This is a genomic window from Phenylobacterium ferrooxidans (assembly GCF_042714595.1).
Classification (GTDB): Bacteria; Pseudomonadota; Alphaproteobacteria; order Caulobacterales; family Caulobacteraceae; genus Phenylobacterium; species Phenylobacterium ferrooxidans.
The window spans coordinates 1-56,052 of sequence record NZ_JAOTJD010000022.1; the positions used below are offsets into that span (position 1 = coordinate 1).

Annotated in this window: 50 protein-coding genes, 1 tRNA gene and 2 pseudogenes (1 of these 53 only partly in view); 19 read left to right on the forward strand and 34 right to left on the reverse strand. The window is 68.3% G+C overall.

The annotated features are described in order from the left end of the window. Together OCL97_RS12405 and OCL97_RS12410 are read right to left on the reverse strand one after the other, a co-directional pair. Positions 1–1,034 (reverse strand): annotated as a pseudogene (locus OCL97_RS12405) (hypothetical protein); the annotation flags it as partial. A gap of 187 nt (positions 1,035–1,221) precedes the next feature. Continuing rightward, positions 1,222–1,998, reverse strand: coding sequence for an SDR family oxidoreductase (locus tag OCL97_RS12410; protein ID WP_377370329.1), 777 nt, complete (start codon positions 1,996–1,998; stop codon positions 1,222–1,224). Positions 1,999–2,171: 173 nt separating this feature from the next. Here OCL97_RS12410 and OCL97_RS12415 point away from each other — a divergent pair, with 173 nt between their 5' ends. Together OCL97_RS12415 and OCL97_RS12420 are read left to right on the forward strand one after the other, a co-directional pair. Next, positions 2,172–4,253 (forward strand): 3-hydroxyacyl-CoA dehydrogenase NAD-binding domain-containing protein, encoded by a 2,082-nt coding sequence (locus OCL97_RS12415; protein ID WP_377370330.1) that lies wholly within the window; start codon positions 2,172–2,174, stop codon positions 4,251–4,253. Positions 4,254–4,416: 163 nt separating this feature from the next. Further along, positions 4,417–5,619 carry an acetyl-CoA C-acyltransferase gene (locus OCL97_RS12420; protein WP_377370331.1) on the forward strand — a complete coding sequence of 401 codons (1,203 nt, stop codon included), beginning with the start codon at positions 4,417–4,419 and terminating at the stop codon, positions 5,617–5,619. A gap of 201 nt (positions 5,620–5,820) precedes the next feature. Here the strand turns inward: OCL97_RS12420 and OCL97_RS12425 are convergent. The 10 genes and pseudogenes from OCL97_RS12425 to ybaK all read right to left on the reverse strand — a co-directional run. Next, positions 5,821–5,913 (reverse strand): annotated as a pseudogene (locus OCL97_RS12425) (hypothetical protein); the annotation flags it as partial. Positions 5,914–5,923: 10 nt separating this feature from the next. Continuing rightward, entirely contained in the window at positions 5,924–7,318 is a 1,395-nt protein-coding gene (locus OCL97_RS12430) for a D-arabinono-1,4-lactone oxidase (RefSeq protein WP_377370332.1), read from the reverse strand. Next, positions 7,315–7,650 carry a c-type cytochrome gene (locus OCL97_RS12435; protein ID WP_377370333.1) on the reverse strand — a complete coding sequence of 112 codons (336 nt, stop codon included), beginning with the start codon at positions 7,648–7,650 and terminating at the stop codon, positions 7,315–7,317. The genes OCL97_RS12430 and OCL97_RS12435 overlap by 4 nt, the downstream gene beginning before the upstream one ends. 256 nt (positions 7,651–7,906) lie before the next feature. Next, positions 7,907–8,683 (reverse strand): alpha/beta fold hydrolase, encoded by a 777-nt coding sequence (locus OCL97_RS12440; RefSeq protein WP_377370334.1) that lies wholly within the window; start codon positions 8,681–8,683, stop codon positions 7,907–7,909. A gap of 14 nt (positions 8,684–8,697) precedes the next feature. Then, positions 8,698–9,969 (reverse strand): LLM class flavin-dependent oxidoreductase, encoded by a 1,272-nt coding sequence (locus OCL97_RS12445; RefSeq protein ID WP_377370335.1) that lies wholly within the window; start codon positions 9,967–9,969, stop codon positions 8,698–8,700. Positions 9,970–10,058: 89 nt separating this feature from the next. Then, on the reverse strand, positions 10,059–10,748 hold the full coding sequence (locus OCL97_RS12450; protein ID WP_377370336.1) for a GDSL-type esterase/lipase family protein: 690 nt from the start codon (positions 10,746–10,748) through the stop codon (positions 10,059–10,061). Positions 10,749–10,775: 27 nt separating this feature from the next. After that, positions 10,776–11,567 (reverse strand): alpha/beta fold hydrolase, encoded by a 792-nt coding sequence (locus OCL97_RS12455; protein WP_377370337.1) that lies wholly within the window; start codon positions 11,565–11,567, stop codon positions 10,776–10,778. A 22-nt stretch (positions 11,568–11,589) separates the two neighbouring features. Further along, a complete protein-coding gene (locus tag OCL97_RS12460) occupies positions 11,590–13,041 on the reverse strand; it encodes an autotransporter outer membrane beta-barrel domain-containing protein (RefSeq protein ID WP_377370338.1) in 1,452 nt (483 codons plus the stop codon). Between the two features lie 134 nt (positions 13,042–13,175). Continuing rightward, complete coding sequence (locus tag OCL97_RS12465) at positions 13,176–14,876, reverse strand: hypothetical protein (RefSeq protein ID WP_377370339.1); 1,701 nt, start codon at positions 14,874–14,876, stop codon at positions 13,176–13,178. 96 nt (positions 14,877–14,972) lie between these two features. Further along, positions 14,973–15,443: a Cys-tRNA(Pro) deacylase gene (gene ybaK, locus OCL97_RS12470; RefSeq protein WP_377370340.1), complete on the reverse strand. Its 471-nt coding sequence runs from the start codon at positions 15,441–15,443 to the stop codon at positions 14,973–14,975. 50 nt (positions 15,444–15,493) lie between these two features. Here ybaK and OCL97_RS12475 point away from each other — a divergent pair, with 50 nt between their 5' ends. Together OCL97_RS12475 and OCL97_RS12480 are read left to right on the forward strand one after the other, a co-directional pair. Beyond that, a complete protein-coding gene (locus tag OCL97_RS12475) occupies positions 15,494–16,102 on the forward strand; it encodes a hypothetical protein (protein WP_377370341.1) in 609 nt (202 codons plus the stop codon). 59 nt (positions 16,103–16,161) lie between these two features. Further along, positions 16,162–16,854 carry a protein kinase family protein gene (locus OCL97_RS12480; RefSeq protein ID WP_304782699.1) on the forward strand — a complete coding sequence of 231 codons (693 nt, stop codon included), beginning with the start codon at positions 16,162–16,164 and terminating at the stop codon, positions 16,852–16,854. 47 nt (positions 16,855–16,901) lie between these two features. Here OCL97_RS12480 and OCL97_RS12485 read toward each other — a convergent pair whose 3' ends face one another. Further along, on the reverse strand, positions 16,902–19,691 hold the full coding sequence (locus tag OCL97_RS12485; RefSeq protein ID WP_377370342.1) for a hybrid sensor histidine kinase/response regulator: 2,790 nt from the start codon (positions 19,689–19,691) through the stop codon (positions 16,902–16,904). 73 nt (positions 19,692–19,764) lie between these two features. Further along, positions 19,765–20,268: an RNase H family protein gene (locus tag OCL97_RS12490; RefSeq protein ID WP_305763048.1), complete on the reverse strand. Its 504-nt coding sequence runs from the start codon at positions 20,266–20,268 to the stop codon at positions 19,765–19,767. A gap of 81 nt (positions 20,269–20,349) precedes the next feature. Here OCL97_RS12490 and OCL97_RS12495 point away from each other — a divergent pair, with 81 nt between their 5' ends. Beyond that, positions 20,350–20,712 carry a hypothetical protein gene (locus OCL97_RS12495; protein WP_304782692.1) on the forward strand — a complete coding sequence of 121 codons (363 nt, stop codon included), beginning with the start codon at positions 20,350–20,352 and terminating at the stop codon, positions 20,710–20,712. Between the two features lie 116 nt (positions 20,713–20,828). Here the strand turns inward: OCL97_RS12495 and OCL97_RS12500 are convergent, their stop codons facing one another. Further along, entirely contained in the window at positions 20,829–23,030 is a 2,202-nt protein-coding gene (locus tag OCL97_RS12500) for an ATP-binding protein (protein WP_377370343.1), read from the reverse strand. 447 nt (positions 23,031–23,477) lie between these two features. Here OCL97_RS12500 and OCL97_RS12505 point away from each other — a divergent pair, with 447 nt between their 5' ends. From OCL97_RS12505 to OCL97_RS12520, 4 genes are all read left to right on the forward strand, one after another. Continuing rightward, positions 23,478–24,554, forward strand: a complete 1,077-nt coding sequence (locus OCL97_RS12505) for a sensor histidine kinase (protein ID WP_377370344.1) — start codon at positions 23,478–23,480, stop codon at positions 24,552–24,554. 18 nt (positions 24,555–24,572) lie between these two features. After that, a complete protein-coding gene (locus OCL97_RS12510; RefSeq protein WP_304782683.1) occupies positions 24,573–24,710 on the forward strand; it encodes a hypothetical protein in 138 nt (45 codons plus the stop codon). Positions 24,711–24,829: 119 nt separating this feature from the next. Then, on the forward strand, positions 24,830–25,492 hold the full coding sequence (locus tag OCL97_RS12515) for an AAA family ATPase (RefSeq protein WP_377370345.1): 663 nt from the start codon (positions 24,830–24,832) through the stop codon (positions 25,490–25,492). An 89-nt stretch (positions 25,493–25,581) separates the two neighbouring features. Further along, the gene (locus tag OCL97_RS12520) at positions 25,582–25,749 is read left to right on the forward strand and encodes a hypothetical protein (protein WP_370690259.1); all 168 of its coding nucleotides are present in this window, start codon (positions 25,582–25,584) and stop codon (positions 25,747–25,749) included. Positions 25,750–25,770: 21 nt separating this feature from the next. Here OCL97_RS12520 and OCL97_RS12525 read toward each other — a convergent pair whose 3' ends face one another. The 6 genes from OCL97_RS12525 to OCL97_RS12550 all read right to left on the reverse strand — a co-directional run bounded on the left by OCL97_RS12525 (position 25,771) and on the right by OCL97_RS12550 (position 32,526). Further along, positions 25,771–25,965, reverse strand: a complete 195-nt coding sequence (locus OCL97_RS12525; RefSeq protein ID WP_304782673.1) for a hypothetical protein — start codon at positions 25,963–25,965, stop codon at positions 25,771–25,773. Positions 25,966–26,009: 44 nt separating this feature from the next. Further along, on the reverse strand, positions 26,010–26,927 hold the full coding sequence (locus OCL97_RS12530) for a DUF6454 family protein (RefSeq protein ID WP_377370346.1): 918 nt from the start codon (positions 26,925–26,927) through the stop codon (positions 26,010–26,012). After that, positions 26,924–28,198 carry a serine hydrolase domain-containing protein gene (locus OCL97_RS12535; RefSeq protein ID WP_377370347.1) on the reverse strand — a complete coding sequence of 425 codons (1,275 nt, stop codon included), beginning with the start codon at positions 28,196–28,198 and terminating at the stop codon, positions 26,924–26,926. The genes OCL97_RS12530 and OCL97_RS12535 overlap by 4 nt, the downstream gene beginning before the upstream one ends. A 264-nt stretch (positions 28,199–28,462) precedes the next feature. Continuing rightward, positions 28,463–30,841 (reverse strand): TonB-dependent receptor, encoded by a 2,379-nt coding sequence (locus tag OCL97_RS12540; RefSeq protein ID WP_377370348.1) that lies wholly within the window; start codon positions 30,839–30,841, stop codon positions 28,463–28,465. Positions 30,842–30,917: 76 nt separating this feature from the next. After that, positions 30,918–31,922: a FecR family protein gene (locus OCL97_RS12545; RefSeq protein WP_377370349.1), complete on the reverse strand. Its 1,005-nt coding sequence runs from the start codon at positions 31,920–31,922 to the stop codon at positions 30,918–30,920. An 88-nt stretch (positions 31,923–32,010) separates the two neighbouring features. Beyond that, positions 32,011–32,526 (reverse strand): RNA polymerase sigma factor, encoded by a 516-nt coding sequence (locus tag OCL97_RS12550; RefSeq protein WP_377370350.1) that lies wholly within the window; start codon positions 32,524–32,526, stop codon positions 32,011–32,013. Between the two features lie 442 nt (positions 32,527–32,968). On the opposite strand from OCL97_RS12550, the gene OCL97_RS12555 reads away from it, so the two are divergent. After that, positions 32,969–33,850 (forward strand): calcium-binding protein, encoded by an 882-nt coding sequence (locus OCL97_RS12555; RefSeq protein ID WP_377370351.1) that lies wholly within the window; start codon positions 32,969–32,971, stop codon positions 33,848–33,850. A 464-nt stretch (positions 33,851–34,314) separates the two neighbouring features. Here OCL97_RS12555 and cueR read toward each other — a convergent pair whose 3' ends face one another. Beyond that, positions 34,315–34,716, reverse strand: a complete 402-nt coding sequence (gene cueR, locus OCL97_RS12560; protein ID WP_304782664.1) for a Cu(I)-responsive transcriptional regulator — start codon at positions 34,714–34,716, stop codon at positions 34,315–34,317. Between the two features lie 73 nt (positions 34,717–34,789). After that, complete coding sequence (locus OCL97_RS12565; protein WP_377370352.1) at positions 34,790–37,309, reverse strand: heavy metal translocating P-type ATPase; 2,520 nt, start codon at positions 37,307–37,309, stop codon at positions 34,790–34,792. A gap of 253 nt (positions 37,310–37,562) precedes the next feature. On the opposite strand from OCL97_RS12565, the gene OCL97_RS12570 reads away from it, so the two are divergent. Continuing rightward, entirely contained in the window at positions 37,563–37,760 is a 198-nt protein-coding gene (locus tag OCL97_RS12570; RefSeq protein ID WP_377370353.1) for a heavy-metal-associated domain-containing protein, read from the forward strand. Between the two features lie 148 nt (positions 37,761–37,908). Here the strand turns inward: OCL97_RS12570 and OCL97_RS12575 are convergent, their stop codons facing one another. Next, the gene (locus tag OCL97_RS12575) at positions 37,909–38,721 is read right to left on the reverse strand and encodes a copper resistance protein B (RefSeq protein ID WP_377370354.1); all 813 of its coding nucleotides are present in this window, start codon (positions 38,719–38,721) and stop codon (positions 37,909–37,911) included. Between the two features lie 269 nt (positions 38,722–38,990). Continuing rightward, positions 38,991–40,823: a copper resistance system multicopper oxidase gene (locus tag OCL97_RS12580; RefSeq protein WP_377370355.1), complete on the reverse strand. Its 1,833-nt coding sequence runs from the start codon at positions 40,821–40,823 to the stop codon at positions 38,991–38,993. 298 nt (positions 40,824–41,121) lie between these two features. Between OCL97_RS12580 and OCL97_RS12585 the strand changes: the two genes are divergently transcribed. After that, entirely contained in the window at positions 41,122–41,709 is a 588-nt protein-coding gene (locus OCL97_RS12585) for a hypothetical protein (protein ID WP_377370356.1), read from the forward strand. After that, positions 41,699–42,148 carry a hypothetical protein gene (locus OCL97_RS12590; RefSeq protein ID WP_377370357.1) on the forward strand — a complete coding sequence of 150 codons (450 nt, stop codon included), beginning with the start codon at positions 41,699–41,701 and terminating at the stop codon, positions 42,146–42,148. The genes OCL97_RS12585 and OCL97_RS12590 overlap by 11 nt, the downstream gene beginning before the upstream one ends. Positions 42,149–42,238: 90 nt before the next feature. On the opposite strand, the gene OCL97_RS12595 is transcribed toward OCL97_RS12590, so the two are convergent. The 3 genes from OCL97_RS12595 to OCL97_RS12605 all read right to left on the reverse strand — a co-directional run bounded on the left by OCL97_RS12595 (position 42,239) and on the right by OCL97_RS12605 (position 44,470). Then, positions 42,239–42,328: transfer RNA gene (locus OCL97_RS12595), tRNA-Ser, on the reverse strand. Positions 42,329–42,425: 97 nt separating this feature from the next. After that, entirely contained in the window at positions 42,426–42,923 is a 498-nt protein-coding gene (gene rraA, locus OCL97_RS12600; protein ID WP_310538781.1) for a ribonuclease E activity regulator RraA, read from the reverse strand. Continuing rightward, on the reverse strand, positions 42,920–44,470 hold the full coding sequence (locus OCL97_RS12605; RefSeq protein WP_377370358.1) for a class I adenylate-forming enzyme family protein: 1,551 nt from the start codon (positions 44,468–44,470) through the stop codon (positions 42,920–42,922). Before OCL97_RS12605 ends, rraA begins: the two co-directional genes overlap by 4 nt. A 190-nt stretch (positions 44,471–44,660) precedes the next feature. On the opposite strand from OCL97_RS12605, the gene OCL97_RS12610 reads away from it, so the two are divergent. The 3 genes from OCL97_RS12610 to OCL97_RS12620 all read left to right on the forward strand — a co-directional run bounded on the left by OCL97_RS12610 (position 44,661) and on the right by OCL97_RS12620 (position 47,865). Then, positions 44,661–46,142 (forward strand): AMP-binding protein, encoded by a 1,482-nt coding sequence (locus OCL97_RS12610; RefSeq protein WP_377370359.1) that lies wholly within the window; start codon positions 44,661–44,663, stop codon positions 46,140–46,142. Between the two features lie 120 nt (positions 46,143–46,262). Then, positions 46,263–47,450 carry a thiolase domain-containing protein gene (locus OCL97_RS12615; RefSeq protein WP_304775182.1) on the forward strand — a complete coding sequence of 396 codons (1,188 nt, stop codon included), beginning with the start codon at positions 46,263–46,265 and terminating at the stop codon, positions 47,448–47,450. A gap of 1 nt (position 47,451) precedes the next feature. Further along, positions 47,452–47,865 carry a Zn-ribbon domain-containing OB-fold protein gene (locus OCL97_RS12620; RefSeq protein WP_304775184.1) on the forward strand — a complete coding sequence of 138 codons (414 nt, stop codon included), beginning with the start codon at positions 47,452–47,454 and terminating at the stop codon, positions 47,863–47,865. On the opposite strand, the gene OCL97_RS12625 is transcribed toward OCL97_RS12620, so the two are convergent. Next, entirely contained in the window at positions 47,862–48,413 is a 552-nt protein-coding gene (locus OCL97_RS12625; RefSeq protein WP_377370360.1) for a P-loop NTPase family protein, read from the reverse strand. The genes OCL97_RS12620 and OCL97_RS12625 overlap by 4 nt on opposite strands. Beyond that, complete coding sequence (locus OCL97_RS12630; protein ID WP_305763037.1) at positions 48,413–49,630, reverse strand: CaiB/BaiF CoA transferase family protein; 1,218 nt, start codon at positions 49,628–49,630, stop codon at positions 48,413–48,415. The genes OCL97_RS12625 and OCL97_RS12630 overlap by 1 nt, the downstream gene beginning before the upstream one ends. A gap of 171 nt (positions 49,631–49,801) precedes the next feature. On the opposite strand from OCL97_RS12630, the gene OCL97_RS12635 reads away from it, so the two are divergent. Genes OCL97_RS12635 through OCL97_RS12645 form a run of 3 tightly spaced genes read left to right on the forward strand, consistent with a single transcriptional unit; the run spans position 49,802 to position 52,423 of the window. Further along, positions 49,802–50,968 (forward strand): acyl-CoA dehydrogenase family protein, encoded by a 1,167-nt coding sequence (locus OCL97_RS12635; protein ID WP_377370361.1) that lies wholly within the window; start codon positions 49,802–49,804, stop codon positions 50,966–50,968. Then, the gene (locus tag OCL97_RS12640; protein WP_377370362.1) at positions 50,965–51,741 is read left to right on the forward strand and encodes an enoyl-CoA hydratase/isomerase family protein; all 777 of its coding nucleotides are present in this window, start codon (positions 50,965–50,967) and stop codon (positions 51,739–51,741) included. Before OCL97_RS12635 ends, OCL97_RS12640 begins: the two co-directional genes overlap by 4 nt. A 40-nt stretch (positions 51,742–51,781) precedes the next feature. Continuing rightward, positions 51,782–52,423, forward strand: a complete 642-nt coding sequence (locus tag OCL97_RS12645) for a GNAT family N-acetyltransferase (protein ID WP_377370363.1) — start codon at positions 51,782–51,784, stop codon at positions 52,421–52,423. Here the strand turns inward: OCL97_RS12645 and eda are convergent. The 4 genes in view from eda to pgl are tightly spaced (at most 17 nt apart) and all read right to left on the reverse strand, a layout consistent with a single transcriptional unit that may run on beyond the window. After that, a complete protein-coding gene (gene eda / locus OCL97_RS12650; protein WP_377370364.1) occupies positions 52,420–53,040 on the reverse strand; it encodes a bifunctional 4-hydroxy-2-oxoglutarate aldolase/2-dehydro-3-deoxy-phosphogluconate aldolase in 621 nt (206 codons plus the stop codon). The two genes, OCL97_RS12645 and eda, sit on opposite strands and share 4 nt — an antisense overlap. Beyond that, positions 53,037–54,011 carry a glucokinase gene (glk, locus tag OCL97_RS12655; RefSeq protein ID WP_377370365.1) on the reverse strand — a complete coding sequence of 325 codons (975 nt, stop codon included), beginning with the start codon at positions 54,009–54,011 and terminating at the stop codon, positions 53,037–53,039. The genes eda and glk overlap by 4 nt, the downstream gene beginning before the upstream one ends. Next, positions 54,008–55,822: a phosphogluconate dehydratase gene (edd, locus tag OCL97_RS12660; RefSeq protein ID WP_304775198.1), complete on the reverse strand. Its 1,815-nt coding sequence runs from the start codon at positions 55,820–55,822 to the stop codon at positions 54,008–54,010. Before edd ends, glk begins: the two co-directional genes overlap by 4 nt. Before the next feature lie 17 nt (positions 55,823–55,839). Beyond that, positions 55,840–56,052 carry the final stretch of a 6-phosphogluconolactonase gene (pgl, locus tag OCL97_RS12665; protein WP_377370366.1) on the reverse strand. 462 nt of this gene lie beyond the right edge of the window, so the window shows 213 of its 675 coding nt (coding positions 463–675); its start codon lies beyond the right edge, outside the window — the gene reads right to left on this strand; the stop codon is at positions 55,840–55,842.

Consider the following 56,052-nt stretch of genomic DNA (forward strand, 5'->3'; position numbering starts at 1 on the left):
ACCCGGGTGGCCAGGCTGGCGGCCACCCGGTCGCCGCCGCGCCGGGTCCAGTTGAGGCCTCCGACATTGGCGGTCATCCGCAGGCCGCGCACCTGGGCGCCGGCGAGGTCGGCGCGGGCCGCCCCCAGGACGGCGGTCCCGTCCCCGGTGACCGCCAGGGTGTCGACCCAGCCGGTGGACTGGCCTTTGAAAGTCGCCTCCAGACTGGCGTCCCGCAGCTGGGTCTCGCCATAGGCCAGGGACCGGGCGTTGATCGTCAGGCTCTGGGTCAGGGCGCCGTCGCCGCGCTTGCGCTTGAGGTCGGGATAGGCGGTGCGGGCGGTCAGGCGGACCCTGGCCTCCTGGGCGGTGATCTGGCCGAGCTTCAGGTCGGGGACCGTGGTCTCCAGGACCGAGGCCACCTGGTCGCCCACGGTCACCAGGTGCAGTTGGCCGGGGCCCAGCCGCACCGAGCGGTCGGGGCCCTTCAGCTCGGCGGGGGCGAAGGCGGCGTCGAGGCGCAGCAGGCGGCCGTTGTCCAGCCGGGCGCTGGCCCGGGCCAGAAGGGGGCCATGGTCGGTGTCCAGACGCAGGCGGGCGTCCTCCACCACGATCCTGGGCTGGCGGGCGTCGGGGCGCGGCGGGCGTTTGCGCAGGGTGTCGATGAGGGGGTCCAGGGCCCCCAGGGTCAGCCGCCCGTCCTTCCAGCGGCCCTTGATGACCGGGCGGACCAGGCGAACCGAGGTCACCGTGGCGCCGAAGGGCTTGCCCGCCCACCAGCCGGTGAGACCGTAGCGGACCTCGGCCACCTGGGCCGTCAGGTCGGGGTTGGCGGCCGGGCCGATGCGCAGGGTCCCGGTGAAGCCGCCGGGGCCGAAGGTGGAGAAGCTGACCTGGCTTTCCACCCCGTGCGAGCGCAGCCAGCCGGTGAGCGCCTCGCGGGCGATGGCGCGGCGGCCGGCATAGGCGGCGGCCACGACCAGCAGCGCCGCGACGGCGACGACGATCAGGACGGTGCGCCAGGTGCGCCGGGAGGGGGTTTCAGGCTCGGACAAGGGGCGCCGTTGCTGCCGCGGGAGGTTCAACTTCTAGCGCAAAAGCGGCGCGAGCGGGGCCGTTCCACGCACATGTTGGCCGCCGCGGAGGGACCAAACCCGTATCTGACGACGCACCCCCGGCAGCTTGGCGGCCCGCCGGGGGTGAGTTCACGTTAACCTATTGAGCTATATAAACTATTATCGCCTATAGGCCGCCGAGGCTGGCCAGGGCGACGCCGCCGTCAACGGCGATCGTTTCGCCCACCACGTAGTCACCAGCGCGGCTCGCCAAGTAGATGGCGGCGGCGGCCATGTCCTCGTCGCGGCCGATGCGGCGCGAGGGGATGCGCTTGGCGATCTGGTCGCCCTGATCGCGGGCCACGCGGTTCATCTCCGAGGCGAAGGCGCCGGGCGCGATGCCGGTGACGTTGATCGAGTCCTCGATCAGGGTCGCGGCCATCCGGCGGGTCAGGTAGATCAGGCCCGACTTGGAGGCGTGGTAGGAATAGGTCTCCTGCGGATTGAGGCGGATGCCGTCGATCGAGCAGATGTTGATCACCTTGGCCGGCTGCTCGTGGCTGGCGGCGGCCTTGAGCGCGCCGTGCAGCGCCTGGGTCAGGAAGAAGGGCGACTTCAGGTTCAGGTTCATCACCTTGTCCCAACCGCTCTCCGGGAACTCGTCGAAGGGCGCGCCCCAGGCGGCGCCGGCATTGTTCACCAGGATGTCGAGCTTGGGTTCATGCTCGGCGAAGCGCTTGGCCAGCGCCTGGCAGCCCTCCACCGTGGAGACGTCCTGCGGCAGGGAGATGCAGTTCGGGCCCAGCTCGGCGGCGGTCTCGTCGCAGGCGCCGGGCTTGCGCGAGGAGATGTAGACCTTGGCGCCCTGCTCGATGAAGCCGGCGGCGATCATCTTGCCGATCCCGCGCGAGCCGCCGGTGACGAGGGCCACGCGGCCCTTCAATGAGAACAGATCCAGAGCCATCAGGCGCTTCCCTTTTTGATCGTTGAAGCTTGGTCTTAGACCCGGGTTTCCGTCACGAAAACCCTACGCACATTTGACTCGCGCGCCGCGCGACGGGCCTGTAACAAACGTTTGAATCTCTCCAGCCGCCCAGCCTAGAGGCGGCCCTGAAACGCCAGACCGAGGATGCGCCCATGACCGCCATCAACGCCGTGACCGACCTCACGCTGGACGGCGACATCGCCGTCATCACCCTCAATTCCCCGCCGGTGAACGCGCTGTCGGCCGCCGTGCGCCAGGGCCTGTTCGAGGGCTTCAAGGCCGCCATCGCCGATCCGGCCGCCAAGGCCATCGTGCTGATCTGCGAAGGCCGCACCTTCATCGCCGGCGCCGACATCACCGAGTTCGGCTCGGCCATGGCCGACCCGCAGCTGGCCGACGTGCAGGACATGATGGAGAGCTCCACCAAGCCGGTGGTGGCCGCCATCCACGGCACGGTCCTGGGCGGCGGGCTCGAGGTCGCCCTCTGCGCCCACTACCGCGTCGCCGTCCCGTCGGCGAAGTTCGGCCTGCCCGAGGTGAACCTCGGCCTGCTGCCGGGCGCCGGCGGCACCCAGCGCCTGCCCCGCGTGGTCGGTCCCGAACGCGCCCTGGAAATGATGACCAGCGGCCGCCATGTGCCGGCCAAGGAAGCCCTCTCCGGCGGCCTGACCGACGAACTGGTGGAGGAAGGCAAGCTGAAGGAGGGCGCCATCGCCTTCGCCCGCAAGGTCGCCGCCGAGAACCGTCCCCTCACCAAGATCCGCGACCAGAACGCCAAGGTCGAGGCCGCCCGCGGCAAGCCCGAGATCTTCGCCGACTTCCGCAAGGCCAATGCGCGCAAGTTCCGCGGCTTCCTGGCCCCGGAATACAACATCCAGTGCATCGAGGCGGCGGTGAACCTGCCCTTCGACGAGGGCATGAAGGTCGAGCGCAAGCTGTTCAACGAGCTGATGGCCGGCAGCCAGTCGGCCGCCCAGCGCTACACCTTCTTCGCCGAGCGCCAGGCCCAGAAGATCCCCGGCATCGCCGACGACACCCCGCTGATCCCCATCAAGAAGGTGGGGGTGATCGGCGCCGGCACCATGGGCGGCGGCATCGCGATGAACTTCGCCAACGCCGGCATCCCGGTGGTGATCGTCGAGCAGAAGCAGGAGCCCCTGGACAAGGGCCTCGGCATCATCCGCAAGAACTATGAGCGCACCGCCTCGCGCGGCGGCATCACGGCCGCCCAGGTCGAGGAGCGCTGCGCCCTGATCACCGGCTCGCTGTCGATGGAGGAGAGCTTCGCCGACGTCGACCTGGTGATCGAGGCGGTCTTCGAGCGGATGGACATCAAGAAGGACATCTTCGCCAAGCTGGACGCCATCTGCAAACCCGGCGCGATCCTGGCCACCAACACCTCGGGCCTGAACATCGACGAGATCGCCTCGGTGACCAAGCGTCCCGAGAGCGTCATCGGCCTGCACTTCTTCTCGCCGGCCAATGTCATGAAGCTGCTGGAGATCGTCCGCGCCGACCATACGTCCGACAGCGTCATCGCCACCTCGATGAAGCTGGCCAAGCAGATCGGCAAGACCGCCGTCCTGGTGGGGGTCTGCCCCGGGTTCGTCGGCAACCGCATCCTGGGCCAGCGCCAGCGCGAAGCCCAGAAGCTGGTGATGGAAGGGGCCATGCCCTGGGACATCGACCGCGTGCTCTACGACTTCGGCTTCCCCATGGGTCCCTTCGCCATGAGTGACCTGGCGGGCCTGGACATCGGCTGGGTGAAGGAGAAGTCCAACGGCGAGAGCATCCGCGACGTGCTCTGCGAAGCCGACCGCCGCGGCCAGAAGACCGGCGCCGGCTATTACGACTACGACGAGAACCGCAACGCCAAGCCCAGCCCCTTCACCGAGAAGGTGATCAACGACTTCATCGTCAAGTCGGGCGCCAACCCGCGCAAGATCAGCGACGAGGAGATCCTGGAGCGCTGCATCTTCCCGATGATCAATGAGGGCGTGAAGATCCTCGAGGAGAAGAAGGCGATCCGGTCTTCGGACATCGATGTGGTCTGGCAGAACGGCTACGGCTGGCCGGTCTATCGCGGCGGCCCGATGTGGTACGGCGATCAGGTCGGCCCCGACAAGGTGCTGGCCAAGATGCAGGACTTCCAGGCCAAGATGGGCGACGCCTTCAAGCCCTCGCCGCTGCTGGAAAAGCTGGTGGCCGACGGCAAGAAGTTCTCCGACCTGTAGACATTCACCGCTCATCCCGGCGAAGGCCGGGACCCAGCTCCATCAACCGAATTCGGACCGTCAGACCAAGACCGAGCTCTACGATCTGGGCCCCGGCCTTCGCCGGGGTGAGCGGATCGAGCACCGGTCTCCCACCCTTCTCCCAAACCAAGGACCTCTCTTCATGCGTGAAGCCGTCATCGTCTCCACCGCCCGCACGCCGATCGGCAAGGCCTATCGCGGCGCGTTCAACAACACCTCCGGCGCCGAACTGGGCGGCCACGTGATCGCCGAGGCCGTCAAGCGCGCCGGCATCGATCCGGCCACCGTCGACGACGTGGTGATGGGCGCGGCCCTGCAGCAGGGCTCCACCGGCAACAACATCGCCAGGCAAGCTGCGCTCCGCGCGGGCCTGCCCAACACCGTCTCGGGCATGACCCTGGACCGCCAGTGCTCCTCGGGCCTGATGGGCATCGCCACGGCCGCCAAGTACATCATCAACGACGGCGCCAATGTCGCGGTCGGCGGCGGGCTGGAGAGCATCAGCCTGGTTCAGAACGACAAGATGAACCGCTACCGCACCAGCGATAAGTGGCTGAACGAGCACGTTCCGGAAATCCACACCTCGATGATCGAGACCGCCGAGATCGTGGCCGAGCGCTACAACGTCTCGCGCGAAGTGCAGGACGAGTACGCCTACCAGTCCCAGCAGCGCACCGCCCAGGCCCAGGCCGACGGCCGGTTCGACGCCGAGATCGCGCCGCTGACCTCGATCATGATGGTGCAGAACAAGGAGACCGGCGAGTTCTCCGAAAAGGAAGTCCGCCTGACCCAGGACGAGGGCAACCGCCCGCAGACCACGCTGGCCGACCTGCAGAAGCTGGCCCCGGTGTTCAAGGGCGGCCAGATCATCAAGGAAGGCAAGTACGTCACCGCCGGCAACGCCAGCCAGCTGTCGGACGGCGCCGCCGCCGTGGTGCTGATGGAGCGGAAGGAAGCCGAGCGTCTGGGCCTGACCCCGCTGGGCGCCTATCGCGGCATGGCCGTGGCCGGCTGCGGCCCGGAAGAAATGGGCATCGGCCCAGTCTTCGCGATCCCCAAGCTGCTGGAACGTAACGGCCTGACCATCGACGACATCGACATGTGGGAGCTGAACGAGGCGTTCGGCAGCCAGGTCGTCTATTGCCGTGACAAGCTCGGCATCGACCCCGCCAAGTACAACATCAGCGGCGGCGCCATCTCCATCGGCCACCCCTACGGCATGACCGGCGCGCGCGCGACCGGCCACATCCTGCACGAGGGCAAGCGCCGCGGTTACAAGTACGGCGTCGTCACCATGTGCGTCGGCGGCGGCATGGGCGCGGCTGGGCTGTTCGAGATCTTCTAAGACCTCTGACGTCTACCAGTTCGACGAAGGGCCGTCCGCGAGGGCGGCCCTTTTTCGTGGCCGCTTTCAAGGCTGTGCAAAAGGCGAGACAGGAAAGATCGACCACGAACCTCACGAACGACACGAACAAGGGTGTCGGCTGGTGGGGGCAGTTCCACAGGTTGGCGCTGAGCGGGGACGGGGCGCTGCTGAACCCTGATCGTCATCCCGGACGGCCGCCAGGCCGATCCGGGACCCAGGGGCGGAGAGCGCGGCCCCTGGGTCCCGGCTCTCCGCTGCGCTGCGGCCGGGATGACGTGAGAGGTTAAGCCCCGAACAGCTCCCGCAGGTAGGGGTTCAGCATCCTGCCCTCTGGGTCCAGACGGCGGCGGACCGCCTGGAAAGCCTCCCAGTCCGGATAGAGTTTCGAAAGCTGCGGCGCCGTGAGGCTGTGGAGCTTGCCCCAGTGGGGGCGGCCGCCGTGCGCCAGGAAGATCGGCTGGATCAGGTCGAACAGGAACCGGTAGTCGTCCTTGTAGTAGCAGTGAACGGCCACCGAGCCCCTGGGCCCGCCATTGAAGGGCGAGAGCCAGGCTTCGTCGGCGGCGATGCGGCGCAGCTCGATGGGGAAGAAGACGTCCTTGCGGTGCGTCTCGATGGCCGCCATCACCGCCTTCAGGGCCGCCATCTGGCTCTCCGGCGGCAGATGGAACTCCATCTCGTTGAAGCGCACCGGGCGCTCGGTGGAGAGCAGCTTCCAGCCCTCGCCCACGGCTTCCTCCGGCTTGGTGGACCCCAGCAGGGCCTTGGCCGCGGCCTTGCGCAGGGGGGTGGAGAAGCCCAGCAGGTTGCGCAGCTGCTTGAGGGCTTCGAGGAAGGCGTCGTCGCTGGAGGGGGCCGGCGGGGTAGCCGGCAGGTCGGTCTCGTCGTGGGTGATGTTGGCCGCCAGGTCGGTGAAGGGGACGGCGTAGAACTCGTAGTTCCGGTGTTTGGCCCAGCGGTCCTCGCACTTTGCGATGGTGTCGGCGAGCGGCTCGATCCAGACGTGGCGGTGCAGGCGCCGATTGGCCGAGGTTTTCAGCCGCACCTGGGTGATGACGCCAAGGCCGCCCATCGAGACCCGCGCGGCATTGAAGACCTCGGCGTTGCGGGTCGCATCGCAGTCCAGGATCTCGCCCGAGACCGTGGCCAACCGCAGGGCGGTGATGTCGCCGTGCAGGGCCTTGAGGGTGGTTCCCGTCCCGTGGGTGCCGGTGCCGATGGCGCCGCCCAGGGACTGCTTGTTGATGTCAGGCAGGTTGGGCATGGCCCGGCCCTTGGCGGCCAAGGCCGGGCCCAGGGCGCCGAGCCGCGTGCCGGTCCAGACCACCGCCTCATCGCCCTCCCAGCGCGCGATGCCCGCCATCTGGTCCAGGGTCATCAGCGTCCCGGAGGTGGGGACCAGGGCGGTGAAGGAGTGGCCGGCGCCCACCGGCCGGATGGGCGCGGGGGCGGTCTTGAGCGCCTGCGCCAGCTCTGCCTCGGTTTTCGGTGCGCTGCGCAGGCTGGGATAGGCGCTCTGGGTTCCCGACCAGTTGCGCCAGAGCATCTTGCCTTGCGGATCGACGCTGGGCGGGGCGGCGGGTTCCGGCTTCTCGCGCACGGCCAGGGCGACGCCGCCGCCGCCCACCACCACAATGCCGACGGCGCCGGCCAGCAGGGCCTTGCGACGACTGATCATGACGGCTCTCCCTCACGGTCGGCGATGAAGCGGATGAGGGCCTTGAAGTCCTGCGGCGTGCAGGCGGCGCACTGGCCGCCGGCCGGCATGGCCCGGTAGCCCTGGACCACGTGATCCAGCAGCACGGCCTCCCCCTGATGCCAGCGCGGGACCCAGGCGCGGGCGTCGTGGGTCAGGGGCGCCCCGGCGGCCGGGTTCACATGGCAGGCCTTGCAGGAGCTCTCATAGAGCTGGGCCAGGCGCGGGTCGGCGGGGGCCAGGCTGGCATAGTCTGCGGGCGGCCCGGCCGGCTTGGCGCAGGCGGCGAGGCTCAGCAGCGCGGCGAGCGGCAACAGGTGTCTCAAGCGTCCTCCCCCGGGGCGCAGCGGCCCTCTTGTCGAGGGTGAGCCTAGAGCATGTCAGGCGCAAGTGGACACCGGTTCGCCGCCCGGACATGCTCTAGATTCAAGAAGATAGACCCATTTTATCCGATCAGGTTGTTTCAACCTGATCCGGAAAGGGTCTAGCCGGGGTTCAGTGAGGATTGGAACCGCGAACCTCACGAACGACACGTCGGCCGTGTCGTTCGTGAGCTGAACGTTGCGGCGGTCAGCCGAGCCGACCGATAGCCTCGACCACCTGGGCGGTCTTCTCGAGGATGACCATGTGGCCGGCCTCGGGGATGGAGACCAGCTCGGCGCCCGCGATGCCCTTCTTGAAGCCGTGGGCGTAGAAGGGGGGGATCATGCGGTCGGAGTCGCCCCAGACCACGACGGTCTTGGCCTTGATCCGGTACATGCGCTGGGACAGGCCGCGCTCCGGGATCGGGAACAGGATGCGGCCGGCCATGCCCAACTGGCGGGCGTTGGTCACCAGATAGGTCTGCAGGAAGTTGGGGTCCTCGACATTGCGCCCCGCCGTGAGGATCGCCGCGCCGGCCGCCGCATCGTGGAACAGGTACTGCGGCATCTCGTAGGGCATCAGGGAGAACATGTCGGCCACCGGATGGTCGTCGTTCCAGAGACCCGCCGGACAGATCAGCGCCAGGCGGCTGACGTCATTGGGCTGGGTGGCCGCCATCTCCGCGGCGATCATGCCGCCCATGGAGTGGCCCACCAGGATCGGGTCCTTGAGGCCGAGCGCCTCGACCACGTCCCAGCTGTGCTGGGTGAAATCCAGCATGTCGCGGATCTCGCCGCATTCCTCGCTGTCGCCGTAGCCGGGGATCAGCGGGGCGTAGACGTGGTGCTTTTCAGAGAGCGCCTTGAGGAACGGGTCCTCGGCGGTGAGCCCGCCCGCGCCGTGCAGGAAGACGAGGTCAGGCCCGGAGCCGCCTTCGAGATAGCGGACAGGGACGTGCTGGGTGGAGACGGTTTTCAGTTCCATGATCACCTCTCCCTTCACGCGTAGGTCTTGGCGAGTTCGGCGCTGGTGGGCGCCTCCTTGCGCAGGCTGCCGGAGGTGACGCGCTGGGCCAGCGGGCTGGTCCAGAAGCGGTTGTCGTCATCCCAGTCGGGGAACATGTTCCGCAGCTTGGGCATCACCTTCTCGGCGAACAGCTTGGTGGAATACATGCACTTGTCGGCGGGCATGTTCCCCACGTGCATCAGGCAGAAGATGTTGCCGACGTTCAGCCCCTTGATCAGCTCTTCCATCCGTTGACGGACGGTTTCGGGACTGCCCGCGATCACGTGACCCTGCTCGGTCAGTTCCTTCCAGGTCAGCTGGGTGTAGCCGCCGCGTGGCGGGGCGTACTGACTGAGCGCGCCGGTCTGGATGGTCTTGATGGTCCGGTAGCCCGGCGCGTCGGCGAAGCCCGGATAGACGTGCAGGCAGCGATTGTAGAAATAGCTGACATGCTCGGCATAGAGCCGCTCGGCCTCTTCGTCCGTATCCGCCACCAGGATGGTCTGGGCGAAACCGGCCCGGTAGGGGCTCTTGTCCACGCCGCGCTCGTCCACCCGGCGCCAGTAGCCGTCCATCAGGGCCTGGGCCCGCAGATAGCCGGAGAAGCTGAGGTAGGAGTAGGAATAGGTGTTGTCGATGCAGAAGTCGTAGGTCTCCACCGAGCCGCCGCCGGGGATGTGGACCGGCGGGTGGGGCGCGTCCTGGATCGGGCGCGGCCAGATGTTGACGTGCCGCAGCTTGTTGTAGCGGCCGTTCCAGGCGAAGGGCTCGCGGGTGGTCCAGGCCTTGATGATCAGGTCATGGGCTTCCTGATACTTCTCGCGCGTCAGGGACGGGATCTGGCCGTAGCAGTAGTTGGTGTCCATCGACGTCCCCACCGGGAACCCCGCCACCAGCCGCCCGCCCGAGATGCAGTCCAGCATGGCGAATTCCTCGGCCACGCGGATCGGCGGGTTGTAGAGCGCGATGGAGTTGCCCAGGACGACGATGGCCGCGTCCTTGGTGCGGCGCGCCAGACCGGCGGCGATGATGTTGGGGCTGGGCATGATGCCGTAGCCGTTCTGGTGGTGCTCGTTCACCCCGACGCCGTCGAACCCCAGGGTGTCGGCGTATTCCAGCAGGTCCATATAGGTGTTGTAGACCTCATGGCTCTTGGCCGGGTCGAACAGCTTCTGGTCGATATCGACCCAGACCGACCGGTTCTTCTCCCGGAAATCGTCCGGCAGATAGGGCCACGGCATCAGGTTGAACCAGGTGAACTTCATCAGGGTCTCCTCCCGCCGCCTCTGTCGGGCGGTCATGTGAACGACGATAACCCCATGACGCCCGGCGCCTAGTCCCCGTTTGCGATGGGTCAGCCCCTGCAGGCGGCGCCGGTCTTGGCCTCGTGCTCCACCACCGGACGGACGACCTGCGTCCACAGGACATAGCCGGCGGGCGTCATGTGCAGGCCGTCGGCGACGAAGATGTCCTTGGGCGCGCCGGCCTCCAGCATGGCGGGGACCACGTCGACATAGTCGAGGTCAGGGCGCTGGTCGGCCAGGGCCTTGATGGCGGCGTTGGCCTGGCTCTGGCTGGCGAACTGGTCCCAGCGCGCCTTCGAGGGCTTGAGGGAGATGAAGTAGATCTTGGTGGCGCCCAGGGTCTTGTCCTTGCGGTCCAGGAAGGCCTGGAAGTCGGCCACCACCTGTTCGGGGGTGCGGCCGGCGTTGAGGTCGTTCTCCCCGGCGTAGAAGAAGATGGCGCGGGGCCGATAGGGGGTGACGACCTGGTCGAAATAGAGGGTGACGTCGGCGATTTGCGAGCCCCCAAAGCCGCGGTTGGTGACCGGATGGGGGGCCATGTCCTGGTCCAGGCTCTTCCAGAAGCGGACGCTGGAGGAGCCCGTGAACAGGAAGCCGCAGGGCTTGGGCGGGGTCGCCTTGTCCAGTTCGGCGAAGCGGGCGATCTCGGGCGAGAACCGCGTTTCCGGCGCGGGGGCGGCGGCGGTGAGCGACAGCAAGGCGAGCGCCATGAGCGCGCGGCGTGTGAACGACCTGGACATAGGCGAACTCCCTAATTTCGGGAGAGACTACTGAGCGGGCTGGGCCAGCGCCAGCAGGCGCTCGGTGCGCCTGGCCCAGCAGCAGGTGTGCTTCTCACGCCAGACAAGGACGGTTCCGCCAAGCCGGCGCGCGGCGGCCTCGCCCAGGTCCGGCGGCACGACCTGATCGAAACGGCCGAGCACGTGGACCTGCACGACCCCGGGGGCGATGACGGCGGCGGCGGGATCAAGGGAGCCGCTCAGCGGGCTCGCCCCGTGCCAGTCGGCCCAGGCCGCGAGGTCCAGCGGGGCGGCCAGGGTGACGAGGACGGCGACATCGGTGCGCCGGGCGGCCACCAGGGCGGCCATGGTCCCACCGCCGGACCAGCCCACCAGCCGCAGGCGCGTGGCGCCGGAGCGGCGCTTCAGGTCATCGATGGCGAGGCTGGAGGCGGCGATCGCGCTCTGCGAATAGCGCCCGGTCGTCCAGTCGGACGGCGTGCAGGCCGGGTCCTTCACATACTGACAGGGACGTCCCAGCCAGGCCACCGGCCCCTGCGGCCAGGCCTGGGCGATGCGAAACCCCAGGGGGTCTCTGGGCGTCGGGTCGACGGACGGCTGGCCCTTGCGGTCGTGAGCGTTTCCGTCGCCCTCGATCACCACGGTGAGCAGGTCGCCCGTGGGTGAAGCATCCTTCGAGGCGGCGGCGAGGATGCGGGTCCCCGCAACCACCTCGAAGGACGTCCAACCCCTGCCGGCGGGGCTGGCGCCGGCAGGGGCCGTCAGCAGGGAGACCAGCGCCAGGCCGAGGGCCGGAACAGACGCCAGTCTCCACCGCATCAGGGCTCTCTCCTCAGAGTCCTTAGAAGGCCCGGCGCAGGGTGAAGCCGAAGCTGGTCTCCCCCTCGTTCTTCTTGCCGACCAGGGTCTGGATGTTGAAGGCCAGGGCCAGGTCGTCGGAGAGCGGGGCCGCGAAGCCCGCGCCGATGTAGCCGTATTCCTTGTCCACGCCGGCCGGACCATCAGTCTGGCTGTTGATGCTCGCGCTGACATAGGGAAGCCAGTTGGAGCCGGTATAGATCAGCGTCGTACCGGCCTGGGCGATGGTCAGGTCGGTGGAGGCGCCGGTGATCGGGCGGCCGGCGTTGTCCAGATAGGCGTCGGTGTCGGAGGTCGAGGCGATGACGCCCAGGCTGGGGGTCAGGACCCAGTCGGCGCCGAGGTCGACGGTGGTGCCGATGCTGACCGAACCGAACAGCTGGTTGCGGTCAGTCTCACCGAAGGTGCGCAGGGCGCCGGCGGTGCGGCCGTACTCGACCTCGTCGTTGGAGTACCCCACCGTGCCGGTGATCTGGAAGGCGGGGCCTGCCGACCAGGAGGCGTAGCCGCCGACCGTCCAGCCCTTGGTCTGGTAGTCGACGGCCGTGCCGTCCAGCTGCATGGAGCCGTAGCCCACATAGGCGCCGAGCACGGTGCTGTCGAAGATCACGTCGCCCCCGATGGCGGCCGAACCGCCCCAACCGTCCTGGGCCGAGCCCGGGCGACTGTCGTCGACATAGGACCCCGAGGCGTTGACCCACAGGCCGGTCTGCGGCTCGAAGGCGCCGGCGTTCAGGCCCTTGTAGACGCGCCCGTTGCGGGTCTGAGGACCAAGGCTGGAAGTCAGGCCGGCCAGGGACAGGCCCTGCAGGCGCTGGGCGACGAAGTTCTGCATGCTGGTGGCGTTCACCCGCGTGCCCACAAGCGCCAGGAACAGCTGGTCGGCCTCGGCCTGGGTGATCAGGGCCTTTTCCGGCAGGGTCACGGTGATGATCGTGCCATTGGGAGTCACGACGGTGGTGGTCCCCGGAGTCGTCGACGTGATGGGCGTCGTCGGCGTGGTGGGGGTGGTCGGAGTCGTCGTCGGCGTGGGAGTCGGCGTCGGCGTGGGCGTGGTGGGGGTGGTGGGCGTCGTCGGGGTGGTGGTCGGGGCCTGACCGAAGGCGACCGCGCAGGCGCCCGACCCGGTGACCGCCTGGGTCACGGTGTTGACCACGCAGTTGAAGGACTCGGTGGTCCCGCCGGTGGCGATGGTGCCGGTGTAGGAGATGCTGGTGGCGCTGGGCACCACGCTGGTGAACTTCACCGTGGCCGGGTTGGCCGCATAGGGGCCGCCCGAGATGCTGATGGTGATGTTGTTCAGGCCCGCGATCGTGGTGACGATGGTGGTGCCGTCAGGCAGGGTGATGGTGCTGCCGGCCTGGGCGGAGGCCGAGCCGGCCCCGAAGCCGAGGGCTAGCAGGAAGGCCGCGAAGGCGGCCGCGAGAAAGCGCATGTGGAGTATCCCCAAACTGGTGTGACTTACCGTCACGTTCCCTCGACCACGGGTAGCAGGGGGGCCGCATGATCCATCCGGACTATGCGGCGTGGTTTGTCCTGGGACTGTCCTTCTGGGGTCTCAGAAACAGGTCAGGTCCGCGCCAGCCAGGCCAGGGCCTCGGCCCAATGCTTGTGGGCCAGGAACCGGCCGATGCCTGGGAAGACCCGCACCGTCTCCACATGGTCTCCGAGCCAGGCCTGGACCTCCTCCACCCCGTTCATGGGATCCTGGTCGCCGTGCCAGAGCGTGACGGGGGAGGCGAGGTCAGAGAGGTCGGGCCCTCCGGGCCTGGCCGCACAGCGGATGGAGTCGGCGGCGCCCCGGGCGCTGACCGCCACCGACTCGCGCGTGTAGTCGATGATGAAGTCCAGCAGCTCGGGGTGAGCCTTCAGGTAGGCGGCGTCCCCAGGGGCTGAGGCCGCGGCGCGGGCGTAGCGCTCGAACTGCGCCCGGCTGAGGCTGAGGCGCATCATCTCGAAGATCATGTCCGACAGCCAAGGGTTGCGGTAAATGCGCCGCCAGAACAGGGTCAGCGTATGGCCGCGGTCGCGCTCCCGCTCCGCCTGTAGTCCGGGCGGACGCCCCGAGGCCAGCAGGATGCGGGAGACCGAATCCCCCAGCTGCACCGCCGCCTCCATGGCGTAGGCCGCCCCGTCGGTATTGGTGGTGATTTGCAGGCCGTCGATCCCCAGATGCCGGATCAGGGCCACGGAGTCGGCTGCGACATTGGCGAAGCTGAAATCGGGATGCGGGTCCGAGCGTCCTGATCCCGCCCGTTCGGTAGCGATGAGCCGCAGGCCCATGTCGCGGGCCAGGGCGTTGGTCCCTCGCGGCAGCAGGCTGGAGGACAGGTCTTGAGTGATCACCAGCACCGGACGTCCGGCCGGGTCGCCATAGTCGCGCCAGCCCAGGCGGCGGCCGTCGGTGAGCTTGAAGAGCTGGACCGGCGGCGCGGTCTCGGCCGCCGCCCGCTCGGTGGCGATGATGGCCCCGCCGACCCGGCGGGCCCCGCCCCCCGGATCCTCGAAGGCCTGGGCCAGGGCGCCCAGTTGGGTCAGGGCGCGCACCAGTTCGCTCTGCCGGTTCAGGCCCATCTTCTCGAACACCGCGCGGAGCTGGTTGCGGACGGTGTTGAGGCTGACCGCCATGTCGTCAGCGGCCTCCTTGAGACTGAGGCCGTTCTTTAGCCGGGCGGCCAGGCGCGTCTCGGCCGGGGTCAGGCCGAAGCTCTCGCGGACGCTGGCCCACAGGCGGTCGGTGGTCTCCAGCGCCGGAAAGACGATGGCGATGTCGCCCTCCCCGCGTGGCGAGGGTTGGGGCAGGGTGGCGGCCAAACTCAGGGGCAGGGCCGCGGCCGGAGTGACATAGGCGAAGTGCGGCCCCTCATCCTCCTCGTCGAGAAACTTGACGATCACCTGGCGGCCCCGGGTTTCGCGCAGGCGCTTGCGGGCCTGGGTCAGGGCCTCGTGGTTGGAGGGGTTGAGGAAGGAGAGGCCGCGGGCCTCGATCCGCCCCAACCGGTGCTGGAACAGGCTCTCGCCGGCAGGGTTGCAGGCCACGGCCCCGCCGGCGCCGGAGACCACGATAACGCCGACATCGGCCCGCTCCCCGCCGCCCGCCGCGGCGCGGGCCAGGCTGGTCATGCCCTCCGTGACCGGGGGCGCCGCGCCGTCCTGGGCCGGCACGTCCAGGGCCTCGATCACCTCTTCCCAGCGCTCGGGGTCAGCGGCGACGGCGTACATCGTCTCGATCACGAGGGAGATGTTGGCCTTGGACTGGGCGGCGGACATTCGGACCTTTTGGGGGGATGGGACCGGGAAGATCAGCTTACACGGCGCGGGCCGATGTCGAGCGCCTTTCCTCCCGGCCGCGCAGGCGAGGAAAAGTCAGGTGATCGAGGCCAACTTCGCGCCTGTCGCAGCGATGAGGTCGGAGGGCGCCAGCTGCGCCTGCAGGCCGCGCTGGCCGCCGTTGACGAAAACCCGGTCGTGGCCGAGCGCGGCTTCGTCCACGACCGTGGGGACGGCGCGCTTCTGGCCGAAGGGGCTGACCCCGCCGACCCGGTAGCCGGTGAGCCGCTCGGCGTCGGCGGGTTTCATCATGGCGGCGGTCTTGCCGCCGAACACCGCGGCCAGCTTCTTCATCGACACCTCCTGGTCCGAGGCCAGCACCGCGCAGACCGGCTTGCCGTCCACCTGGGCCATCAGGGTCTTCAGCACCCGGGCCGGATCGGCGCCCAGGCTCTCGGCGGCCTGCAGCCCCACGCGGCCCGCGTCCGGATCGTAGTCATAGGTGTGCAGGGTGAAGGCGACGCCGGACTTGCCGAGCGCCAGGGTCGCGGGAGTGGTCTTGGCCATGGCGCGCAAGCTAGCTGGACGGGGCGGGCTTGAGAATGCGAGACGAGGCCATGCGCATCCTCCTGCCCGCCCTGTTGCTGCTCGCCACCCCGGTCGCCGCGCGACCCTGGGCGGCCGCCCCCGGCGACTTCGAGAACGCGGTGGCCCAGGTGAAGCGGCTGGACGCCGAGCTGTTGAGCCGCGACAGCGCCACGGCCACGCTGCAGCTCTGGTGCGACAGCCATGGCTCGGGCGGGGGCGCCAGGATCGTCGCGCGGCGGCCTGCCGTGGATCCCAAGCCCGCGGGCGAGGCGGAGCGCCGCGACCTGGGTGTGGGGCCGGATGAACCTGTCGCCTATCGCCGGGTGGACCTGGCCTGCGGCGACAAGGTGCTGTCGCGGGCCGACAACTGGTACCTGCCGGGCAGGCTGACGCCTGAGATGAACACGGCCCTCAACACGACCCAGACCCCCTTTGGCGTGGTGGTGAGACCCCTGGGCTTCCGCCGGCGCACCCTGTCCTCGGCCCTGTTGATCCAGTCGAACCCCGCGTCCGGCGCGAAGCCGGCCATTCCGCCCGAAGTCCTGCAGCATCGCGCGGTGCTCTCCACGCCAGACGGCGCGCCCTTCAGCCTGGTGGTGGAGACCTATAGCGACCAGGTCCTGGTCGCCCGGCCCTGAGCCTTCCAGGGCCACGCTTGTTGGCCTAGGGTGGTGGTCCACAACGCGGAGTGGCGACCATGAAGACGGTGGTTTTGAGTGTTCTCGCGGCAGCGATCCTGGCGGGTGGGGCGCCGGCCCTGGCCCAGGTCTCGATCCCCAACACCGAGAAGCTGAACGTGCAGCCCAAGCGGGTGAAGGGCCTGCTGCTGGGCTTCGGCTATGAGATGGGGGAATACTCCGGCCAGGTGAAGGCCGTGAGCAAGCAGACCCGGGCGCTGGGCATGTTCTCCAGCGACTACGCCAAGACCAGCTTCACCGTCGCCTCGCCGCGCCTGACGACTCCGATGACCGTGAGCTGCGAGGGCGGGCAGAACCGGTTCGGCTTCAGCTGGATCGACTTCAAGCGCAACGACCTGGCCTATGTCTGCAACTTCGCGGGCGGGCCGCCCGACGCCTCCTTCGCCCTGGTGCTGAGCGACGGCAAGTTCATGGAGAAGCTGCACCAGCCGCAGCGGGCCGCGGAGATCCGCTATGGCGGCGTCACCCTGCGCGCCAAGACCAAGAAGCTGGCCGGCTCCATGCCGCTGGCCTCCACCAGCTCGCTCTCCTACGTGATCCTGAAGGGCGACCAGGAGGTGGGCGCGGTGTCCCGCACCACGCTCAAGGGGACAGTCTATCTGCCGGTCCAGGGCTCGCCCGATCGCGACGCGGCCGCCGCCATGGCGCTGGCCCTGTTCTTCTTCAATGATCCCGGCACGCAGTCGCGCTGACCAAGCTGGAGCGGGATGCGGGCGGGTTCCCACTTTTCCTCATCCTGCTAGCGCTCAATCATCTCGCGGATCTTGGCGGCGAGCTGGTCGAGGGCGAAGGGCTTGGTGATCATCTCCATCTCGGGGTCGAGGAAGCCCGAGCGGACGGCGGCGTTCTCGGCGTAGCCCGTGACGAACAGCACCTTCAGGCCGGGACGATGCTGGCGGCCGATCTCGGCCACCTGGCGTCCGTTCAGGCCGGGCAGGCCGACATCGGAGACCATCAGGTCGATCCGCTGGTCGGACTCCAGGATAGGCAGGGCAGCCGGCCCATCGTGGGCCTCAATGGCGGCGTAGCCGAGCTCCGACAGCACCTCCACCACCAGCAGGCGCACGGCGGCGTCATCCTCCACCACCAGCACGGTCTCGCCGGCCCCGCGTGGCAGGTCGGGACGGGCCTGGTCAGCCTCGCCGTCCGGCGCCTCGCCGGTGAAGCGCGGCAGGTAGAGCCGCACCGTCGAGCCCTGGCCCACCTCGCTGTAGATGCGGGCGTGGCCGCCAGACTGCCGGGCGAAGCCGTAGATCATCGACAGGCCCAGCCCGGTGCCCTGGCCGATGGGCTTGGTGGTGAAGAAGGGATCGAAGGCCTTGGCGATCACCTCGGGCGTCATGCCGACACCGGTGTCGGTGACCGACAGCACCGTATAGTCGCCGGGCTTCAGGTCCTCGTGGCGCGAGGTGTAGCTGAGGTCGAGGTGGGTGTTGGCGGTCTCGATGGTGAGCTTGCCGCCGCCGGGCATGGCGTCGCGGGCGTTGATGGCCAGGTTGAGGACCGCGTTCTCCAGCTGCCCTGAATCCCCGAAGGCCGGCCAGGCGTCAGGGGCCAGCGCGATGGCCAGCTCCACCTGTTCGCCCAAGGTCCGCCGCAGCAGGTCGCCCATGGAGTCCACCAGGCCGTTGACGTCGACGGCCTTGGGATCCAGCGACTGGCGCCGCGCGAAGGCCAGCAGGCGGTGGGTGAGGGCCGCGGCGCGGCCGGCCGAGGTGGTGGCGGCCTCCATGAACCGGCCGAGGTCGGACAGGCGGCCGTCGTCGATGCGCCTCTGGATCAGGTCCAGGGAGCCGATGATGCCCGTGAGCAGATTGTTGAAGTCATGGGCGATGCCACCGGTGAGCTGGCCGACGGCCTCCATCTTCTGGGCCTGGCGCAGCGCCTCCTCGGTCTCGCGCAGGCGGGCCTGGGCCTCCTTGTCGGCGGTGATGTCGCGGGCCAAGCAATAGATCAGCCCCTCGTCGGCGACCGCGGTCCAGGACAGCCATCGATAGCCGCCGTCCCTGTGCAGGAAGCGGTTCTCAAAGCGCTGGGTCGGCTGGCCGTCGGCGATGTTGGCCCGCTCGACCCGGGTCCGCTCGCGGTCCTCGGGATGCTGCAGCCACTCGGTGGTGCGGCCGGCGAGGTCGGCCTCCGACCATCCAAGGATCGTGATCCAGGCGGGATTGGCGCTGAGCACCAGGCCCGAACTGTCGGTGACCAGCAGCAGGTCGCGGCTGACGTTCCAGATGCGGTCGCGCTCGCGGGTGCGGGTCTCGACCTCCTCCTCCAGGGCCTGCTGGTGGCTGGCCTGGACCTCGCGGGCCTCGACGATCTCCTCCACCTCGGCGGCGGCCCCGACCCAGCGGGTGATGGCGCCGGCCTCGTCGCGCACCGGCAGGCCGCGCACGAGGAACCAGTGGTAGGCCCCGTCATGGCGGCGCAGACGGAACTCGATATTGTAGGGATCGCCGGTGGCGACGCAGGTGGCCCAGACCCCGGCCACCCGCTGCAGATCATCGGGATGGATGGCGTTCAGCCAGCCGTCGGCCACGGTCTGCTCGAGGCTGAGACCCGAATAGGCCAGCCACTGCTGGGTCGCATAGTTGAGGGCGCCGTCGGGAAGGGCGCTCCAGGCGAACCCCGGCATGGTCTCGGTCAGGGTCCGAAACTGCTCCTCGCTTTCACGCAGGGCGGCCTCGGCGAGCTTCATGTCGGTGATGTCGAAGCTGACGCCGATATAGCGGGGCGGACGGTCGGCCTCGGCCGGCAGCACCTCCCCACGCCGGCCCAGCCAACGGACCTCGCCGGTGTCGGGACGGGTGATGCGGTACTCGGAATATTCCAGGGGATTGCCGCCGCTCGCCAGGCGCGCGGGGCCGGTGACCCCCCGGTCGCTGGCGTCCACGAGGCTGACCAGCAGGTCCTGGGTGACCTCGACCTCGGGGCCGAAACCCCAGATCCGGCGGTATTCATCGGAGACGTCGAGGCGGCCGGTCTCGGGATACCACTCGAAGGCGCCCACCCGGCCGGCCCGCTGGGCGATCTGCAGGCGCTCGTCGGCGCGCACCCGCTCGGTGATGTCGAAGACAATGGCCAGGACGCCCGCGGGCTCACCGCTCTCGTCCAGCACCGGGCTGTAGTCGAGATCAAGGAAGACCTCCTCCGGGGCGCCGTGGCGGTGCAGCACCAGACTGGTCTTGCGGTAGGCGAGCGTGCCGCCGGCCAGGCCGACCTTCATGACATTGGCATTGAAGTCAGCGACCTCGGGCCAGCCCTCCAGCACCCTGGAGCCCAGCAGGGCCGGATGCCGGCCACCGGCGAAGACCGAATAGCCGTCGTTATAGATCATCACCCCTTCAGGGCCCCACAGCATGACGATGGGCACCAGGGACTGCAGCAGGATGTCGGTGGCGGTCTTCAGGCTCTGCGGCCAGGTCGCAATAGGCCCCAGGCTGGTGGCGCCCCAGTCGAAGGCGCGGATCAGGGCGCCGGTCTCGCCGCCGCCCCTTGGCCACTCCGTCCCGGGAAGATCGCGCGAACTCACGCGCGGCGCCTGCTCAGCCACAATGGAAGTCCCCCTGAAGGCTCCTGAACGCCCAAGCTCGGCCTTGGCTGCGTCAGGCGGTTGGGAATTTCGCCATATTGGGCTTGGGAATCGCCCAGGTGAAGGCCCCTGACGCCTTGCACTTCTCGCGGGCGAAATCCGACCAGGCGGCGACGAAACCCTCGGGTCGCCTGTCAGAGGGCGTGGGGCTGACCCGGACGAAGGTGACCGGGCGCGCCTGGGTGATGGCGGCGATCTGCCGCCAGAGGTCCTGCTCGGGCACCGGGTCGCCCTTGGCGTCGGTCCAGCCGCCGGTCCGCCAGGCGCCGATCTGTCCCGCGCCGACCATCAGGACGGCGCTGTCGGAGTGCAGGGTGAGCGGCGTCGGCGCGGGGATGTCTGCGAGGTCCGACAGGGCGCGGAGCACGGCGGTCAGCTCCATGCGCGGCGTCGTCGCCTGGCGCTCGCCGCCGGCCACGCCCCGGGCTTCGCCGTTCCAGAGGCGGACATAGGCCCAGCCGCCGAAGCCCCGGCTGTCGGTGCAGACGCCGTCGGTCCAGATAAGCAAAGGGTTCATGACGAGCCTCTTCGGCGAGACGGCCGGCCCTCGCAAGCCCTAAGCCTTGCGGCGCCCGCGCAAAGGGCTCATCTCCCTGCCATGTTGAAAGAAGAAATCGGCGATCGCGCCAGTGAGATCATCTGGCGCGGTCGCCAGTGGATCGTCACCAATTTCGGCCTCGAGACCCTGGGCGACCCCTTCCCCTACGAGGTGGCCGCGACCCGGCTGACCGAAGGCTGGCAGGGCGCCGACGAGAGCCTGCTGGCATGGCCCATGGAGCTGGCGGCCAAGACCTGGGTCGACTACCGCGACTTCGTCACCGCCTATCTGGTGGCGCTGGGCGTGCACCAGGAGGCCTATTCCCCGGTCGACGTGGCCACCATCAAGGCCTCGCTCAACGAGGGCCGCGCCATGTGGGAAGCCACCAAGGCAGAGATGCTCGGCGAGTTCGACGACGACTGAAATTCATCCGCTCACCCTGGCGAAGGCCGGGGCCCAGATCCAGCGCCTGACTTCAGGATCCCATCCTAGGCCATGACCTACGTCCTGGGTTCCGGCCTCCGCCGGAATGAGCGGGTTTAAGCCGAGAGCGCCTCGGGCCCCTCGCCCTCGCCGGCCACCAGGCGGGCGATCTCGGCCAGGAGTTGCAGGGGCGAGAAGGGCTTGGGCACGAAGCCGTTCATGCCGGCGGCGTGGTAGCGCTGCTGGTGGTGGGTCATGACGTCGGCGGTCAGGGCGATCACCGGGGTCTGGGCCGCCGAGCCGCCGAGCGCCCGGATTCGGCGGGTGGCCTCCAGGCCGTCGATGCCCGGCATGTTCACGTCCATCAGGATCAGGTCATAGTCGTCGGCGATCACGGCCTCGACGGCCGCCTCGCCGCAGTCGGCCTCGCGGGCCTCGGCGCCCAGGGCCTCCAGGGATTTCACCCCCACCAGGCGGTTGACGCGATTGTCGTCAACGACCAGCACCCGCAAGCCTTCCAGCGGGGCGTCGCCGAAGGCGTTCACGGCGGTGGAGGGCGGCGCCTCGGCGACCGGGGCCGCGACCTCGAACCAGAAGGTGGAGCCCTCGCCCTCGACGCTGTCGAAGTCCATGTCGCCGCCCATCATGCGGGCCAGGCTGCGGGAGATGGCCAGGCCCAGACCGGTGCCGCCGAACCGGCGCGTGGTGCCGACATCGGCCTGCTGGAAGCGGTCGAACAGCGAGGCGCGGGCCGAGGCGGGAATACCGATGCCGGTGTCCTGGACCTCACAGCGCAGGCGGCGCGGGTCACCGTCTACATAGGAGAGGCGCACCGAAACCCCGCCCTCCCCGGTGAATTTCACGGCGTTGCCAATGACGTTGAACAGGCACTGGCGCAGGCGGACCGGATCGATGGCGGCGTAACCCAGCCCTTCGGCGGCGACGTGCAGGTACACGCCCTTGTCCTCGGCCTGGGGCCGGATCAGGGCCGCGACGCTGTCGGCCAGGGCGGCCAGGTCGACGGGGACCGGCGCCAGGTCGAGCTTGCCGGCCTCCATCTTGCTGAAGTCCAGCACGTCGTTGATCAGCTGGGCCAGCATCTGGCTGCAGGCCACCGCTTCCTGCAGCATGCCGGCGCCTTCCGGCGTCAACGGCTCGCGTTCCAGCAGGTGCAGGATGCCCACCACCCCGTTCATCGGGGTGCGGATCTCATGGCTGACCGAGGCCAGGAAGTCGGACTTGGCGGCGGTGGCGGCCTCGGCCGCCTGGGTCGCCTCGGCCAGGGCGAGTTCCTGACGCTTCTGGTCGTCGATATCGATCATCAGGCCGACGCAGCGGATCGGGTCGCCACCGGTGTCATGCTCGACCTCTAGGTAGAACCGGACCCAGATCGGGCCAGCGCTGCGCATCAGGCGCACGTCCACCGGGGCGATCTGGTCCTGGCGCTCGGCGCGGACGTTGAGGTCGCGGGCCCTGGCCTGATCGTCGGGGTGGAACATGCCGAAGGGATTAGCCTTCGCTCCACTCAGCAGATCCTGACCCACCAGGGCGCGCAGTTCCGGGGAAAGCCAGAAGGACCGTTTGGCGTAGTCGAATTCGAAGACCCCGGCGTTGGCGGCGTTCAGGGCCAGTTTGAGCCGCTGGGTGCTGGCCGTGGCCTCGTCGCGGGCTTGCGCCTGGGGGGAGATGTTCTGGCTGATGCCGTACATCTCGTAGCGGCCGCTCGGGGTCTGCTTGCCGGCGCGATAGAGCACGCGCAGATGCTTCCAGCCGCCCTCGGCGGTGCGATAGCGCATCTCCGCCTCGGCCTGGCCGCCCAAGCGGGTCACGCGTTCGCGGATTTCCCGGTCCTTGGCCTGGTCATCCTCATGCTGGATCTGTTCGAGGACTTCGGTGGGCACGCCCTCGGTGGACTCCGCCCAGCCGAAGGCGAGCTCGCTGGAGAAGAAGTAGATGTCCCGGTCCGGATCGTAGAGCCAGGTCCCCACCTCGGCGTCGGCCATGAGCTGGTCGCGCATGCTCGAGGCGTTGAGGGCGGCGTCCAGCATCCTGTGCTCGGCGGTGACATCTATCAGCAACACCAGGCCACCCGCGCTATGGTCGGCGCGCACCCAGCGGGCCTCGCCATAGGTCTCAAGCCGGTAGGCGTTGGCGGCGGGGCGGGTTTCGGTGGCCGCGGCGTCCAGCAGGGCGCCCAGGTGACGGCCGACCAGGTCGTCCGCCGGCGCGCCCAGCAGTCGGGCGAAGTCGCGATTGGCGGCGGCGATCTGTCCGCCGGCATCCAGCAGCGCGGCGGCCACAGGGAGGCCATCAAGCATCGCGTGCAGCGCTGAGGGAGCGGAAGCGTCAGGACCGGACATTGGGCCAGAGTGTCAAATCAGACTTAACGACCCGTTCGCGCGCCGCTCCCGCCCCGCTGCATTTCGCCGCTGGCTTTACTCTGTCGCCATCCGACGCGCGTAGCAGGCGTCCCGGGCGCCCGCGACGCCGCCGCCGAGACGTTAAAGTCGACGCTAGCCGAGATTATCGGCCGGCCCCAGTCCCAAGCCACCTGAAAATTCGCCAGCTCACTTGAATATCTGGAGGGGGCCGACCGTCCGATATTGTCTATTTGCGCGGCGACATCTGGCGAGAGACTCATTTCGTCGGACGCACGACAAGATATGTGAAATAATCGACTTACCGTCAGGAAATACGTTTGGCTCTGGCGGCAGAGAGACTCGGGCCCACGCCCATGCTCCCGCCACGCGCGAAGGAGCTATTGTTTGTCTCATCGCCCCGACTCCAGTCTCAGCCTCGCCCTGGCGGTGGTCGCGTCGTCCGACTCGCCCCTGCTGCTGTTGGACGGCGAACTGCGGGTGATCGCGGTCAGCACCTCCTTCCTGCGGGCCTTCGGGATCGACCGGGATCGTGCGGTGGGCCAGCCGGTCACCGCGCTTGGCGACGGCGAGTGGGCCGTGCCGCAACTCACCTCCCTGCTGACCGCCACCCTGTCGGGCGCGGTGATCGAGTCCTACGAGATGGATCTGCGGCCCCCCGGCGGCGCCCGCGCCCTGGTGCTGCACGCCCAGACCCTGGACTATGGGGACGTCGACAATCCCCGCCTGCTGCTGAGCGTGAGCGATGTCACAGAGGCCAGGCTCACCGCCCAGCACGACGCCGACAGCCTGAAGCACAAGGACAACCAGCTGCGCGAGAAGGCGATCCTGCTGCGCGAGGTGCAGCATCGGGTCGCCAACAGCCTGCAGATCATCGCCAGCGTCCTGCTGCAGAGCGCCCGCAAGGTGCAGTCGGACGAAACACGCGCCTATCTGAAGGACGCCCACAACCGGGTGATGTCCATCGCCACGGTCCAGCAGCAGCTGGCCACCACGAGCCTGGAGGCCGTGATGCTGCGGCCCTACCTCATCCAGCTCTGCCAGAGCCTGGCCGCCTCGATGATCCGCGACCCGCACCAGCTCTCGGTGTCGGTGACCTGCGACGACAGCGTCGTCGACGCCAATGTCTCGGTCAGCCTGGGCCTGATCGTCACTGAGTTGGTGATCAACGCTCTGAAGCACGGCTTCCCGGGCCACCGGCACGGCAAGATCCTGGTGGACTACGAGTCGGAGGGCGAGGCCTGGACGCTGTCGGTGCGCGACAACGGGGTAGGCATGCCCAAGGACGCCGAGGCCTCCAAGCCCGGCCTGGGCACCAGCATCGTCGAGGCCCTGGCCAACCAGCTCTGCGCCGGGGTACGGGTCACCGACGCCCATCCCGGCACGGCGATCGCGATCATCTGCTCCGGCCTTACCCCCCTCGACGCCGCGCCGCGGCCCGAGCCAACGACACAAGCGCTCTGAGCGCCCAAAGGACACACCATGAAGGTCTATCCCAGCACCCGCCCCGCCGACCAGGGCGCCCCCGCCGGCCTAAACGATCCCCGCTCCACGGGCCGCGCCTCCGAGACCAAGCCGCAGGCCAAGACCCCCATGCAGCCCCACGGCCAGCGCCGCTGACCGGCGCCTGCGCGGTGGGCGCCGCGCCACGGCCGGCGGCCTGACAACGAAGGTTTACATTCTGCGGCCCGCGAACCTGTTATCCCGCATCCGTTAAGGCGCGGGGGCGGGCCAGGACCATGAAGACGATCGCGGTGCTGTCCCACAAGGGTGGGTCAGGAAAGACGACGGTGGCGGTGAACCTGGCCATCGCCTGGCGAGCCCTGGGCGCGCGCACCATCCTGGCCGACGCCGATCCAGTCCGCTGCGCCTCCGACAGCCTGCGAAAACGGTCCGACCACAGCTCGCTGGTGGTGGAGACCTCGGCGGCCAAGCTCGACGCGCTCGCCTATGTCAGCGGCAAGGGCGGCTGTGACGTGCTGATCATCGACACCCCCGGCGGCCCCGACAGCGGCATGATCGAGGCCATGAAGGTGGCCGACCTCTGCATCGCCGTCTCGCGCCCGACCTATCTGGACGTGGCCGCCACCCTGCGGACCGTCGAGGTGGTGCGGCGGCTGGGACGCCAGGGGGTGGTGCTGTTCAACCAGTGCCCGCCCCGCCGCAACGGGGTGGAGTCCGCCGTTGTCAGCGGGACCATGGACATCCTGAGGCGCGGCGGGCTGGAGGTCTGTCCATTGGCCTTGCAGACCCGGGCCGCCTACCAGCGGTCCATCGCCCAGGGGCAGGGGGTCGGCGAGTACGAGCCCGGCGGCAAGGCCGACGCGGAGATCGCCGGCCTGCTGGCCTATGTTCAGGCCAAGACCGAGGACGAGGGCCGCGAGCGGGCGGCCAACGATTAGGACCACGCGATCTCCAGCCGGCTCGGGACGATTTCTCGTCCGCCGCCCCGCGCGTCAGGCTAGGGTCTAGGCTCCGGAGGACGATGACCATGGCCGACCAAGACCCGCCCGCCGAAACCCCGATTCAGCGCGCCCTGCGCCTGAAGAAGGAGGCCCTCGACGCCAAGCCGAAGGATCCCCGCGGGGGCCGCTTCCAGCGCGAGCGCGCGGCCGCCGCCAGGTCGTCGTCGAAGTCCAAGCCCTGGATGGCGCGCTAGAAGTTAGAGCCTCTGACGTCCCTAGGCGTCGTCCCCGGCTTCCACCACGCCGCGCAGGTGGGCGAGGAATTCATCGCGCTCGGGCTGGGTGAAGGCCTGGCCCAGTTCCTGGGTGGCCTCGGCCAGGCTGTACTTGCCGTCGCTGAAACGCAGCAGGACGCTCTCGATATAGCGGTCGAGGAGGACGCGGTCGGGGCCGGTGAGATTATGGGTCATGCCGCCACCCTGCGCCCGCGCTCGCCCACGCGCTATGCGCTGGATCAATTGGCCAGGGTCGGCGCCTCGTAGGCGAAGAGGGTGGAGCGGTCGTCGTCGGGCATGAACCAGGCCCTGACACCGGTGGCCGTGGCCTCCACATAGGTCGGGTTCTGAGTCATGGGCCGCCCCGAGGGCGACCAGAGCGCAACCGGCGCCTGCCAGACCGGGCGGTGATCCTTGACGATCTCCAGCCCGCCGAGGGTCAGGCCGCCGCCCTTGGGCGAGCGATAGTCGGCCAGGCCAGAGCACAGCATCGCCCCGCCGCCCAGGCCATGGCAGTCCTGGTAGTCGATGTAGCTGGAAGGGTTGCGCGCCACCTTGGGCGTCCCGGCCCTGCCGCCGGGGGTCAGCTTCCAGGTGTAGAACCGCCGCCCGCCCCAGGAGACGCCCTGCAGCAGGCGGGTCCTGCGGTCATAGCTCACCGCCCCGATGTGGTCGGCGACCCGCAGCACCTCCGTGGCCTTCAGGGTCTGCGGATCGACGCGGTAGACGATGGCGGCGCTGCCGGGGCGGTACTGCGCCACGCTGACCCACAGGCTCTCGCCATCGAAATCGATGCCGCCCGGATGATAGGCGTCCCCCTCCCCCAGCACGACCTGGCCCAGCAGGCCGCCGTCGGCCGACATGCGGAACAGGTGGCCGACGCCGGCGCCGGGGCTGCGCCCCCCGGTCGCGCCGGCCAGGCGGGCGGGATACTGCTTCACCTCGACGGAGGAGACGAAGAACTCGCCGCCGATCTTCACCATCCCCTGGGGATGGAAGGTGGGGAACTGGACAGGGACGGCGGCGGTCTGGGTCCAGGCCGTGGCCCGGTTCAGCTGGATCAGGCGATCGGCCAGGGTCGGCGCGGGGGCGGCCCCCAGCAGGCAGATGATGACGGGAAGCAGCAGGCCGAGCCGCCGCAGGGCGCCCGGCCTCATCGACCCCGCCAGCGCAGCCGCCAGCCGAAGACCCCGGCGCCCAGCAGGATAACGGCCCAGCCGATGGCCAGGACCACCAGGGTCCGCCGGGCCTCCAGCAGCACCATGAGGTTGTCGACATTGCCCGTGCGCCAGAACACCCACTCGCCGGCCAGCCGGGTCGCCAGCGCCTCGTCACCTGTCTCCAGCACCACGATCCCGTCGCCGCTGGCCGGATCGAAGCGCGCGGCGGTGTTGATGGCCGGGAAGTTGTTGCCGTCATGGCCGGCGATGAAGTCGCCGGCCTCGTTGGGCGCGTAGAGCACCAGGCCCAGGCCCCAGATGTCGGCGCCGTACTGGGCGGCGTGGGGGCGACGCATCTCCGCCAGGGTCGAGGGCCTGAGCACGCCCCGCCCCGCCGGAGTTCCATCCGTACCCGGCCGGTGCGCGGCGATCAGCCGGGTGAGGTCGGCCGCCGAGGTGTAGAGCGACGCCGCCCCCGTCGCCGTGAACCGGTAGTGGATCGCCTTGGTCCCGCCCGGGCCATAGATCTCGGCGACATTGGCGGGCCAGGGCTCGGGCAGCAGGAAGGTGGACCGGGTCATGCCCAGGGGGTCCAGCACCGCGCGCCGCATATAGGCGGCGAAGGGCTCGCCGGTGACGTCCTCGATCAGCAGCTGCAACAGGGTGTAGCCGCCGCCGGAATATTTCCACCCGGCGCCCGGCTGGAGCCCCGCCTTGACCGCGCCCTCGGCGTGCGGCGAGGCGTCGGCGGCCCGCGTGAGAGACGCCACCAGGGGCTGGACCGGCTGGCCGGGCGCGAACCCCGCATAGCCCAGTCCGTCGGTGAGGCCCGCCGTGTGGCTGAGCAGCCGGCGCACCGTCACCTGGCGGTTGTCGAATTCGCTGGGGGGCAGCTTCCAGCGTGAGAGATAGGTGTCCACCGGAGCGTCCAGATCGACGCGGCCGGCGTCCACCAGGGTCATGACCCCGAGCGCGGTGATCCATTTGCTGAGCGAGGCCACCTGGAACAGGGTGTCACGGTCCACGGGCGCGCCCTTGGAGGCGAAACGCTCGTGCACGGGCCGGCCCTGCTCGATCAGCGTGAAGGCCAGGTTGCCGGTGGACTCCGCGGCGATCATCCGGTCGGCCGCCGCGGCGAAGGCGGCGGTGTCACCCTGCGGCGCCAGGGGCCGCCGCCACCATCCCTCCAGGGTCCCCGCCCCGAAGACGACGGTCCAGACCGCCAGCACCCCAAGGGTGGCGACCCCAAGCAGGATCCAACGGCGCATCGGCGTGACCTCCCCAAGCTTGACCCTTGTTACCCGAGTTGGGGTGCGGCGTCAGGAGGGGTGGGGGGCCCTATGGGGATCGTCAGCGGACAGGAGACCCCGAATCGAATCCAACAGCTGAAGGAAAGGCGCGCGCCCGCAGACATACCGAAGCTCGATCGCCGCGCCTGATGTGAAGCTGGACCACACTTAGCCAAACCGCCAAACGGTGCGCACAACCGGCGCCACATGCCCGCCCGGTCCAGATTCCTCCGGTCAGATTCCTCAGAATCGCAGTTCCAGGCCCATCCCCACGGTGATCGGCCTCTGGGGTGTGATCTGGCGGGTCGCGCCCTGGGCGAAGGGATTGCCATAGGCGAAGGTGTCGCCTCGGCTGTTGGCGGGATTGTCGACGAACACTGATACTCGCCAACGGTCGGTATAGAGGGCCGCCGCCGCCCGTCCTGCGCCATAGTCGCCCATGCTCGGGGCCGCGACAGCATGAAACGTCAGGCGCGAGGGCCCAACATAGGCATAGCGCGCATCAAACGCGCTGGTGAGGCCGTCCTTCAGCGGGTGCTCGTAGTGGATCTCGACGCCGCCGGAGAACCGCGGCACGCCATCGAGCGGGCCATCGGAGGGGCCGGCCGCCTCGGCCGCCGCCCATGTCCGCTCAGGATCATTGAGCGTCAACTGGGCGCCGAGATGGAGGCGTCCCGTGACGTAGATCGCCTCAAGCTCCAGACCCATGTTGCGTCCCCGGCCGAGATTGTCGGTGTAGGGCAGGCCGACGCCCAGGAACTCGTCGGCCTGTACATTGACCCACTTGGCTTGAAAGAGCGCGGCCCGGGCGACCAGGCGACCCTCCAGCCAACTGGTCTTGGCGCCGGCTTCATAGCTCCAAAGCTCATCACCCTCGAACTTGCGGTAAGGCCTTGGCCCGGAGCCCGGGCCGCCAAACACCTGGCCATTGGCCCCGCTGGTGTTGAATCCTCCGGAGCGATACCCCTCCGCCGCCTGCAGATAGAAGAGGGTGCGGGCGGTGGGATGGAAAGCCAGGACCGCCTTTGGCGCCCAGCGGGTGTCGGCGAGCTTGCCTGAGAAGGTCGCGCGTGCGCCTGGGGCCGGAGAGAGGACGACGGCTTGAGCCGCGATCCTCGTTCGCGCGACCCGCCCGCCGAACGTGAAATCCAAGGACCGCGACAGCGGCCAGGTCAGTTCGCCGTAGATCGCCAGCTCATCCTGCTTGTCGATTCGGGTCTCGTCGTAGACGACCGAACCGGGACCGGAGGGCGAGGCGCTGAGAAGGAGCCGGACGTCCTGTTCGCCCTGCGCCACGAAGAGACCAGCCAGCCAATCCACCTTCGATGTATCGGGCGAGGTCAGGGTCAACTCGTGGATGACCGATTCAATCCGGTTGTCATCGTCCAGCGCCGCGGCGCCAACGGCGCCGCCGGTGATGGCCGGCAGGGCCCGGGACGCGTCATATCGGCTGATCACCTCGTGGCGAACGAGGGCGCTGGTCCACTTCAAACGCCCCCAGTCGAACCGCCCATCAAGCGAGACGAAGGCCTGGGTGAAGTCATTGTCGTGAGGTTCGCGAACCTGATTCGCGCGCGTGAAGGGCTCCAGGCCGCCCTGGGCGTATTGGGTGTCGTCGGAGTCATTCCGCTGATCGGTGAGACCGGCGTCGAGACGCCAGTTGTCCGTCAGCCGGGCCCGCGCCTGGACGCGCCATCCTTTCCGAACGCTGTGATTGACGTTGGTAACAGCCAGGCCCACGTCATCGATATAGCCGCCGTCGGTCTCCTTGTAGGCGACTGCGCGAACCGCCAATCGACCGCCAATGAGCGGCATGTTCACCATGCCCTCGACGACGCTGCTGGCGTCTCCGCCCTGGGTGGTCGCGGCGCTCGTGAACAGCCACCCCGCCGACTGCTCGAGGTCTGGAGCCTTGGTGACGATCCGGAACACGCCCCCCATGGAACCGGCGCCGTAGAGCGAACCCTGGGGACCGCGGAGAATCTCCACGCGCTCGACGTCCACCAGGCGCAGATCGGGGTCCGGGGCGTTGTAGGTGAGCCGGACATCGTCGAGCTGGACCGAGACCATAGACTGGGCACGCCCGGTCAGGGGGCCATCGGAGAGCCCCCGAATGAAGATCTTGTTGCGCCCCGGCCCTAGGTTGGTGACCGTCACCGCCGGGCTCATAAGGGCGATCTCCGACGCGCCGCGCGCATCGGCTCCCTCAATGGTCTCGCCGGAAATGACGCTCACCGAATAGGGTAACCTGCCCGCCGAGGCCGTGCGCTTGGTCGCCGTCACCACGAGTTCGTTCACCAGGACGGGCGCGGTGTCCGGGGGCGAGACCCTGGCTTGGGGGGGGTGGAGCGGCTGGGTGCGTGGCGGCGCTCGCACGATCTCGATCGTTTGCGGATCAATAATCCGGAAGCTGCAGCCCGTCCCCGCCAGCAGGCGGGTCAGGCCATCAGAGAGGTTGAAGCGCCCGACAAGCGGATTGCCGGTGGGGCGGCAATTTGCGGCGGCTCCTGTGCTGATCGACACCTTGGCCTGGATTGCAAAGGTCACCAGGGCGGCCTTCAGCCCTGTGGTGGGAATTTTGAACGCCACCTTGGGCGCCGCCGCCTGGGAGGCCGCGGGCATCGCCGCGATCGCGCAGACCATCCCGGCGATCGACCAACCCGTCGCGCGCCTTCCTGCGGGGACCTGGCGTGTCACGTCAGCGGCGGTCGGGCTTGGACGCGATCGTGATGTGGCGTTCGCCGTGACGCACGTTGATGGGAAGAAACTCGGACAGTTGCGCCAAGACGGCCTCCTGATCTCGCAGCTCGATCACGCCTGAGAACCTGAAGTCTGCCGCAGTCGTGTCCGCGAACGTGACTTGCGTTCCGAAGCGACGATTCAGGTCAGCGACGATCTCACCTAGACGTCGCTCATCGCAGACAAGACGCCCCTGCGTCCAGGCGAAAGCCGCATCCGGATCGACCTTCGAGCGTTGCGAGACGCGCGTTCCCTCCGTATGTCGCAGGGTGTCTCCCCCCCTGAGGCGGGCGATGGGCGTCGGGCCCAGGACCGGCTGGCGAACCTCCACCACGCCGCGGCGAACGCTCACCACCACGGTCTGGTCATAGTGAGCGATGTTGAACTCGGTGCCGACCACTCGGACCTGCTGATCCCCAACCGAAATGATGAAGGGCCGGTTCGGGTCCTTGGCGACTCCGAAGGCCGCCTCGGCCTGCGCCATCTCCACCCGCCGGGTGCGCCATCCAAGGCGCACGCTCATTCGGGAGCCCCCGTTTAAGCGGATATGGCTACCGTCGGAGAGGGCGATCTCACGGGTCTCGCCGACGTCGGTCTGGTAGACCGTCTCAGTCCCCTGAGACGCCCGCCAGACCAGGGGCGAGACCACCAGCACGGCCGCGGCGGCGGCAAGCGCCGCGACGAAGCCCCCTCGTCGCGGGCCGTCACGGCGCGGACGAAAGGCGAGAACCTCTCCCGTACTCGGCGCCAGGCGCGGCGCGATCTCGCCGGCCCGGTCGCTGATCTCGGCGGCCAGGCTCTCGACGGCCTCAAAGGCGACCTGATGATCCTCTGACACCTCCAGCCAGGCCGTGAGCGCGACCCAGTCCTCGCCGGTGGCGGTGTCCGACTGGACGCGCACAAGCCAGGCGACCGCCTCGTCGCACAGGGCGTCCGTCGCGCTCCGGTCGGTGCGGACGCTCATTTCCGGTTCGGCTTCCTGGTGGTGTTCATCATGGCTCTCGCCCCAAAGACGCCACAAAAGCCCAGGCGCCTCCAATAAATCTTCGAGCTCATCGTCCCACCTTGGTCAGGATCCGCTTGAGGCTGGCCATGATGTGCTTCTCGACGCTGGATCGGGAGATCTTCATGGCCGCGGCGGTCTCGGCGTGGCTGAGGCCCTCCAGCTTGTGCAGGCGGAACGCTTCCCGCACCTGGGGCGGCAGTTCATTGACCATGTCGACGATCTGGTTGAGCCGCTGGCGGGCGGCCAGGGCTTCGTCGGCCGGCGGGGTCTCGGAGATGTCCTCCCCGCCGGTCCTACTGGTGTGGACGTCGCGCCAGGCCGCGTCCCGGTGACCGGCGCGCCGAGCCTGCTTGATGCGGTCGAGCATGAGGTTCGTGCCCAGCCGGTAGAGGTAGGCGGCCGGATTGCCGATGTCCTCCGGCGGGCGTCCTGAGATCTTCAGATAGATATCCTGGACCAAGTCCTCGGCGGCCTCCTCCGAGCGCAGCCGGACGCGGAAATAGCGCACCAGCTCGGCACGCCGCTCCAGGTAGGCGGCCAACAGGGGATCGCGATCGTCCAAGGCGGGGCTGACATCCTTCGACCTGAGGGCTGGCGCGCGCGACGGCGAACTCGGCGTGCGCCCGCGATCTTCCCCATGCCGCCGCACCGCGCAATCCCAAACTTGAAAGGCGGTTTGGAGGGCGCGCCGTCAGTACCAGTTGAAGGGCCTTGGCGCGCCTACCGGAGGCGAACCCCGGAAGAGGGTTCAGCGACCCCCCTGTTGTTGCAGCAGTTCGCCCCGAAGCTGACCCGGCGCTCGTCGTTGCGAGGCGCCCTGAAGGATTCAAGCGCTGGCCGCGCTGCGATGGGCTGGAAGCCTCAAGATCGAGCGTCGGCCGCTCCGGACCTGTCCGCCCGAGCCGCACTTACGATTCCATTGAGGTGCTTTCCAGAGCCCGTCGTCATTTCCATCGAGGACGCGCAAGAGGCGCAATCCCACGATAGCGAGATAGGGAGACGACATGTCCGCCAACATCAACGAGCGCGAAGACGACGATCGCGAAGACGACGCCAACGACACGGAAAACACGGTTCGCACCGGGTCTGTCGTCAGCCAGGCGCATGACCACAGCGACGATGACTCGCATGGAACGGTCAGCGGAACTGATGATCACTCGACCACGATCGACGGTTCGGCGGGCGATGACGCCCTGGAGGGCTCGGAGTTGAGCGACCACATCAACGGTCGCGAAGGCGAGAACCACCTGAACGGAAACGACGGCGACGACGATATCCTCGGCGGATCGGGGACCGATCACATCAATGGTGGGATCGGTATGGACACGGTGCGGGGCGGCGACGGCGAAAATCATCTGCGCGGCGACGACGGTGACGACTCGATCGCAGGCGGCCGCGGGTTCGACGACATCAATGGCAATGTCGGAAGCGACACAGCGCACGGCGGCGAGGGCGACGACTGGGTGGTGGGCGGTAAGGACAATGACGCAGTCTACGGCGACGCCGGCGACGACATTGTCTATGGCAATCTCGGCGATGATACGGTTGCTGGCGGCGCGGGCGCCGACTTGATCCGCGGCGGACAGGGCGACGATAATGTGTCCGGCGACGATGGTGATGACTGGATGTCGGGAGACCGCGGCAGCGACACCCTCAGCGGTGGCGCGGGCGCCGACACCTTCCACTTCTTCAGCGGCGCCAGTGTGGATGTCGTGACCGACTTCTCGGCCGCCGAAGGCGACCACGTGCAGCTCGATCCGGGGACAATCTACACCGTTCACCAGACCGGCGCCGATGTGACCATCGACTTGGCTGGCGGCGCCGATCACATGGTCCTGCAGAACGTCCAGCTTTCGAGCCTGCCGGACGGCTGGATCTCCGCCTAGCAGGCTGTTGAAATATTGCCCTATTCTGCGTATCAGCCGCCTCCCTTTGAATGGGTATCAGCGACGTGGTCCGCAGAGTGTTCCGCTGTCACCGTGGCTTGGACGTGAGCGCTGCATCGCCGCCCGCTCATTCCTCGCGGTTGCGGAGGAGCCACCCAGTTCCAAATCGCTTGCAGTCCATCCGCGAGGCGAAGGGGGCTACGGCTACATCCGGGAGTATTATTGGGTCCTTGGAGCCAAGAGCCGGGTGAGGGCAGAGGGATCCTAGGTGGCCTGCGTAGGGGAAGGCCCCTTGATTGCCGGGCCGCGAAGCCATCGCGCCACCAAATAGGTGAGTCGTCGAGTACGCAGATGCAGTGTTATCGGAAGTCTTCAGGGTAAAGTTGATTGAATACTATTAGTTATGGGTGGCGATGACAAAACGTACTGCGGCTCGAGGTGCGATGGCGATCTAGCAAACGACGCTAAGCCGCGACACGGTCCTTGCCGCCCAGCCCTTCGATAATCGGGCAGTCAGGGCGCTTGTCGCCGTGGCAGCTGCGCACCAGGACCCGCAGCGTGTCGCGGAGTTCCGTCAGCTCGGCGAGCTTGCGGTCGATCTCTGTCAGCTTGGCCTTGGCGATCGCCTTCACGCTCGCGCTCTCGCGATCCTTGTCGCTGTAGAGCGACAGGAGCTGCCGGCATTCCTCGACCGAAAAGCCGAGGCTGCGTGAGCGCTGGAGGAAGCGCAGGCGGTGCACGTCAGACATCGAGTAGTCCCGATAGCCATTGCCCGCACGGTCGGCCTGCAGCAGGCCGATGTCCTCGTAGTAGCGGATCGTCTTGGCCGACAGGCCCGATTTTTCCGCTGCGTTTCCAATGTTCATGAGGCGATTTCCATCTGACTTCGGTCAGCATAAAGGTTCTAGTTAGTGGAAGGTCAAGGGCGAGCCGAGGGGATTAGCCGCCGGCGGCCAACACAGGCGCGGCGGCGACGCGCACCGGCGCCTTGAAGCGCTTCAGCCGCATGGCGTTGCCCAGCACAAAGACACTCGAGAGGGCCATGGCGCCGGCCGCCAGCATCGGTGACAGCAGCGTGCCGCTGATGGGATAGAGGACGCCCGCAGCCACCGGAATCAGGCTGGCGTTGTAGGCGAAGGCCCAGAACAGATTTTGGCGGATGTTGGCGATGGTCGCCTTTGACAAGGCGATCGCGTTGCTCACGCCCAGCAAGTCGCCGGACATCAGCACCACGTCAGCGCTCTCGATGGCCACGTCCGTGCCTGTGCCGATGGCGACGCCGACATCGGCCTCGGCCAGGGCCGGAGCATCGTTGATGCCATCGCCGACGAAGGTCACGGCGCGGCCGCCGGCGCGCAGGCGCTTGATGGCCTCGACCTTGCCGTCCGGCAGCACTTCGGCGACCACCTCGTCGATGCCGAGTTGGGCGGCGATGGCCTCCGCCGTGCGGCGGTTGTCGCCGGTGATCATCGCCACCTTGAGGCCCATATCATGCAGGGCGCGGATGGCCTGCGGCGTGGTCGGCTTGATCGGGTCAGAGACGGCGATCACGGCGGCCAGCTGGCCGTCTATGGCGGCGTAGAGCGGGGTCTTGGCCATCTCGCCCATGCGGACAGCGGTCTCGGCGAACGGCCGCACGTCGATACCCAGCTGAGCCATGTGGCGGTCTGCGCCGACAGCGATGCGATGGCCGCGGACCGTGGCGTTGACGCCATAGCCGGGCACGGCATCGAAGGCGCTGACCTCGTCGAGGGCGAGCCCTTCGGCCTGGGCCGCGGCGACGATGGCCCCCGCCACAGGGTGTTCGGACTGTCCCTCGACGGCGGCGACCAGCGATAGGACTTCAACGCGCTCAAAGCCTTCAACGACTTCCAGATCGGTCATCACCGGCTTGCCGGCCGTGAGCGTGCCGGTCTTGTCCAGCGCAACCACCTGGACAGACTTCAGCGACTGCAGCGCCCCGCCGTTGCGGAACAGAACCCCCAGTTCGGCGGCCCGGCCGGTGCCGACCATGATCGAAGTCGGCGTGGCGAGCCCCATGGCGCACGGGCAGGCGATGATCAGCACCGCCACCGCATTGACCAGCGCGAAGGCGACGCCCGGCTGCGGCCCGAAGACCAGCCAGACGACGAAGGTCAGGACAGCCGCGACCATGACCGCCGGCACGAACCAGGCGGTGACCCTGTCGACCAGGGCCTGGATCGGCAGCTTGGAGCCCTGCGCGGTCTCCACCATGCGGATGATCTGGGCGAGCAGCGTGTCCGCCCCGACCTTGGTGGCGCGATAGGTGAAGCTGCCGGTCTTGTTGATCGTGCCCCCGATCACCTCGGCCCCTGCCGCCTTCATCACCGGGATCGGCTCGCCGGAGATCATGGCTTCGTCGACGAACGACGAGCCGGACAACACCACGCCGTCGACGGGAACCTTGTCGCCCGGGCGCACCTGGATGACATCGCCGGCGGTGACGTCCTCGAGCGCCACGTCGACGAATTCGCTGTTTCGCTCGACCCTGGCCGACTTGGCCTGCAGGCCCATCAGCCGCTTGATCGCCTCGCTTGTGCGCCCCTTGGCCTTGGCCTCGAGGACGCGGCCCAGCAGGATCAGGGTGATGATCACCGCCGAGGCTTCGAAATAGACGTTGGCTGTCCCGGACGGCAGCACCGCCGGCGAGAAGACGGCGACCACCGAATAGGCCCAGGCGGCCGTCGAGCCGAGCACCACCAGCGAGTTCATGTCAGGCGCCAGGCGCGCCAGGGCCGGCACGCCCTTCCTGTAGAACCGCAGGCCCGGACCGAACTGCACGATCGTCGCCAGCACGAAGAAGGCGATATAGAGCGGTCGCTGGCCCAGGGTCATCGCCAGCCAATGATGTAGCGCCGGGATTGCGTGCGCGCCCATCTCGAGCACGAAGATCGGCAGGGTCAGCAGCCCGGCGATTCCGAGATCGCGCTTCAGGTGAGACATCTCGCGGTCGCGGGCTTCCTCCCGGCTGTCGGTGGCGGCGCCAGCGCCGCTGCGACGAGGCTCATAGCCCGCCTTGCGGATGGCCGCGTCGATGGCCGCCCGGGGCGCGTCGCCGGCCAGGGTTTCGATCGTGGCGCGTTCGGTGGCGAGGTTGACCGAGGCCTTGAGCACGCCGGGGACCGCAGCGATGGCGAGCTCGACACGGCGTACGCACGAGGCGCAGGTCATGCCCTCGATCTCGACGTCCGAGGTTTCAACGGGAACCTCATAGCCAGCCCCCTTGATCGCGGCGATCACTCCTGCAGCGTCAGGTCGGACCCCGGCGTCGAAGGTGACGTCGGCGGCTTCGGTCGCAAGGTTCACGGTCGCGGCGGCCACGCCCGGCGCCTTGGCGATGGCGAGCTCGACGCGGCGCACGCAGGACGCGCAGGTCATACCGGCGATCGGGAAGTTTTGTCTGACCGAGACGCCGGCCAGATTGAAGGGAGCGTTCATGGAACTGGTCCTCTGAGTATCTTTCGACCAGAGGTCTAATTCTTCCAGTCACTGGAGGGTCAATGGGGTGTTCCAGATTTCTCGTCTCGCCCTAAGCCATGGAAAATACAAACCAAAAATACACTTCTTCGCAGCCCGGGCGATTTGCGGATGGCCATGAAGACTTCAATGGAAAGGCGCTTGACCCTCCAGCCGATGGAAGCCCGACAGTGACTCCGCGGCGCTTTGCCGTCCTGCAAACGAGGAGTTTGAATTGCTGAACCTAAAGGTCCCGGACATGACTTGCGGCCATTGCGAGGGCGTTGTCACCCGAGCGGTGCATAGCGTCGATTCCAGCGCCACGCTCACCATCGATCTGCCGTCGCAGACGGTGTCGATCATCACCTCGGCGGACCACGCCGAGGTGATCCAGGCGATGGACGCGGCCGGCTATCCCGCAGAGCCGAACTAGGCCGCCCACGAGCAGGCAAGGGCGGCGCGAAGGGGTTGCACCCCGAGCGCCGCGCCTTGTCGCAAACGCCCGGCGCCCCTCGGAACGCCTTCGGGGCAGCCTCGCCTGATCACAGGAAGATTCCCATAGCAGGAAGGTCAGGGCGTGGTCAGAACCACGTCCGCACCCCGACCACGAAGCGGGTCGTCTCGACGTCATGCCCGGCATCGCGGACGAAGTCCGCGGACCGGCCAAAGGCGCGCTCGTAGGACACGCCGACGTAGGGCGCGAACTCGCGGCGCACCTCGTAACGCAGGCGCAGCTCGAACTCGCCCTTGGACAGACCCGAGCCAATCTCGCTCCGCGGAATGTCCTGCGCTGCGAATTCGAGTTCCGCGCGAGGCTGGAACACCAGCCGCTCGGTGAGCCGGAAATCGTAGCTGCCCTCGACGCGGCCGAGCAGATCGCCCGTCTCGGACAGGAAGAGCGAGCCCTCGGCCTCGAACCAGTAGGGGAACATCGCGTCAACGGCGACGACAGCATAGGCGCGAGAGCGCGGCTCCAGGTCGTAGCGGAGCCCAACCTGCAGGTCCGTGTAGCGGGCGACGGCGCGGGAATAGAGCAATTGCACTTCCGCGGCTTCGACGCCTTCGCCGGACTGACCCTCACCCTCGGTTTTGAACGCGACCCGGTTAAGGTCGCCGCCGTACCAGCCTTCGACTTCCCAGCGGTAGCCGTTCCCGTCGGGCGCCCATTCAAGCAGGTCGGCCTGAACCTTGGAGACGCGCGAACCGCCGTGTTCGCCGGCGAGAACGGCGCGGGCGCGCCGCATTGGTCCGGCCCCGAAGACGGGGTCAGCCAGCGCGTCGGTGATCGCAGGCGGCGCCGCCGCCATCCCGACGGGAAGGTCCGCGCCGGTCTGAGCCTCGCGTGCGGCGTCCATCGCATGCCCGGCGTGCGGGTCGGCCGGCGCTTCGGGCATGACGTGCCCGGCGTGCGGATCGGCCGGAACCTGGGACGATGGCATATGATGGCCCGCGTGTGGGTCGGCGGCAGCTGCTGGCTGCGGCGGCATCACATGTCCAGCATGCGGGTCCGTAGCGGGTGGCGCCGTCGGCGGCGGCGCTTGAGGCTTAGCCGGTGTGCTCGGTTGCGCGGGCATGACGTGACCGGCGTGCGGATCGGCGGGGCCCTGCGCCAGGGCGGCGCTCGTCGAGCTCACCATGGCAAGAGCGAAGACAGATAGCCGGATCATGCCGCGGATCCTTGCGCCGGTCGCACCTTGAACACTTGGAACATGCCAGCGTGCATGTGGTAGAGCATGTGGCAGTGGAAGGCCCAATCGCCTGCCTCGGCGGTCATGTCGAAGGTCACCTTTCCGCCGGGCGCCACGTTGACGGTGTGCTTTCGGGGCATGTGTCCCACGGGACCATGCACCAGCTCGAAGAAGTGCCCATGCAGGTGAATCGGGTGCGTCATCATCGAGTCGTTGACCAGGGTGATGCGCACACGCTCACCTGACCGGAACGCGTAGGGCGGCGGGTCCTCACTGAACTTCCAGCCGTCGAATCCCCACCAGAAGCGCTCCATGTTACCGGTCAGCCGGATCTCCAGGGCGCGCTCGGGCGGCCTGGTGTCGGGGTTCGGTTCCAGGGCGACCAAGTCCTTATAGACCAAGACCCGGTGGCCCACGCTTTCGAGGCCAAGGCCGGGCTCGCCGGTGCGGTCCATCGGCATCGGCGCGATCATCTGCACGCCAGGACCCTTCTTGATCTGGGGCGCCTTCGACCAGTCGAGCATGTCCATCTTCATGCCTCCCATATCGCCCATGACATCGGAGCCGCGTTGACGCGGCGGCGCCATGCCAGGCGGCGGTGTGGCCGCCATCGCCTGGTGATCCATCCCGGGCATGCCGGCGTGGTCCATTCCAGCCATGGCGCCGTGGCCGCCATGCGCCGACATGTCCATGCCCATATCTCTCATCGTCAGGATGGGCCGCTCGCGTAGGGGCGGGACCGCGGCGCTCATCCCGGCGCGCGGCGCCAGGGTGGCGCGCGCCATGCCGGATCGGTCGATGGACTCGGCGACCAGGGTGTAGGCGCGGTCTTCGGTTGGCCGCACGATGACGTCGTAGGTTTCAGCATTGCCGATCTGGAATTCGTCCACCTCGATCGGACGCACATTCTGGCCGTCCGCCGCCACGACCGTGAGCTTCAGGCCCGGAATGCGGACATTGAAGATCATCTGGGCCGCGGCGTTGACGAAGCGCAGCCGCACCCGCTCGCCGGGAGTGAAGAGCCCGGTCCAGTTGTCCTTGGGACCATGGCCATTGACCAGGAAGGTCTGCGCCGAGCCGGTGACGTCGGAGATGTCCGTGGGGTCCATGAGCATCTTCGCCCACTCGACCCGCTCGGCGAGCGTCTGGTCCTTGCCCGACAGCAGGCCCGCGATCGTCTGGCGCTGGTAGTTGAAGACCCCGGCCTGCTGCTTCAGTCGCTTGAAGATCAGGTGCGGGTGCATCTCGCTGTGATCGGCGAGCACAATGACATGCTCGCGTTCGGCGACGACCGGGTCGGGCCTGGCCGGCTCGATCACGATCGGCGCGTAATGGCCCTCGGCTTCCTGGAGCGCGGAGTGGCTGTGATACCAGTAGGTCCCCGACTGGATGACCGGGAACTCGTAGACGAAGGTCTCCCCAGGCGGGATGCCGGGGAAGCTCACGCCGGGCACGCCGTCCATCTGAAACGGGACGAGGAGGCCGTGCCAGTGGATGGAGCTCTCTTCGTCCAATGTGTTGGTCACAGAAATCCGCGCGCGCTGGCCTTCCCGTAGCCGCAGCAGCGGACCAGGGACGGCGCCGTTGATGGTCACCGCATGCTGCGACTTCCCGTCGATGGTGACCGGCGTGTGGCCGATTGTGAGTTTGATGTCCTCACCCGACAGGGTCGGCAGGGTGGAGACCAGCCCCGGAGAGGCGCTGAGCGCCCAACTGGGAAGAAGCGCGCCAATAGCCGCGCCACCGCCCAGCAGGGCGGCGCCACGCAAGAGCGAGCGGCGGTCGAAGTCTGGCAAGCGGCGGGGCATGAAGAGGTCCTACGTCCTGAACTTCAACGGGGATGGGGCTTCCCCCGGCAGGAAGGTCAAGCGGCTTTCCACGGTGATACAAACGCACTCAGGCGAAGAACGGGCGCAGCTTCTCGCGCGCGGCGACGTTCAAAGACGCACCCCCAACCCTTCCACCAGAGAAATTCGCAGAGGTTCGTGCGCCACCTCGGTGTAAGCGGCGGGCTGAAGTCACCCCGGGACCGGTTCTTGTGGAGCGCTGCGGGCCGGAAATGACGAGGAGACGGCCGCGACAGGGTAGAATCTGTGGCGGCGATGCGTGGCGGCGGACGCAGTGCGCAGCGAGCAAATCGCTGACCTTCCACGCTTGTCCGATAAGAACAAAACATGTACAAATTTTATTGTGTCAGATGTGAACATTCCCAACGCGACGTCAGATCCGAGCTTCTTTGATGGCCGGCTGATGATCGACATCCTTGCTTGGGACTGGAACCTTCAGGTCGCAATTTGCGACCACGCAGTGACTCGGCCAAAGGCGCGATCCCTAGGCCTGGACTACGGTCGCGACTTCACCATCCACGGCCGCGTGCGCGCGCCCCGCGAGCACCGCGGCAAGTCCATCAAGGTGACCATGTCGCCGTTTGGTCCGAAGGTCCGGTTCGGACGTGGGGCCCTCCAGAACGTGGGCAAACTCACGATACTTCCGGAGGGCTCTGTATTCGAGTTTGAGGCGGTGCTGATGTTGCCGGAGGAGGCGATCGCTTCTACCGCCTCGTCTCTGGCGTCGACCTGGAAACACCTCCAAATCAAGATTCACGACGTGAGACCGAGCGGCGCCGAAGCTTCCGCCTACTTCTTCCAGGCCAGCATTCATCCGAACCTTGAGGCTTGGGCGAATGCTGACTGAAGCGCGGCTAGACTGTCTCATCGAGCTGCGTGGCTACGACGGCGGGCTCGGCCTTATGCCTTGCCCGCCATCGGTCCCGAAGGCGCACCGTTTTCAAGGTGGTCTGATCTACTCTCGCATGATTGAAATCGAGGGTCGTGTGGTTGCGCCTGAAGGCTTGGCCGGCCGCCGAATGCGCATCTGGCTAGACCAACTGGAGGGCTGGCACTTCAGTCGAAGTGAGCCGCCCCACATCGGCGACATCTGCGATCGAGCGGGGGAGCTTCCAGGGGGCGGCCTGGAGACCACGCTCTACATTCCCAAAGATGCGTGGCTCACAGCCACTATTTGCTTGAGCACAGTCTGGCGCCATCTCAGGCTGACGGGAGCCGATGGCGACGGTCGAAGCATGCGGCTCGTCGACTTCTCATTCTCGTCGGACGATCCACAGCTCCCTTGAGGATGCGCTATTTCCGATGCCGGCCGAACCGCCTGGAATGCCGGGGCATTTCGGCTTCCAATAAGCTGAGCTAGATCAGCGCATTATGCTTGGCGGAGAGGGTGGGATTCGAACCCACGGTACCGGTAAAGGTACGCCGCATTTCGAGTGCGGTGCTTTCGACCACTCAGCCACCTCTCCGGAGCCGTCTGGAGGCCCTGAAGAAAGGGCCCGCCGAGCGAGGGCGGAACCTACTCATACGGCCCCGGTGGCGCAAGCCCGTCTGGCGACTGAGTTTTCAGTCCTCGCCGGGCAGGACCACGACGCCGTCCGGGTCGGCGTGCAGGACATCGCCGGGGACGAAGACCACGCCGCCGAAGGCCACGGGGGCGTCGACGATGCCGTCGCCGCGCTTGACGCTGCGGATCGGCACCGAGCCCAGGGCCTTCACGCCGATATCGAGCGTCTCCAGGATCGGGGTGTCGCGGACGGCGCCGTAGACCACGATCCCGGCCCAGCCGTTCTTGACCCCGTCGGCGGCCAGCATGTCGCCCACCAGGGCCATGGCCAGAGAGCCGCCGCCGTCCACCACCAGGACGCAGCCCTCGCCGGGTTCGGCGAGCGTGGCCTTCACCAGGGAGTTGTCCTCCCGGCAGCGGACGGTGCGGATGGGGCCGGAGAAGGCCTTGCGGCCGCCGTAGTCGCGGAACTGGACGAGGCAGACCTCGACCTCGTCCTCGTGGTCGTCGCAGAGGTCGGCGACGCTCTTGGCGGGCTTCTGGGCGGGATTGTTCATGCGGTGAGCGCCACGCCTTTGTAGTCGTCGCGCAGTTCGCGCTTCAGCACCTTGCCGATGTGACTGCGGGGCAGGCTGTCCACCAGGATCAGGTCGGCCAGGCGCTGGGTCTTGCCGAGCTTGCCGTTGGTCCAGGCCTTGAGCTCGTCCGCCGTCACCGTGGCGCCGGGCTTCAGGGCCACGAAGGCGACCGGGGTCTCGCCCCACTTGTCCGACGCCACCCCCACCACGGCGGCCTCCAGCACCTGCGGGTGCTGGATCATCTCGGCCTCGAGGTCGGAGGGATAGATGTTGAAGCCACCGGAGATGATCATGTCCTTCTTGCGGTCCATGAGCGTCAGGAAGCCGTCGGCGTCGAACACGCCGACGTCGCCCGTGCGGATGTAGCGAAGGCCTTCGGGCGAGTACCACTCGGCCTCGGAGGTCTTGCCCGGCTGGTTATGGTAGCCGACCATCATGGCGCCCGAGCGTCCGACGACCTCGCCGATCTTGCCCTGGGGCACCTCCTTGAGGTCCTCGTCGATCAGGCGGATGTCGTGGCCCGGCAGGGGCCGGCCGACGGTGTGCAGCTTGTCGGGGAACTCGTGGGCCGCCAGGCCGCAGGAGCCGCCGCCCTCGGTCATGCCGTAATATTCGATCAAGCCGCCGGGCCAGCGCTTCAGCACGTCGGCCTTCAGGGCCGCGGCGAAGGGGGCGCTGGTGGAGAACTTCATCACGTAGCTGGAGAGGTCGTAGCTGTCGAAGTCCGGCCGCTCCATCAGCCGGCGGTACTGCACCGGCACCAGCATGGCGTGGGTGGCGCGGTATTGCTGGGAGAGCTTCAGGAACTGCTCGGCGTCGAACTTGGGCATCAGCACCGCCGTGCCGCCGTTGGAGAGGGTGGGCAGGTAGGAGACGAGCGTGGTGTTCGAATAGAGCGGGGTGGAGATCATGGTCACCGCGTCCTCGCGATAGACGCCGCGCCGGATCTGGCCCCAGCGCATCTGGTGCGGCTGGACGATGCCCTTGGGCGTGCCGGTGGTGCCCGACGAATAGATGATGTTGAAGGCCTGTTGCGGGGTGACGGTCACCGGCTTGGGCTTGGAGCCTTCGGGGGCCAGCCATAGCGTCAGCGGGATACCGGCGTCGGAGCCGTCCAGGGCGACCCGCTGGGCGGTGATCTGGTCGGCGACGCCGGCCAGCGCGTCGGACACGCCCTTGTCGAGGAAGAAGACCTTGGCCCCGCAGTCCTTCAGCATCCCCACCAGGCCTTCGGGGGTGGAGGACGGGGCCAGGGGCGCGACGGCGGCGCCGGCCCGCAGGATGCCGAAGAAGGTCGCGCCATATTCCACCGAGCTGGTGGCGCAGACCGCGGCGACGCCCTGGTTCTCGACACCCTCGCGCTGAAGCGCCGTGGCCATGCGGTCCATGAAGGCGTCGAGCTGGCCGTAGGTCATGGTGGATTTGGCGTCCACCAGGGCGTGCTTGTCGGCCCGTTCCTTGGCCTGCTGCCCGATCACCTCGGCCAGCGTCCCGAACTCCTGGCTCAGCATCTGTTCGACGGACATCGACGGCTCCCTACCCAAGGCTCAAATTTTGTCGGGCCGTCATAGCCACAAGGCCCCGGCTCCGCCAATCGAATATGGCGCTTGCCGAGACGATCTTCCGCGAGGGAAAATGGTGGCGACCCCGCAGCATAGGCGGGGCGCCTCGCCCGGAATTCAATCGGGCCGATTTCATTTGGGACGACACATAATTATGGCCGACGAGATGATTTCCCTCGGCGCGAAGCTAAAGGCCTTCGCGCAATCCCAGCCCGACGCTCCGGCGGTGAGCTGCGGCGATGTCACCCTCTCCTATTCCCAGTTCCACAGGCTGACCAACCGCGCCGCCCGCGGCCTGCTGGCCTATGGGGTCAAGCACGGCGACCTGGTGACGCTGGGCCTGCCCAACTCCACCGACTTCGCCGTCGCCTGCTGGGCCATGTGGAAGATCGGCGCGACGCCGCAGCCGGTGGCCTTCCGCCTGCCCCAGGCCGAGCTGGAGGCCATCATGGAGCTGGCCAAGACCCCGGTGGTGATCGCCGAGTTCGAGGCCAAGATCGACCGGCCGCTGCTGAAGGTTTCCGACCTGCTGGCCAAGAGCGATGACGACAGCGACCTGCCCGACGCCACCTCGCCGGTTTCGAAAGCGCCGACGTCGGGGGGCTCCACGGGGCGGCCGAAGCTGATCCTGGCCGGCCAGCCGGGCGTTACGACGAAGGAGACGCCGGCGGTCGGCGGCTGGCAGCTGACGCCTGAGTCCATCGCCGTCCTGCCCGCGCCGCTCTATCACAACGCCGGCTTCGGCATGATGATGAGCGTGCTGAACCTGGGCGCGCACCTGATCGTCCTGCCGCGCTTCGATCCCGAGGGCACGCTGGCGGAGATCGAGAAGCGCCGCGCCACCTGGATCTACATGGTGCCCACCATGATGAACCGCATCTGGCATTTGCCGGAGGAGGTGCGGACCAAGTACGACCTGAGCTCGCTCAAGACCCTCTGGCACCTGGCGGCGCCTTGCCCGCCCTGGCTGAAGGAAGCCTTCATCCTCTGGCTGGGCGGCGAGGTGATCCAGGAGCTCTATGCCGGCACCGAGGCCCAGGCCTCCACCGTCATCTCTGGGACCGAGTGGATGGAACACCGGGGCTCGGTGGGCAAGGTGCGGATGGGCGAGATGGTGGCCTTCGACGACGACGGCAATCAGCTTCCGCCCCGCGAGATCGGCGAGATCTACATGCGCCGGCCCGAGGGCATGGCGCCCAGCTACAAGTACCTCGGCGCGACGGCCAAGGTGCTGCCGGGCGGCTGGGAGAGCCTGGGGGACATCGGCTGGTTTGACGAGGACGGCTATCTCTACCTGGCCGACCGGCGCACCGACATGATCCTGGTGGGGGGCTCCAACGTCTATCCGGCCGAGATCGAGGCGGCGCTGGAGGAGCATGACAGTGTTCAATCCTGTGCGGTGATCGGCATTCCGGACGACGACCTGGGCAACAAGATCCACGCCATCGTTCAGACGCGGGGGCCCGGCGACGAAGCCGCTCTGCGCGAGCACCTGAAATCGAAGCTCGTCACCTACAAGCAGCCGCGAACCTACGAGTTCGTGGACGAACCCCTGCGCGACGACGCCGGCAAGGTGCGCCGCACCGCCCTGCGCGACGTCCGCATCGCCAAGCTGAAGGACCAGCAGCCGGCCTGACGCCTCGCAAGCGCGCGGACCCGTCGGCCCTCTCGCCGATGGGCCGAGGTTTGCGCTTGGCGCGCCTGAGGGCTAAGCCAACCGCCATTCATGAAAAGACGAATTTGAGGAAGGGGATCGATGAGTATTAAGGGCAAGGCCTACATCATGGGGGCCTATGAGCACCCCACCCGGGATGCTCCCGACAAGTCGACGCCGCAGCTGCACGCCGAGTGCGCCAAGGGCGCCCTGGCCGACGCGGGCCTCACCAAGGACGACATCGACGGCTACTTCTGCGCCGGCGACGCCCCGGGCTTCGGCGGCATGTCCATGGTCGACTATATGGGCCTCAAGAACGTCCGCCACATGGACTCCACCGAGACCGGCGGCTCGTCCTACCTGCTGCACGTCGGCCACGCGGCCCAGGCGATCGCGGCGGGCAAGTGCACCGTGGCGCTCATCACCCTGGCCGGCCGTCCCCGCCAGAACAAGTTCTTCCCCGGCGGCGGCGGCGGCCGTCCCGGCCAGCTGACCGACGGCGCGCCGGAAGCCGGCTTCGAGAACATCTACGGCGGCTCGACCCACAACACCTACGGCATGTGCGCCATGCGCCACATGTACGAGTACGGCACCACCAGCGAGCAGCTGGCCTGGATCAAGGTCGCCGCCAGCCACCACGCTCAGTACAACGAGCATGCCTTCCTGAAGGACGTGGTCACCGTTGAGCAGGTGGTGAACTCCCGCATGATCGCCGACCCGCTGCACCTGCTGGACTGCTGCGTCGTCACCGACGGCGGCGGCGCCCTGATCGTCACCAGCCCGGAAGTCGCCAAGAGCCTGAAGCGGCCCCTGGTGAAGGTGATCGGCGCAGGCGAGGCCCCCAAGGGGCCGCGCGGCGGCAAGGACCTGGATCTCACCCACTCCGGCGCCCTGTGGTCGGGGCCCATCGCCTTCGAGGAGGCGGGCGTCACGCCGCAGGACATGAAGTACGCCTCGATCTACGACAGCTTCACCATCACGGTGTTGATGCAGCTCGAGGACCTGGGCTTCTGCAAGAAGGGCGAGGGCGGCAAGTTCGTCTCCGACGGCAACCTGATCTCCGGCGTCGGCAAGCTGCCCTTCAACACCGACGGCGGCGGGCTGTGCAACAACCACCCCACCAACCGCGGCGGCATCACCAAGGTGATCGAGGCGGTGCGCCAGCTGCGTGGCGAGGCCCACCCCAAGGTCCAGGTTCCCAATTGCGACCTGGCGCTCGCCCACGGCACGGGCGGATCGCTCGGCACCCGCCACGGCGCGGGCACCGTCATCATGGAACGGGAGGCGTAAGATGAGCCAAGCCCAAGACAAGCCGGCCGAGGGCCGCAAGATCCCGGCCCCGGCCGTGACCATCGAGAGCAAGCCCTTCTGGGACGCCGCCGAACAGGGCAAGTTCCTGATCAAGCGCTGCAACGCCTGCAACGAACCGCACTGGTATCCGCGCGCGCTCTGCCCCTTCTGCTTCTCCGACGACACCGTCTGGGAAGAAAGCCCGGGCGAAGGGGTGATCTACACCTACTCCACCATGCACCGCTCGCCGACCGGCCCCTACGCCATCGGCTATGTCACCCTCAATGAGGGCCCGGCGGTGCTGACCAACTTCGTGGACTGCGACCTCTCCAAGCTGGCCATCGGCCAGAAGGTGAAGGTGAAGTTCCAGGCCACCGAGGGCGGTCCGCCCGTCCCGGTGTTCTCGCCGGTCTAGGCGCCGACAGCCTCGCGACCGAGCCGCTGAACCAGCGGCTCGGCTTCGCGGGGATGGCGCAGGCGCGTCACGGTCAGGTGCGCCAGACGCGGATGGGCGAAGGCCTCCTCGTAGCGCGTGCGGCGGCGATGGAATGTCCGCCAGGCCCACAGCACCGGATGGTCGGGATCGCGCCACTGGGCGAAGGTCTCGCGGTTGCCGGCGCCCGGCCACAACTCCTGCTTCGTCCAGGCCCGCTGGAACGAGCGGGTGATGACCCGCCACATGATCACCGGACGCTCGTAGTCCAGCCAGATCACGTGGGTGGCCCGCGCCAGGATCGCCGGCAGGACGGCGCTGTAATTGCCGTCGGTGATCCAGGCCTCGGCGGCGACGGCGGCGCTCACCTCATCCCTGAAGGCCTTCGGATCGTCGGCGCTCAGCGCCTTCCAGCCGGGCCGCCAGTTGATGGCGTCGAGTTCGATGGCCGGCACGTTCAAGGCGGCGCCCAGGCGTTTGGCCAGGGTCGACTTGCCCGATCCCGAACTGCCGACCACCGCGATCCGCATCAGTCGGTCTTCAGCCCCATCTCGGCGGTCACCTCGGCGGTATCCTGTCCCAGGCGCGGGGCGTGGCGGCGGATATTTGACGGCGAGCCCGTGAAGCGCACCGGCGGCTTCATGGCGTTGTAGGGCCCCGAATGCGGGTGGTCGTAGCGCTCGAAGAAGCCGACGGCCTTCAGGTGCGGGTCGTCGGGCAGATCGTCCAGCCGGGCGGTCTTGACGATGGGGATGGACAGCGGCTTCAGCAGGTCCAGCCATTCCTGGGTGGTCTTGGTTTGGGTGACTTCGCCCACCAGGCCGTAGAGCTCGCCGATGTGCTTGGCCCGTGTCGCGTAGTCCGAGAAGCGGGGGTCCTTGCCGAAGGTCTCGGCCATGCCGGCGGCGGCGAAGAACTGGTCCCACTGCTTGTCGGTATAGGGCAGCAGGCCGATGTAGCCGTCCTTGGTCTGGTAGGGTTTGCGGTTGGGATTGGCCACCCGCTGGTAGGCCCACTGGCCGGTTGGCGGCTCGAAGGTGTGGTCGTAGAGGTGCTCCACCAGGTTGAAGCTGGTGACGCATTCCAGCATCGGCACCTCGATGAACTGGCCCTGGCCCGTGCGTTCCTTGTGCAGCAGCCCGGCGGTTATGGCCTGACACATGAACAGGCCCGAGACCTTGTCGGCCACCAGGGTCGGCAGGATGCGCGGCGTGGGGTTGCCGTCGGTGCGGGGCAGCAGGTCGGCCAGGCCCGAGGCCGACTGGATCAGGTCGTCATAGGCGGGCTCCCCGGCATAAGGGCCATCCGAGCCATAGCCGGCGGCGTGAACATAGACGACGTCAGGCCGCAGGGCCTTCACGTCCTCATAGGCCAGGCCCAGGCGCTTCAAACCCTCGTAGCGCACCGAGACCGCGAAGACGTCGCAGCTCTTGATCAAGGCCTCCAGCAGGGGACGCGAAGCCGGGTCGCGCATGTCCATCAGCACCGAGCGCTTGTTGCGGTTGATGGTCAGGAAGATGGGGCCGAGGTCGCGCGGGGTTCCCTCGGGCACGTGGCCAGCCCAGCGCATGATGTCGCCGCCGTCGCCCCGGCCCGAGCCGGGGTCCTCCAGCTTGATGACCTCCGCGCCCTGGTCGCCGAGCATCTGGGTGGCGTAGGCGCCGAACACCACGCTGGTCAGGTCCAGGATGCGGATGCCCGCCAGGGGGCCGGTGGCCTTATCCGCAAGTTGCTTGGTGTCGGTCACGTCGATGCTCCCCGTCGGTTCTTTGGCCCTGGAAGATCATTGAAGCCGGGGCGGATGCAAGGGGTCACGCCGGGGCGCTGGGCCAAGGAATTTTCACCGGGTGCTTGCCGTCCGGCGCGGCAACCCACCTAATTCGCCCAAGGTCGGATCAACAGGCATTGAGGGCGGACCATGGACTTCGAACTTTCCGAAGAGCACCGGATGCTCAAGGACCTGGCGCAGAAGTTCGTCCGCGACGAGCTGATGCCGCTGGAGAGCGCGGTTCTGGCACGGGAGGCCTCGGGTCATGGCGTCGGCCTCACCAAGGAGGAGCGCGAGAAGATCGACGTGGTCTCCAAGCGCCTGGGCCTTTGGGGCCTGGACGCGCCGGAGGACGTGGGCGGTTCGGACCTGCCGCAGGTGGCCCTGGTGGCGGTGAACGAGGCCCTGGGCTCGACGGTGACGCCCTACACCCTGCCGCCGGACTCGCCGAACCTGCGGATGCTGATGGCCACGGTGACTGAACGCCAGCGCGAGGCCTATCTCGCCCCCTATGTGCGCGGCGAGACCATCAGCGCCATCGGCATCTCCGAGCCGGGCGCCGGCGCCGACCCCGCCGGCATGATCACCAAGGCCGTGCGCGACGGCGAAGACTGGATCATTGACGGAAGAAAAATCTGGACGAGCCGGGCGGCGGAGGCCGACTTCACCATCGTCATGGCGGTGACCGACCGGGAGAAGGGCGCGCGGGGCGGGATGAGCGCCTTCCTGGTGGACGGCGACAATCCGGGCTTCAAGGTGCTGCGCAAGATCCCGATGATCGGCGGGGCGACCACCTATGAGGTGGCGCTGGAGGACTGCCGGGTGCCGGGGTGGAAGCTCCTGGGGACTGAGGGCCAGGGGTTCGCGCCCATGCAGGTGCGACTGGGGACGCGGCGGATGGAGATGGCCGCCTGGTGCATCGGCCTGGCGCAGCGAGCCCTGGACATGATGTGCGAGTACGCGCCGCAGCGGGTGACCTTCGGCCAGGCCCTGTCGGACCGCCAGGCCGTGCAGTGGTGGGCGGCCGACGCGGCCATCAAGATCCACGCCGCCCGGCTGATGACCTATGACTGCGCCGCCAAGCTCGACCAGGGCCGCGACGTGCGCAACGAGATCTCCATGGTCAAGGTGTTCGCCACCGAGATGGCCTGGGAGGTCATCGACAACGCCATGCAGTGCTTCGGCGCCATGGGCATGACCAAGGAAATGCCCTTGCAGCTGATGGCCTCGCTGGTACGCAACATGCGGATCTATGACGGCCCCTCCGAAGTCCACCGCATGGTGGTCGCCCGCAACCTGATGGGAACCCGACGATGAGCAGCTATGACCACCTGAAGGTCACCCATGATGGCCACGTGGCGACCGTGGAAATCGACCGGCCGCCCTTCAACCACGTCTCCGTTGAGCTGATGGCCGATCTGGCCGACGCCCTGGAGACCCTCGACGGCGACGGCAAGACCCGGGCGGTGGTGCTGTGCTCGGCCGGCAAGGCCTTCTGCGCCGGCGCCGACCTGGTGGCCAGCGACGGCATCGCCAGCGGCGGCATGGGCGGCATCGGCAGCCTCTACGACCAGGCCGTGCGACTCTATTCCATCGAGACGCCGATCGTGGTGGCCGTACAGGGCGCGGCGGTGGGGGCGGGTCTCGGCCTGGCCCTGGTGGGCGACTTCAGGGTGGCGGCGCCCGAGGCGCGGTTCACCGCCAACTTCGTCAAGCTGGGCTTCCATCCAGGCTTTGGCCTGACCCACACCCTGCCCCGCCTGATCGGCCAGCACCGCGCCAACCTGATGTTCCTGACCGGACGCCGGGTGAAGCCCGAGGATGCGCTCGCCTGGGGCCTGGTGGACGAGATCGCGCCCCTCTCCGACCTGCGCGCCGCGGCCGGCCGCCTGGCCCAGGAGATCGCCGAGAACGCGCCCCTGGCCGTGGTGGCCACCCGCAAGACGCTGCGCTCTGATCTCGCCGCCGCCGTCCGCGCCCAGACCTTCCATGAACATGAGCAGCAGACCCTACTGCGGGCCACCGACGACTATGCCGAGGGCGTGAAGGCGGTGTCCGAACGCCGGGCCGGCAATTTCACCGGCCGCTAGAGGAATGGTCCACCCGCTGGATCGACCGGTGTGGAGCACGTTGAGCACCCGCCAGCGGGCCCTGGCCTTGGGCGATGAGAGGGCCCTGCGCTTCGAGCCGCGCTACAACGTGTTCGGCGCGGCGGCGGATGGGTCTCCGGAGAACCTGGCGGCGCTCGCCGAGCTGATCGCGGCGGATGGGACCCTGTGGGTGGTGGAGGCCGAGCCGTTCACTCCGCCGCCCGGCGTCGTGGTGCGGAAGGCCGCCGTCTGCGCCCAGATGGTCGCCGAGCGCCCCAGGCCGGGCGATCCGGACTTCGCCTTCGAGGACCTGACCGAGGCTGACGCCCCGCAGATGCTGGCCCTGGCGACCCTTACCGAGCCGGGGCCGTTCCTCGAGGCCACCCACCGGCTGGGCGCCTTCGTGGGGATCAAGCAGGACGGGCGGCTGGTGGCCATGGCGGGCGAGCGGATGCGCCCCGACGGCTTCACCGAGGTGAGCGGCGTCTGCACCCATCCCGACCATCGCGGGCGCGGCTACGCCGGGCGGCTGATGCGGGTGGTGGCGGGGCGGATCACAGCCCGAGGCGAGACGCCGTTCCTGCACTCCTACGCCAGCAATCTGGGCGCGATCAGCCTCTATGAGTCGCTGGGCTTCGTGATCCGCCGCGAAGTGACGGCGACGGTGCTGGCGAAAGCCTAGGCCGCCTTGCCGAGCTGCGAGGCCGCGCGGGCCAAGTCCGTGATCCGGCCCCAGTCTCCCGCGCGTATGGCGTCCATCGGCGCGACCCAGGAACCGCCGACGCAGATGACATTGGGTTGGGCCAGGTAGTCGTTGGCGTTCTCCAGGCTGACGCCCCCGGTGGGGCAGAACATGGCCTGGGGGAAGGGGCTGGCGAAGGCCTTGAGCGCGCCCACGCCGCCGACGATGTTGGCGGGGAAGAGCTTGAAGTGGGTGTAGCCGGCCCGAAGGCCCCACATCAGTTCGGTGGCGGTGGCGATCCCGGGAAGCAGGGGCACGGGGCCGTCGAAGCCCTCGCCCTCGATCAGGCCGGGGCTGACGCCGAACTTCGCGCCCGCATCGGCCACGGACTGCCGGGCCGAGGCGGTGGTGATGGTGCCGGCGCCCACCACCGCGCCCTCGACCTCACCGGCGATGCGGCGGATGGCTTCAAGGGCGGCCGGTGTGCGCAGGGTGACCTCCAGGGCGTAGAGCCCGCCCGCCACCAGGGCCTTGGCCAGGGGGACGGCGTGGGCCTCTTCCTCGATGATCAGGACCGGGACGACCGGGGCGAGCTTGAGGATGTCCTGCAGGGTCAAAGCCGGTTTCCTTCCAACTGTTTCAGCGCCCGGGCCGAGCCCACCAGCGCTGCGTAGGGATGGACGATCAGGGAGGTGGGGATGTCGCGGGTATAGTCGGAAAGCCGGCCCTTGTCTTCGAACCGGCGGCGGAACTCACCGCTGTTGAGGCGGTCCACCATGCGCGGCGCGATGCCGCCCGAGACATAGACCCCGGCGCGGGCGCCGAAGGTCAGGGCCAGGTCGCCGGCCACCGAACCGAGGATGCCGCAGAAGCGGTCCAGGGTCTCGGCGCAGAGCGGATCGCCCGCCTGGCCAGCGGCGAACACCGCCTTCTCATCCGCCAGGCCGGTCTCGACGCCACGGATATCTCCCAGGGCCTTGTAGAGCTGGAACATGCCGCGGCCAGACAGGACCCGCTCGATGGAGACCCGCCCGTGGATCTTGCGCAGGCGCTCCAGCACCTGGGCCTCCAGCTCGTCATGGGGGGCGAAGGCGGCGTGGCCGCCTTCGGTGGCGATGGGCACGTCGCCCCGCTCCGAACGGGCGAGCCCCGCAACCCCGAAGCCGGTCCCGGCGCCCAGGACCACGAGCGGCGCGCCCTCGGCGCCCTTCATCACCGGCCCCAGAGGCTTGAGATCGTCGGCGCTCAGGGCCGGGGCGGCCATGGCCTGGGCGGCGAAGTCGTTGATCAGCCGGGCCGCCTCGAAGGCGAAGGTCCCCACCAGCTCGCCCTCGGAAATCCGCCAGGCGAGGTTGGTGAACTCGATCTCGCCGTCCACCACCGGCCCCGCCACCGCCAGGACGGCGCGCGGCGGACAACGACGACCAACCGTGGTGTCCAGGTACTGGCCGATCACCTCGCCCAGGGAGCCGAAGTCGGCGGCGGGATAGGTCTTCGGATGGCGAATGTGACCGGCGTCGTCCACCAGGGCGAGACGTGCGTTCGTGCCGCCGACGTCGCCGACGAGGCCTGTGTAGCTTGTTTTCATGCGACGTCCCCGAACAGGGTGCAGGCGCCGGCCTCGGCGGGTCCGGCGGCGCGGCGCATGGCGCCGAAGAGCTCACGGCCGTAGCCGAAGCCGGCGGCGGGCTTGGGGGCCCGTGGTCGCGCGGTAAGCTCGGCCGGATCAACGAGGATCTCCAGCACGCCCGCATGGGCGTCGAGGCGCACCCTGTCGCCGGTGCGCACATAGGCCAGGGGGCCGCCAAGGCCCGCCTCCGGCGAGACGTGGATCGCGGCGGGCACCTTGCCCGAGGCGCCGGACATACGGCCGTCGGTGACCAGGGCCACCTTGAACCCCTTGTCCAGGAGCACGCCGAGCACCGGGGTCAGGCTGTGCAGCTCGGGCATGCCGTTGGCCTGGGGACCCTGGAAGCGGACCACGGCGACGAAGTCGCGGTTCAGTTCGCCGTTCTTGTGGGCCTCCAGCAGGTCGTCCTGATCGTCGAAGACGATCGCCGGGGCCTCGATGATCAAGTGCTCGTCCTTCACCGCCGAGGTCTTGATGACCGCGCGGCCAAGCCCGCCGGCCAGCAGGCGCATCCCGCCCTCGGGCTGGAACGGATCACTGGCGGGCCGCAGGATGTCGAGATTGAGGGACGTGGTGGGACCTTCGCGCCAGACCAGCTTGCCGTCCTGCAGGAAGGGCTCCTGCTGGTAGCGGCGCAGGCCCTCCCCAGCGACGGTGACCACGTCCTCGTGGGCCAATCCCGCGTCCAGCAGCTCGCGAACCACATAGGCCATGCCGCCGGCGGCGTGGAAGGCGTTCACGTCCTCGCTGCCGTTCGGATAGACCCGCGCCATCAGCGGGGTGACCCGCGACAGTTCGTCGAAGTCGGTCCAGTCGACGATGACCCCGGCGGCCCTCGCCATGGCGACGATGTGCAGGGTGTGGTTCGTCGAACCGCCGGTGGCCAGCAGGCCGACGATGGCGTTGACGATGGACTTCTCATCCACCACCGCCGACATCGGCGCATAGGCGTTGGTCCCGTCGGCGATCTCGATGGCGCGCAGGGGAGCGTGGGCGGTGAGCGCATCGCGCAGGGGCGTGTTGGGGGTGACAAAGGCCGCGCCAGGCAGGTGCAGGCCCATCATCTCCATCATCATCTGGTTGGAGTTGGCGGTGCCGTAGAAGGTGCAGGTGCCGGGGCCGTGATAGGACCTCATCTCCATGTCCAGCAACTCGTCGCGGGTGGCCTTGCCCTCGGCATAGAGGCCACGGACCCGGGCCTTGTCGGCGTTCGAGGCCCCGGTGGTCATGGGCCCGCCGGGGACGAAAATCACCGGCAGGTGGCCGAAAGCCAGGGCGCCGATGGTCAGGCCGGGCACGATCTTGTCGCAGATGCCCAGCATCAGGGCCGCGTCGAAGGCGTCGTGGGTGAGAGCCACGGCGGTGGACATGGCGATCACGTCGCGGCTGAACAGCGACAGCTCCATGCCCGGACGGCCCTGGGTGACCCCATCGCACATGGCCGGAACGCCGCCGGCGAACTGGGCCGTGGCCCCCACGGTTTCCGCCGCGGCCTTGATGATCTCAGGGAAGCGCTCCAGCGGCTGATGGGCCGAGAGCATGTCGTTGTAGGCCGAGACGATGGCCACGTTCGGCGCGCTGGGATTGCGCATCCGCTGCTTGTCGCCCTCCGGGGAGGCGGCGAAGGCATGGGCCCAGTTGGCGCAGGACAGCTTGGCGCGGCCGGGACCGGCGTGGCGCGCAGCCTCCATTCTCGCCAGGTAGTCGGCGCGGGCCTCGCGGCTGCGCTCGACGATGCGCGCGGTGACGGCGGCGGTGACCGGATGCATGGGGAGTGCTCCTAGACCTACGGCGTCCAGAGGACGCGCACAGGCGCTTTAGACTGTTTGAGGAAGGCGTGCACGGGCAGTCCCGAGCCGTGCTCGACGATGTCGCGCTTCGCCGCGCCGCGGATCAGCACCAGGGCCGAGCGGGCCGCCAGCAAGGCCGGCAAGGTGAGGCTGATGCGGGCCACCGGCGGCGAGCCGACGCCGGCCGGAACGCCGATGACGAAGCGGCC

Bases quoted from the DNA above. Each gene is read 5' to 3' on its own strand.
- OCL97_RS12490 (WP_305763048.1), bottom strand. From the start codon at position 20,268: ATGAACCCTTTGCTTATCTGGACCGACGGCGTCTGCACCGACAGCCGG.
- cueR (WP_304782664.1), bottom strand. From the start codon at position 34,716: ATGAACATTGGAAACGCAGCGGAAAAATCGGGCCTGTCGGCCAAGACG.
- OCL97_RS12545 (WP_377370349.1), bottom strand. From the start codon at position 31,922: ATGAGCGTCCGCACCGACCGGAGCGCGACGGACGCCCTGTGCGACGAG.
- OCL97_RS12440 (WP_377370334.1), bottom strand. From the start codon at position 8,683: ATGGAACTGAAAACCGTCTCCACCCAGCACGTCCCTGTCCGCTATCTC.
- OCL97_RS12450 (WP_377370336.1), bottom strand. From the start codon at position 10,748: ATGTCCAGGTCGTTCACACGCCGCGCGCTCATGGCGCTCGCCTTGCTG.
- OCL97_RS12510 (WP_304782683.1), top strand. From the start codon at position 24,573: ATGAAGGTCTATCCCAGCACCCGCCCCGCCGACCAGGGCGCCCCCGCC.
- OCL97_RS12520 (WP_370690259.1), top strand. From the start codon at position 25,582: ATGGCCGACCAAGACCCGCCCGCCGAAACCCCGATTCAGCGCGCCCTG.
- OCL97_RS12480 (WP_304782699.1), top strand. From the start codon at position 16,162: ATGAAGACGGTGGTTTTGAGTGTTCTCGCGGCAGCGATCCTGGCGGGT.
- OCL97_RS12555 (WP_377370351.1), top strand. From the start codon at position 32,969: ATGTCCGCCAACATCAACGAGCGCGAAGACGACGATCGCGAAGACGAC.
- edd (WP_304775198.1), bottom strand. From the start codon at position 55,822: ATGCATCCGGTCACCGCCGCCGTCACCGCGCGCATCGTCGAGCGCAGC.
- OCL97_RS12410 (WP_377370329.1), bottom strand. From the start codon at position 1,998: ATGGCTCTGGATCTGTTCTCATTGAAGGGCCGCGTGGCCCTCGTCACC.
- OCL97_RS12495 (WP_304782692.1), top strand. From the start codon at position 20,350: ATGTTGAAAGAAGAAATCGGCGATCGCGCCAGTGAGATCATCTGGCGC.
- OCL97_RS12460 (WP_377370338.1), bottom strand. From the start codon at position 13,041: ATGCGCTTTCTCGCGGCCGCCTTCGCGGCCTTCCTGCTAGCCCTCGGC.
- OCL97_RS12640 (WP_377370362.1), top strand. From the start codon at position 50,965: ATGAGCAGCTATGACCACCTGAAGGTCACCCATGATGGCCACGTGGCG.
- OCL97_RS12620 (WP_304775184.1), top strand. From the start codon at position 47,452: ATGAGCCAAGCCCAAGACAAGCCGGCCGAGGGCCGCAAGATCCCGGCC.
- OCL97_RS12605 (WP_377370358.1), bottom strand. From the start codon at position 44,470: ATGTCCGTCGAACAGATGCTGAGCCAGGAGTTCGGGACGCTGGCCGAG.
- OCL97_RS12515 (WP_377370345.1), top strand. From the start codon at position 24,830: ATGAAGACGATCGCGGTGCTGTCCCACAAGGGTGGGTCAGGAAAGACG.
- OCL97_RS12465 (WP_377370339.1), bottom strand. From the start codon at position 14,876: ATGTCCGCCGCCCAGTCCAAGGCCAACATCTCCCTCGTGATCGAGACG.
- OCL97_RS12580 (WP_377370355.1), bottom strand. From the start codon at position 40,823: ATGCCCCGCCGCTTGCCAGACTTCGACCGCCGCTCGCTCTTGCGTGGC.
- OCL97_RS12610 (WP_377370359.1), top strand. From the start codon at position 44,661: ATGGCCGACGAGATGATTTCCCTCGGCGCGAAGCTAAAGGCCTTCGCG.
- OCL97_RS12635 (WP_377370361.1), top strand. From the start codon at position 49,802: ATGGACTTCGAACTTTCCGAAGAGCACCGGATGCTCAAGGACCTGGCG.
- OCL97_RS12565 (WP_377370352.1), bottom strand. From the start codon at position 37,309: ATGAACGCTCCCTTCAATCTGGCCGGCGTCTCGGTCAGACAAAACTTC.
- rraA (WP_310538781.1), bottom strand. From the start codon at position 42,923: ATGAACAATCCCGCCCAGAAGCCCGCCAAGAGCGTCGCCGACCTCTGC.
- OCL97_RS12615 (WP_304775182.1), top strand. From the start codon at position 46,263: ATGAGTATTAAGGGCAAGGCCTACATCATGGGGGCCTATGAGCACCCC.
- OCL97_RS12420 (WP_377370331.1), top strand. From the start codon at position 4,417: ATGCGTGAAGCCGTCATCGTCTCCACCGCCCGCACGCCGATCGGCAAG.
- OCL97_RS12535 (WP_377370347.1), bottom strand. From the start codon at position 28,198: ATGCGCCGTTGGATCCTGCTTGGGGTCGCCACCCTTGGGGTGCTGGCG.
- OCL97_RS12415 (WP_377370330.1), top strand. From the start codon at position 2,172: ATGACCGCCATCAACGCCGTGACCGACCTCACGCTGGACGGCGACATC.
- OCL97_RS12500 (WP_377370343.1), bottom strand. From the start codon at position 23,030: ATGCTTGATGGCCTCCCTGTGGCCGCCGCGCTGCTGGATGCCGGCGGA.
- OCL97_RS12540 (WP_377370348.1), bottom strand. From the start codon at position 30,841: ATGCCCGCGGCCTCCCAGGCGGCGGCGCCCAAGGTGGCGTTCAAAATT.
- OCL97_RS12530 (WP_377370346.1), bottom strand. From the start codon at position 26,927: ATGAGGCCGGGCGCCCTGCGGCGGCTCGGCCTGCTGCTTCCCGTCATC.
- OCL97_RS12590 (WP_377370357.1), top strand. From the start codon at position 41,699: ATGCTGACTGAAGCGCGGCTAGACTGTCTCATCGAGCTGCGTGGCTAC.
- OCL97_RS12430 (WP_377370332.1), bottom strand. From the start codon at position 7,318: ATGATCAGTCGTCGCAAGGCCCTGCTGGCCGGCGCCGTCGGCATTGTG.
- OCL97_RS12575 (WP_377370354.1), bottom strand. From the start codon at position 38,721: ATGCCCGAAGCGCCGGCCGACCCGCACGCCGGGCATGCGATGGACGCC.
- OCL97_RS12525 (WP_304782673.1), bottom strand. From the start codon at position 25,965: ATGACCCATAATCTCACCGGCCCCGACCGCGTCCTCCTCGACCGCTAT.
- ybaK (WP_377370340.1), bottom strand. From the start codon at position 15,443: ATGGCCAAGACCACTCCCGCGACCCTGGCGCTCGGCAAGTCCGGCGTC.
- OCL97_RS12455 (WP_377370337.1), bottom strand. From the start codon at position 11,567: ATGCGGTGGAGACTGGCGTCTGTTCCGGCCCTCGGCCTGGCGCTGGTC.
- OCL97_RS12625 (WP_377370360.1), bottom strand. From the start codon at position 48,413: ATGCGGATCGCGGTGGTCGGCAGTTCGGGATCGGGCAAGTCGACCCTG.
- OCL97_RS12445 (WP_377370335.1), bottom strand. From the start codon at position 9,969: ATGAAGTTCACCTGGTTCAACCTGATGCCGTGGCCCTATCTGCCGGAC.
- OCL97_RS12475 (WP_377370341.1), top strand. From the start codon at position 15,494: ATGCGCATCCTCCTGCCCGCCCTGTTGCTGCTCGCCACCCCGGTCGCC.
- glk (WP_377370365.1), bottom strand. From the start codon at position 54,011: ATGAAAACAAGCTACACAGGCCTCGTCGGCGACGTCGGCGGCACGAAC.